Raw genomic sequence first — 52,626 nt, 5'->3', positions numbered from 1 at the left:
CCCCGTTCCCGGTTCCCCGTTCCCGCTCGATCATCAGGCAATCACGAACATCGGTTCGTCGAATTCCACCGGCTGGCCGTTCTCGACCAGGATCGCCTGGACGGTGCCGGCGACTTCGGCTTCGATCTGGTTGAACATCTTCATCGCCTCGATGATGCCCAGCGTCTCGCCGGCCTTGACCTGCTGGCCGATCTTGACGAAGGCGGGCGTGCCCGGGGTGGCCGAGGCGTAGAAGGTGCCGACCATCGGCGCCTTGATCACGGTGCCGGCGGGCAATGCCGGCGAGGACGGCGCCGGCTCTGCCGCGGCGGCCGCCACCGGCGGGGGAGCCGCGACGGCGACCGGGGCGACGGCAACCGCCGGGGCGGTGGCGACCGGCGCGGCGTTCTTCGGCACGCGCGACAGGCGGACGACTTCCTCGCCCTCCTTGATCTCCAGTTCGGCGAGGTTGGATTCCTCGAGCAAGTCGATCAGCTTCTTGATTTTGCGCAAATCCATCGGATCAGCCTTTGTCAGTCATGCCACGCGCAGGTGGCTGGAAAAATACGTTGAGTTGTCGCCGGCGCTCAGGCCGTGGCGGCGGTTTGCAGTCTTTGCAGCGTCGCGTCCAGCGCCAGCCGGTAGCTGTTGCCACCGAACCCGCAGATCACGCCGACCGCGATGTCGGAAAGATGGGAGTGGTGGCGGAACGGCTCGCGGGCAAAGACGTTGGACAGGTGCACCTCGATGAACGGAATGGCCGTGGCGGCGAACGCATCGCGCAGCGCGATGCTGGTGTGCGTGAATGCGCCGGCGTTGCACAGAATCATCGCCGTGCCATCGTCGCGGGCCTGGTGCACCCGCCCGATCAGTTCATGCTCGGCGTTGGACTGGAACCAGACCAGTTCGTGCCCCGCGGCTTGTGCGCGCCCGGCCAGTTGCTGGTTGATGTCGGTCAGCGTCTCGCGACCGTAGATCTCAGGTTCGCGGGCGCCCAGCAGATTGAGGTTGGGTCCGTGCAGGACCAGGATCTTCGCCAACGTCATTGTCCAAGACCGCGTCCGGACGCCCCGGAACGGGCGCAGTGTGCGCGCCGCCAGCAGTCTTGTCCAGTTCGCCGCAGATCGGCGATGTTTGGCGGAGAAGCACAGGGTTCCCGTGCGTAACCGTATGTCAGCCGCCTTCGGGTGACGCGCGGATCAGCGCGCCAGCCACTGCTCCATCTGATCGGGCGTCATCGCCCCTTCATGTGTGGCCAAAATGCGTCCATCGTCGGCGACAAGCACGCTGTAAGGGAGATTATTTCGGGTATTTCCCAGTTTCACCGAAGCGTCCGGTGATTCCGGTGGGCCGATCAAGATCGGGTAATTCACCGGATGTGCGGCCAAAAAGGCTTGAACGTGAGCCGGTTGGTCAAGCGCAATTCCGATCACGATCGCCCCACGATCACCGAACTTCTGCTGGGCTTTGACCAGCGCGGGCATTTCCTGCAGGCAGGGCAGGCACCAGCTGGCCCACAGATTGATCAATACGCGACGTCCGCGATACTCGCCCAGATCATGCAGCCTGCCATCCAGGTCGGGCAGGCTCAGCGTCGGCAACGGCTGGCCGATGAGGGTCGAAGCCGCGGTGGTCACCGGTGCGGCCGGAGCCGTCTGCAGGTGGTGTTGCGTGTAGCCGCCGATCGCGGCGGCCAGCACGGCCAGGCCGAGAATGGTCCAGTTGCTTCGACTGAACATCAGCGTGCCGCTTCCGTCAGTGCCTGCTCGACCATCGAGCGGGTCAGCACGGTGGACAGCTGTTTGCCGGGACCGCCATTCTTCGGGAAGACCACGTACAGCGGCACGCCGGGCGAATGGTATTGCTGCAGGAAGGCGCTGATGGTCGGGTTGACGTCGGTCCAGTCGCCTTTCATGTAGACCGTGCCGGTGCGCCTGAGCAAGTCGTGGAAGGCATCGGTGTCCAGCACGGTGTGCTCGTTCGCCTTGCAGGTGACACACCAGTCGGCGGTCATGTCGACGAATACCGGCGTGCCGGCGGTGCGCAGGCTGGCCAGTTTTTCCGGACTGTAGGCGACCACGCCTTCCTCGGTCGCCGCGCTGGCCGACCGCGGCGGCACCTGGGCGAGCAGGGCCATCGGCACCACGGTGGCGATGGCCAGCACCACCACCGCGAGCTTGCTGATCGCGCCGCGCGAGCGGCTGCGCTCGAACCACCACAGGGTCATCGCCAGCAGCACCATCGCCACCAGCACCAGGCCGACCGCGTCGGCGCCGCGCTGGTTGGCCAGCACCCAGACCAGCCACGCGGCGGTGAGGTACATCGGGAAGGCCAGCACCTGCTTCAGCGTTTCCATCCAGCGTCCCGGCCGCGGCAGCAGCCGGCCCAGCGCCGGAACGAAGCCCACCGCCAGGAACGGCAGCGCCAGTCCGATGCCCAGCATCAGGAACACCAGCAGGGCCGAGGCCATCGGCGCGGCGAAGGCATAAGCCAGCGCACTGCCCATGAACGGCGCGGTGCACGGGCTGGCCACCACCACGGCCAGCACGCCGGTGAAGAAGTCGCCGGCCGGACCGGAGCGCGCGGCGAGGCTGGCGCCGGTATTGCCCAGCGAGGCGCCGAACTGCACCACGCCGGACATCGACAGGCCGACCGCCAGCATCAGGCAGGCGAGTACGCCGACCACCACGGGTTGTTGCAGTTGCGAGCCCCAGCCCAGCGCATGTCCGGCGGTGCGCAGCGCCAGGATGCCCAGGCCGAGTGCCGCGAAACTGCACAGCACGCCAGCGGTATAGAACAGTGCGTGGCGGCGCGCCGCGGCGTGGCTTTCCGCGCTTTCCAGCACGCTGACGGCCTTGATCGACAACACCGGCAGCACGCAGGGCATCAGGTTCAGCACCAGGCCGCCGCCCAGCGCCAGCAACAGGGCGGCGATCAGGCTGACTTGCAGCGGCGCCGGGCCGGCCGGAACCGAGTCAGCCGGAGCCGAGTCGGCCGGAACCGAGTCGGCCGGAACCGAGTCGGCCGGAACCGAGTCGGCATTGCCCGGTGGCAGCTCCGGCGCGGTTGCGCCGGTCTGGCCGGTGACGGTGGCGCCACTGCCGAGATCGAGGTTCACGCGGCGGGTCATCAGCGGATAGCACAGGCCGCCGTCCTGGCAACCCTGGAAACTGGCCAGCAGGGTCAGCGCTCTGGCCTCGCCGAGATCGCCCTCGATCGTCACCGGCAGCTCGACCTGGTCGAAATACACGGTGACGTCGCCGTGGTGCTCGTCGTGGTGGGCGGTACCGGCCGGCCAGGCGGGCTTCAGGGCGAGGCCGCCGGCGTTTTCGAGTTTCAGCGTGGTCTGGTCGCGATACAGGTAGTAACCCCTGGGCATCGTCCAGCGCAGCAGTAGCTGGTGCGGGTTCTGCACCAGTGCCTCGAAACGGAAGGCCTGTTCGGCGGGCAGCGGCGCGCCGACCGTGCCCGCCACGGCCTCGATCCTGTTGCTGCCGAGCTGGCCGAGCGCGGCGCCCAGCGAGCCGGCGACGGGGGCCGCCGCGGCGGCGCCATCGGCGGGCAGCGGCAAGTCGAGCTTCTCGGTATGCGGCGGGTAGCAGATCTTCGGATCGACTTCGTGGCAGCCCTGGTATTGCACGCTGATCCGCAGGCGATCGGTGCCGGCGGCCACGGTGTACGGAATGCTGGCGTCGACGCCGTGGTGATAGGTCTCCACGTCACCGAGGTATTCGTCGTGGTGCTTCTCGCCGTCGGGCAACTGCGCTGCGCCCAGGCTGACACCATCGCCACCCTTGAACTTCATGCGGCCGCGGTAGAGGTAATAGTCCGGCGCGATCGTCCAGTGCAGCTTCAGCACGCCGGGCGTGCCGGCGTCGGCGCTGAGCTTGTAGGCCTCGGTCACCGGCAGCAGTTCGGCCGTGTCCTGGGCGAACGCGGGCAACGTGGCAAGCAGCAGACTCAGCCCGATCAGCAGGCGAACGGCCATCCGGCCGGCAAGCATTGATCGCATCACGACTCCGGGAACAGTGCGGCCCGCGCGCCGCGCGGGTGGATGCCCATTATGGCCCAGTCGCCGCGAATCACCCTGCGACGTTGGTACGCACCCAGTCCAGATAGGCGTCGTGGCCGTGCGTCACGGGCACCGCGACCAGTTCCGGCAGTTCGTAAGGGTGCAACTGCAGCAGTCGCGCCTGCAGCGCCTCGAAACGACCGGCGGTGGTCTTGATCAGCAGCAACACCTCGCTGTCGGTGGTGACGGCACCTTGCCAGCGATAGGTCGATTGCACGCCGGGCAGCTGGTTGACGCAGGCGGCCAGCCGTTCGCCCACCAGCGTTTCGGCGAGTTGGCGGGCGCAGGCCTGGTCGGGGCAGCTGCAGTGGCAGAGCAGGACGGTGGCGGGATCGGTCGTGGTCATGCCGGCAGCGTAGCCGAGCTTGCGCGAGGTGATTCACCGGCGCGCCCTTGAAACGCTGCCGGGTTCGCCCAATCTGCTGTGCATCCCCGCGTACGAACACTCTTGCTGCGGGATGCTATCTGCGTAGAATTGGCACTCATTACCATCGAGTGCTAACAGAGCCGCCGTCCGGGCTCTGCAAGACCTTGTCCATCAACTGTTTGAACCAGCTGGAGTCCTCCATGAGCACACTGCGTCCCCTGCATGACCGCGTCATCGTCAAGCGCCTCGAAGAAGAGCGCGTCTCCGCCGGCGGCATCGTGATCCCCGACAGCGCCACCGAAAAGCCGACCCGCGGCAAGGTCGTCGCCGCCGGTACCGGCCTGATCATGGCCGACGGCAAGGTCCGTCCGATGTCGCTCAAGGCCGGCGACGTGGTGCTGTTCGGCAAGTACGCCGGCCAGGAAATCAAGATCGACGGCGAAGAGCTCGTGTTCCTGAAGGAAGACGACATCGTGGCTGTTATCGAGGGCTGATTGAACTGGAGCCTGGTGGTGTAGCGCGAAAGCCGCGCTCCCGGTCGCCTTTGGCTCCTTCCCGCAGCTCTCTCGTGACGTTTCCCATTACTTATTCAAAATTTTTCAAGGAAAAATTTTATGGCCGCTAAAGAAGTACGTTTCGGCGAAGACGCCCGCTCGCGCATCCTCAAGGGCGTGAACACGCTCGCCAATGCCGTCAAGGTCACGCTGGGCCCGAAGGGCCGCAACGTCGTGCTCGAGAAGAGCTTCGGCGCCCCCACGATCACCAAGGACGGCGTGTCCGTCGCCAAGGAGATCGAGCTGGCCGACAAGTACGAGAACCTCGGCGCGCAGATCGTCAAGGAAGCCGCTTCCAAGACCTCCGACGTGGCCGGTGACGGCACCACCACCGCCACCGTGCTGGCGCAGGCGTTCATCCAGGAAGGCCTCAAGGCCGTCGCCGCGGGCATCAACCCGATGGACCTGAAGCGCGGCATCGACAAGGCCGTCGTGGCCGCCGTGGGCGAGCTGAAGAAGCTCTCCAACCCGACCGCGAACGACAAGGAAATCGCCCAGGTCGGCACCATCTCCGCCAACTCCGACACCAACATCGGCGACATCATCGCCACCGCGATGAAGAAAGTCGGCAAGGAAGGCGTGATCACGGTCGAGGAAGGCTCGGGCCTGGACAACGAACTCGACGTGGTCGAGGGCATGCAGTTCGACCGCGGCTACCTGTCGCCGTACTTCATCAACAACCAGCAGAGCCAGCAGGTCGAAATGGATGACCCGTTCATCCTGATCCACGACAAGAAGGTTTCCAACGTGCGCGAGCTGCTGCCCGTGCTGGAAGCCGTCGCCAAGGCCGGCAAGCCGCTGCTGATCGTGGCCGAGGAAGTCGAGGGCGAGGCGCTGGCCACCCTGGTGGTCAACACCATCCGCGGCATCGTCAAGGTCGCCGCCGTCAAGGCGCCGGGCTTCGGTGACCGTCGCAAGGCGATCCTGGAAGACATCGCGGTGCTGACCAACGGCCAGGTGGTGTCCGAGGAAGTGGGCCTGTCGCTGGAGAAGACCACGATCAACGATCTGGGTCGCGCCAAGCGCATCGTCATCACCAAGGAAAACACCACGATCATCGACGGCGCGGGCGAGGCCGAGAAGATCCAGTCGCGCATCGGCCAAATCAAGGCGCAGATCGAGGAAACCTCCTCCGACTACGACCGCGAGAAGCTGCAGGAACGCGTGGCCAAGCTGGCCGGCGGCGTGGCGGTCATCAAGGTCGGCGCGGCCACCGAAGTCGAGATGAAGGAAAAGAAGGCACGCGTCGAAGACGCCCTGCACGCCACCCGTGCAGCGGTCGAGGAAGGCGTGGTCCCCGGTGGTGGCGTGGCGCTGATCCGCGCGCTGAAGGCCGTCGAAGGCCTGAAGGGCGACAACACCGACCAGGACCTGGGCATTGCGATCACCCGCCGCGCGCTGGAAGCGCCGCTGCGCGCGATCGTCGCCAACGCCGGCGAAGAGCCGTCGGTGGTGTTGAACAAAGTCAAGGAAGGCAGCGGCAACTTCGGCTACAACGCCGCCAGCGGCGAGTACGGCGACATGGTTGCCATGGGCATCCTGGACCCGACCAAGGTCACCCGTTCGGCCCTGCAGCACGCGGCGTCGGTGGCTGGCCTGGCGATCACCACTGAGGCGATCGTTGCCGAACTGCCGAAGAAGGACGAAGGCCACAGCCACGGCGGTGGCATGGGCGGCGGCATGGGTGGCATGGGCGGCATGGACTTCTGAGTTCCCGCTCAAGGCACGACAAAGGAAAACCCCGCTTCGGCGGGGTTTTCTTTTTGTGGCGCCGGATTCGGCGATACCTGCCGTATCGGTGGCAGTGAACTCAGTGCCCGTGGGCGTGGACACTGCCGCTGGCGTTGACGCCCTGCACCGCGTCGCCGACCGAGCCGGCCGCGCGGTCGGTGGAATGGATCGCCGAATGCGCGGTATCGCGCACGTCGCCGCCCACGCCCTGGCCCATCTCACCAGCCCTGCCTGCGGTGGCGGCCGTATCGAGACCGGCACCAGTATCGACGTTGGCGTTGGCACCTGCATGCGAGTCGCCGGCGCCCGCGCCGATCGTGGCATTCGCGTTGGCGTTGGCGTTCGCATCGGCTTGGTCATTGACGGTCGAGCGGGCCCGCTCGACGGCCCTGCGGGTCCGGTGCTCGGCGTGGGAACCGGTGCGATGCAGGGTCTGCTCCGTCTGCGCGGTGGTCTGGCCGACGGCGTGCATGGCGCCCGGTGCGGCTGCGCCGAGGTGGGCGCCGGCACCAATGTGGGCGGCACCGCCGAGGCTGGCCTGGGCGAAGGCGGAAGCGGTGAAGACGCTGGCGCCGATGATGAGGGCGGAAAGCATGGTCTTGCGCATGAGGTTGACCTCCAAGTGGGGAATGCCGCCGCAAGGCGCATGGCACGCGCCCACGGCCACGCCGACGCTAGGCGGCCTCGCCCGACTACCGCGTGAATACCGTGTCGCGCTCTTCAGTGGTGGGACAGCTCGCTGAACGGCGAGCCCGGGGCAAGGGTGCCACCGTTCGCGTCACTGCGCGGCGGATGCCGGCCGTGGTGCAGGTAATGCGGCGTTGTGGACGATCTCGCCGGGCGCGGGCGCGGGCTGCGGCAGCAGGCTGTCCAGCTGGTTGCTCATGCGCAGCTGCTCGACGCTGGCCATGGCCTTGTCGAGTTGTTGCAGGTCGTCGCCCTCGGGCAATGGCGGTGCGCCGGGTGCCTCGGTGAGCGAAGCCAGCTGCGGGCCGACCAGTTCGGTCAGCGCGAAGTACGGATCATCGTGGATGCCGAGGTGGGCGAGCAGCTTGCCCGGCAGCAACCAGGAAGCAGTATCCGCCTGCACGGGTTTGGACGGCCGTTTCGGATCTACCAGCAGCCACACGCCGGCCTGACTCAGCATGTCGCCGCCGTCGACGAAGCCGGCGGTCTGGTAGCTGTTGCTCAGGGCGGGCAGGTGATCGCCGTAGAACACCACCACGCTGGGACGCTCGCGCGCCGCCAGCAGCTTCACCAGGCGTCCCAACTCGGCATCGGCATGCTTGAGGTGATACAGGTAGTTCTGCAGCTCCAGCTTGTCGCGGCCGGTGATGCCGGCGGGCACCGGGATCGCGTCGCGCTCGGCGACATGGGTGGGCTCGACGTCGTACGGGCCGTGCGCCTCGATGCTGATGGCGAAGATGAACTGCGGCGGGCCCTGATCCTTCAGCTGGGTCATGATCTCGTCGGTCATCGCGCTGTCGGCCATGTACTTGCCGTCGTTGGGCGCGCCGGGCGGGAACGACGACTGCGACACGAAGCGATCGAAGCCGATCGCCTTGAACGCGGTGGTGCGGTTCCAGAACGCCGGGTCGTTGCCGTGCAGCGCCAGCGTCGAATAGCCGTGCCGGCTCAGCGTGCGGACCAGTCCCGGCAATGCCTGATGACTCATCTGCAGGTAGGGGAACTGCAGGTTGTCGAAGTAGCGCAGCGACAGGCCGGTGAGGAATTCGAACTCGGTGCGGATGGTGCCGCCACCAAAAGTGGGCACGTGCAGCTTGCCGCTGATGCCGTGCGCAGCCAGCCGGCGCAGGTTGGGCGCGAAATTGCTGTGCTCGTAGCCGCGCATGATGGTCGGGTCGAAGAACGACTCGCTTTGCACCACCACCACGTCCGGCAGGTCGGCGACCGCCGGGGTCGGCGCCTGCATGGACTGCAGCAGCGCCGGCGCGGACTGGTTGATCAGGCGGCTGGCCGTGACCGGGTCCGGCTTGTGCGCACCCTTGCCGTATTGCAGGTGGAACAGCATCAGCGAGCTGACCAGGCCGGAATGGGTGGTGGTGGAAATGGCCGACCACGGCTCCAGCCACAAGGTCTTCGCGTTGTAGACCTTCGTCCACGTCTGCAGGCCGACCAGCATCGTGAGCAGTGCCAGTGCCGCCACGCCGCCACCGAGCGCGCGCAGCCGCCGCGGGCGGCGTTCGAACAACGGCGGTTCCAGCCGCCACGCCACCACGATCGCGATCACCGCGGCGAGCAGGCCGAGGTACGGCCACGCGCTGTGCGGCAGATAGCCCGACAGCAGGTGCATGCCACCCTTGTGCAACTGCCCGACGATGCGGAAGTCGTCCGGCAACAGCGGCGTGCCGAGGTTGGCCACCTTGAGCACGTTCACCGCGTACAGCAAGCCCTGCAACAGGAACGCCAGCGCGAACGAAAGCCATGCGCGCCGGCTGATCGCCAGCAGCAGCGCCGCCAGCAGCAGGCCCGGCAAGGCGTTGGCCAGCGGGTAACGTGCCTGGTCGAAGAGGCGCAGAGGGGTCACGCCGACGCCACCGTCCACCCACCCGGTCAGCAGCACGAAGGCCAGGGCCAGCAGCAACAGCAGCGCGACCCGGGAAGCGATCGCTCGCCGACGGGAAACGGGCGGGGAAGCAAGTGGCGGCATGGCAGTCCTGCGTTTGCTGTCATGGTCTGGACGCGCCAATGTAATGGCGGCCAGATGAACAAGGAGTAGGCGTGGCCGGCGAGTGTCCGGCTTGTCGAGGGCTTGTTCAAGCGGTGCTCAGCTGCCGGCAGCTGCCCGCCATGCGGCACAATGCCCGGATGACCCATCCGGCAAGCCCCGCACTGCGTGCACTGATCGATGACCGCTATGGCGAACTCGCCAGTCGCTGCCGTGCGGCCGGCGTGCCGCTGCACGACGACGCCGGCGTGGCCGAGCGCATCCGGCGCACCCTGCTGGCCAGCGACTTCGCCTTCGACACCTGGTGTCGCCAGCCGCACCTGCTGGCGCCGGCCGGGCTGGAGCGCCTGCGCTCGGGCAGCGATGCCAGCGCGCGCGTCGAGGCGCTGAAACTGCCGGAGGACGAGGCCGGGTGCATGGTCGCGCTGCGCCGCTTCCGCCACGCCGAGGCATTGCGGCTGGTGTTCCGCGATGCCAACGGGCTGGACGAGCTGCCGGAAACCCTGTCGGCGACCAGCGTGCTGTACGAGGTGCTGCTGGAGCTGGCACTGGGCTGGTCCGAGCGGATGCTGGCCGGGCGCTACGGCCACAGCCGCAACCCCGAGGGCGCGTTGCAACGCCTGCTGGTGATCGGCTTCGGCAAGCTGGGCGGGTCGGAGCTGAACTTTTCCTCGGACATCGACCTCGTGTTCGCCTACCCGCACGGCGGCCACACCGACGGCGCGCGGCCGCTCGACAACAGCGAATACTTCGTGCGGCTGGGTCGGCAGCTGGTGCGCCTGCTCAACGAGCCGACCATGGACGGCATCTGCGCCCGGGTCGACCTGCGCCTGCGGCCGTTCGGCAACGCGGGCCGGCTGGCCTTGTCGTTCGCCGCGATGGAACAGTATTACCAGAGCGAAGGCCGCGACTGGGAACGCTACGCGTGGATCAAGGCGCGCCCGGTCGCCGGCGATCGGGTGGCGGGTCGGCAGCTGCAGGAACTGCTGCGACCGTTCGTCTACCGCAAGTACCTCGACTACACCGCGTTCGCCGGCCTGCGCGAGATGAAGTCGCTGATCGATGCGGAAGTGGCGCGCAAGGATCTGGCCGACAATCTGAAGCTGGGCCCCGGTGGCATCCGCGAGATCGAGTTCATCGTGCAGCTGACCCAGCTGATCCGTGGCGGCCGCGAGCCGAGCCTGCGCGTGCGCGGCCTGCTGCCGGCGCTGACCGCGTGCGAGGCGCGCGGCCACATTCCCGCCGCGCGGGCGCGTGCGCTGCGCCAGGCCTACGTGCTGCTGCGGCGCGTCGAGAACCGGGTGCAGATGCTGCGCGATGCGCAGACCCATGACATCCCGCCCGACGCGCTCAGTCGCGAGCGCCTGGCGCTGAGCCTGGACCATCCGGACTGGGACAGCCTGCAGGCGGCGCTGGCGGCGCAGCGGGCCATCGTCAGCGAGGAGTTCGCCGCGGTCCTGATGCCGCAGGGCGGCCGTGCCGCCAGCGTGCCGGCCGCCGACCTGCAACTGTGGCAACACGCCTGCGACGAGTCGCTGGACGCCGGCGTGCTCGAAAGTTCCGGCTTCGCGCCCGGTGGCGAACTGGCCGACGCCTTGCTGAAGCTGCCGCAGGCGGCTTCGGTGCGCGCGATGTCGCCCCGTTCGCGCGAACGGCTCGATCACCTGATGCCGCAGCTGTTCGAGGCCGCCCGCGCCAGCAAGGCGCCGGTGGCCAGTCTGCTGCGGCTGGTCCGCCTGATGCAGGCGGTGGCGCGGCGCTCGTCCTACCTGGCCCTGCTGGAGGAACAGCCAGCCGCGCGGCGCCGGCTGGTGCGGCTGTTCGCCGACAGTGCCTTCCTGGCCGAACGGGTGATTGCGCAACCGCTGCTGCTGGACGACGTGCTCGATCCGCGCATCGATCAACTGCCGTTCAAGCGTGCCGACATCGCCGCCGAGATCGTCCGTGTGCTGGGCACGCTGGAGGAACGCGAAGCCGAGGCGGAACTGGAACGGGTCAACGAGTTCAAGGCGTCGACTGCCTTCCGGCTGGGCCTTGCGTTCAACGACGGCCGCGCCGACGCGGTGGCCACCGCGCGCCGGCTCGCCGCGCTGGCCGAGTCGGTGGTGGGCGCGGTGCTGGCCTTGGCCGAGCGCGAGCTGGTGGCGCAGCACGGCCGGCTGCCTGGCGAAGGTTCGGGCTTCTCGGTGCTGGGCTACGGCAGTCTCGGCGGCGAGGAGCTCGGTTTCGCCTCGGACCTGGACCTGGTGTTCGTCTACGACGGCCGACGCGCCCAGGCGATGAGCGACGGCGCGCGGCCGATCGAAGGTTCGCGCTGGTACCAGCGGCTGGCCCAGCGGGCGATGAACTGGCTCACCGTGCTGACCCGTGGCGGGCGTTTGTACGAAGTCGACACGCGGCTGCGGCCGGACGGTTCCAAGGGGCTGCTGGTGAGCAGCCTGGATGCGTTCGTGGCCTATCAGCAGAGTCGTGCGTGGACCTGGGAGCACCAGGCGCTGCTGCGCGCGCGGCCCATGGCCGGCGACGCGGCGCTCAACGGGCAGCTGGCCGAAGTACGACGCAGCATCCTGGCGGTGCCGCGCGAACGCGCCACCGTGTTGGCCGAGGTTGGCAGCATGCGCCAGCGCTGGCGTGCCGAACGCGACCGCTCCGACGAGCGCCAGTTCGACCTGAAGCAGGGCCACGGCGGCCTGCTCGACATCGAGTTCGCCCTGCAGGGACTGGTGCTGGCGCATGCGGCGCAGCAGCCATCGCTGCTGGGGGTCACCGCCAACGCGGGCCTGATCGAGGCTTGTCGCGGCGCCGGCCTGCTCGACAACAACCAGGCTGCGATCCTCGCCGTGGCCCACGCCGACCTGCTGCAGCGCGCCCTGGCCTGCACCCTCGACCTGCGCTCGCGCATCGCGCCGCGCGATGCCGAACTGGCGCAGCTGTGCGGTAGTGTGCGCGGGGTCACCGATGCGCTGGGGTTCGCCTTCGACTGAACGGGCGCGGGTGATCAGCCCGATTGCCGCTGCGCGATCAGCACGCGCAAGTCGGTGGCGATCGCTGCGGTCTCGCGCAGTGGCGGCGGTGGACGAGCGGTCGAGCGGTCCAGGTCGTGCAGCCGCCCGGCCTCGCGCAGGGCCTGATGGAAACGCTCGATCTTCGCCGGCAACGGCACGACAACGAAGGTCTCGACCGGGCAGCCCACGGCACAGGCTTCGGAAAGCATGTTCACCGAATCGGGGGTGACCACCAGCCGGTCGGCCCAGCCAAGCACGCCCGGATAGGGGTTGCGGCCGTCGTCGGGCCCGGCCCAGACCAGGCCGGGCACGTCGCGCAGGCTGCGGCGGAACACTTCGACCAGCGTTGGCGTGGTGCGCCGTGAACCGATCACCAGCAGGCTGCCGCCTTCGCGGCGCTGGCGTTCGAGCAGTCGCGTCGACAGCTGGCGTGCGTAGTCGGCATTCAGCGCGATGCCCTGGCGTGAGCCGCCGAGCAGGACGCCGACGCGCGGTTGCGGCAGCTCGCCAAAGCCGGGGCAGGCATCGCGGCCATCGGCCAGCCATTCGTCGTCGACCGGATTCAGCGAGCCCAGCGGCTGCAGCACGTTGGGGCCGTCGAGCCGGTCATGACGGGGCGCGATGACGGTGTCCCAGTGGGCGGGATCGATGCGCGGGTCCAGGATCTGCACGGTGTAGCACTGCCGGTCGGTCAGGCGGCGCAGCATGCGGGTGAACAGGGCGGACGCGCGGCCGCAGCCGATCGCCACGGTCGGCCAGGGCGGCGCGAACAGGCGGCGCTGGCGGGCGGGCAGGGCCAGCCGCCCGCCGAGTTCCAGTTTCGGCGCTAGCCATGACCACGGTGCCCGTGGCTGCAGCACCAGGTGCCGCATGGGCATGCCCAGATACTCCGCCAGTGCCAGTGCCTGGCGCTGGTTGCCGGCGGCCGTGTCGGTGACCACCCAGCATTCGCCATGCAGGTTCAGCATGAGGCTGCGGGCTCCGTCACTGTTTCCCGAATGACCACTCTACGTTCTTCCCATGGGTGGACCGTTCGCATGCAGCCGCCTATACACTGGCAGGATAGCGTCACTTCGGGCGCGCCCCGAGCACAGGATAGCGATGCGTGGGTGGCTTTCCGAGGCCAGCCGCAGCCTGTTCGGGCGTCGTCACCGCCTGGCGTTCGATGAAGTCTGCACGTTCGCCCGAACCATCCTTCCCACCATTCACAGGAGCTTACTCATGCGCGCACTGAAATGCCTCGCTTTCGCCGGCCTGCTTGGCGCCGCCGTGTCGGTCCAGGCCGCCCCGGTCACCTACCAGCTCGACCCGAGCCACACCATGGTCCTGTTCAGCTGGAACCACTTCGGCTACTCCAACCCCACCGCCGACCTCGGCCTGGGCGAGGGCACCGTGGTATTCGACGAGCAGCACCCGGCCCATTCCAGCGTGGAAGTGACCCTGCCGCTGGCCCAGCTCGACACCCATGTGGCGGCGCTGGACGAGCATCTGAAGAAGCCGGATTTCCTCGATGCCGACAAGTACCCGGTGGTGACCTTCAAGAGCACGGCGGTGCAGCCGCTGGGTGGCAACAGGTTCAAGGTGACCGGCAATCTCACCGTGCATGGCGTGACCAAGCCGGTGGTGCTGGACGCGACGCTGAACAAGATCGGCCCGCATCCGATGAGCAAGGCGCAGTCGATCGGTTTCGACGCCACCGCCAGCATCAAGCGCTCGGATTTCGGCGTGGGCGCCTATGTGCCGAACGTCAGCGACGAGCTCAGCATCCGCATCACCACCGAAGGCTCGGTGCCGAAGAAGAAGTAAGTCTGCGCGACACGAAAAAGCCGCGCCGGTGACGGCGCGGCTGTGTCGGGACGAGTGGGTCAGTTCGGCTTGACCCCGGCGTCCTTCAGCGATTCCAGGCGGGACAGGTCGACGTTGCCGACTGCCTGCTTCAGCTGGTCGATGCTGTCGACGTTGCCGGTGGCCTTCACGGTGAAGCGCTTGCCGACCACCACGCTGTACTCGCCGTATTTCGACTGTGTATCCCAGGCCTCGTGAACCAGGTTGCCGCTGGCGCTGTAGGTCTTCTCGTAGCCGTGTTCGGTCTGCTTCTCTTCTTCAGGCGCCATTGCGCTGGCCAGCGACATCAGCCCCTTGGCGCCGCCGGTATCGGACACTTCCAGCGTGACGTGCTGGCCGTTGTCGGCGGAGTAGTCGGCGCTGGCCTCGGAGATCTGCATGCCCATCGCCTTGTTGCGCTGGGCCGACAGGCTGCTGCGCTCGAGGTTGCCCAGGTTGTCGGGCAGGAAGGCCTTGATCTGGTCCGGTGCCAGCGCCTCGACGTTGCCGTCGGTGCCGGCCATCGCACCCATCATCTTGCCCATCGCGGCGGATTGCGCGGCGCTGTCGCCGGACTTCTGCGCGGCTTCCATGTCCTTGCTGGCCTGTTCGGCCCGCTTGCCCATCGCGGCCAGCTGCCCCATCGCGCTGTTGCCATCGATGGTGACGCTGTCGCCGTTGCTGCCGGTGACATGCATGCCGCCCATCGCCGCGCCGGTGAACGCGGCGGTGCCGACCACGCCGATCACGATGGCGCCCACGATCCAGCTCAGCACGAAGGCGATGATCACGCTGACCGCGGTGTAGCCGGCCGATTTTTCGGCCGGACATTTCATCGTCTGCGGCAGGCCGAGGTAGAGCAGGTACACGCCATAGACCGCGCCAGCGAGCGCAACCAGCCAGCCCAGCCACGGGACGATCAGCGCGATGCCCGCAATCCAGCTGGCGGTCCACGCGTAGGCCACGGTCTTGAGGGCCTGCACCATGTTCTTCTGGCCGCCGAAGGTGGGGGCCAGCGCATTGATGATCAGCGCCATCAGGTAGACCACGACCAGCGACAGCAGGTAGCCCAGCACCATGCGGGTGATGCCGCCACCGATCGAGTCGCGCACGGTGATGCCGAATGCGCTGGTGCCGATCAGGCTGCCCTTGATGAACGCGGCCACCGCGGGCAGGGCGGCGAGGATGAGGATGTAGCCGGTGAACAGGCCGTTCACCGTCGCCGGTTCGGCAGCGGCCACGGGCCACTCGGTCTTCGGCGTGGTCAGTATGGCCTTGACGCGTGCAATGATTTTTCCTGAATCCATGGTCAGCTCCGAGCTCGTTGCAGTGGCCCGGCGCGAAACGCCGGGTCGTGGATGAGTGCTCACATGATGACGACCGCCACCGCAGCCTCACGGCCGGGAGCCGCGTCCGACTTCCTTGGGTACCCCTGCTGTCCCCCGACAGAAGGCTGCAGCCTGCTACCATTTGCGGCCTGATGTCCAGTCTGGAGTTCACTGATGTCATCCCCCCGCTCTGCGGCGGCGCCGATGGTGCCGGCAAATGCCGAAAATCGTTACGAAGTGACGCGCGCGGACCTGCCGCTGTCCTGTCCCATGCCCGGCATGGAGCTGTGGAACTCGCATCCGAAGGTCTACCTGCCGATCGTCGATGATGGCGGCGAGTCAACCTGTGCCTACTGTGGCGCCCGTTACGTGCTTCAGGACTGAGCTTTCGGGCCAGTCGTACCCCTTGGCGGCATTGTTCTTGCTTGCCCTCATGGAATGAAAGCCGCCAGCCCCGAGCTCATGTCCAGCATTGCCGTGCCCGCCAAGCTGCTGACCGTGGTCCAGTTGATCCCTGCGCTGCACTCCGGTGGCGCCGAGCGGTCGGCGCTGGAGATTGCCCGCGCGCTGGTGCAGGCGGGCCACCGTTCGGTGGTGATCTCGGCGGGCGGCCGGCTGGTCGAGCAATTGAAGGCCGAAGGCAGCGAGCACGTCACGCTGGACATCGGCCGCAAGTCGCTGTCCACGCTGGGTCATCTGAGGACCTTGCGCCGCGTGCTGCGCGAGCTCAAGCCGGACATCGTGCACGCCCGGTCGCGGCTGCCGGCCTGGATGGGCTGGTGGGCACTGAAGGGCATGGCGCCGCGGCCGCATTTCATCACCACCGTGCACGGGCTCAATTCGCCGGGACGTTACAGTGCGATCCTGCTGCGCGGCGAGCGCGTGGTGGCGGTGTCGCAGACCTTGCGCGATTACGTGCTGAGCCACTACCGCTGGCTGGAGCCGGGCCGGGTCAAGGTGATTCCCCGGGGCATCGATCCGCAGGCGTTTCCCTACGGCCACCGGCCCGATGACGCCTGGCAGAAGGCGTTTCTTGCCGAGTTTCCCGCGCTGACCGGCGCGCCCCTGCTGACCTTGCCGGGCCGTGGTACGCGCCTGAAGGGGCACCATGACGCGATCGAGCTGCTGGCTGACCTGAAGCGGCGGGGGATCGAGGCGCGCCTGTTGCTGCTGGGGGTGATCGAACCCGGCCGCGAGGCCTACGTGGCCGAGCTGCAGGAGCTGATCCGCTTGCGCGGGGTGACCTCGCAGGTGGTGCTGAGCCCGCCGCGCGACGACGTGCGCGACATCTACGCGATTTCCGCGCTGGTGCTGCAGCTGTCGAACCGGCCCGAATCGTTCGGCCGCACCGTGGTCGAGGCGCTGTCGCTGTGCCGCCCGGTGCTGGGCTACGCCCATGGCGGCGTCGGCGAATTGCTGGCCGAGTTGTACCCCGCCGGTCGGGTGCCTCCCGGTGACCGCGAGCGGCTGGTGGAGCGCGCCGCCGAATTGCTGCGGGTGGCGCCGCCGATCTCTCCGCTGCAGAGCTATCGCCTGGGCGACATGCAGCAGGCCACGCTGGCCCTGTACGACGAAATCGCGGCGTCCTGATCCGGCCGCCGCGGGCGTGCGGATTGGCTGCGGCGGCTCGCCTACAATGCGGGATCGCAGTCATCCGGTTCACGCATGAATTCGTTCGGCACCTCACTCAAGGGCGCGTTGCGCTCGCCACTGCTGCCGTTCTGGCTGGTGGTCGCGCTGCTGCCGTTCGGGCGCAGTTCCGAGCTGGGCACCGTGTTGTGCCTGCTCGGCGTGATCATGCTGTTCGCCCGCGATCCGCAGGCCCTGCAGCAGCATGCCGGGGCACGCCTGCTGCTCTGGCTGCTGGCCGCCTATGTCGGGGCGGCGCTGTGCTCCGCGCTCGATGCGGTCCGGCCGGGCAAGAGCTGGAGCACGGTGGCCGCCCTGTTGCGCTACGCGCCACTGGGTTTGTACGCGTGTTTTGCGATCCGCCGCGAAAGCAAGCTGCAGGCCCTGTATGTGGCGGTGGCCTGGGTATTGGCGCTGTGGTGTCTGGACGCCTGGGTGCAGGCGCTGACCGGCTGGAGTATCGGCGGCCAGGCGGAGGCCGAGCGTGTCTCCGGCATCTTCGGAGCGGACAACCTCAAATTGGGACCGACCCTGGCCGTGCTGTCGCCATTTGCGCTGTGGACTGCGCGACGACGCTGGGGCCTGCCGGGACTGCTGCTCGCCTTTGCCCTGATCCTGGGCCCGATCCTGCTGGCCGGTGCACGCGCCGCGTGGCTGTGCTACGTGCTGGTGGCGCTGGGTTTTGCCTGGCGCGAGACGAAATCGCCGCTGCGTTTTGCCGGCTTCTGCGTGGTGGCGGCCCTGCTGCTGGCGCTGGCCGGGGGACTGGCCTGGAAGACTTCGACGCGCTTCCATGACCGCATCGATCGCACCCTGCTGGCCCTGCACGGCACCGACCAGTCGCTGGACGCCGCACTCAGCGGCCGCCTCGACATCTGGCACGCCAGCGTCGGGATGTTCGCCGCGCATCCGCTCAACGGCGTGGGTGTGCGTGGCTATCGCTATGCGTATCCGCAGTACGCCCCGGCGAATGATCATTTCGTGGTATCGACCGAAGCCTGCGGCGTCGGCGAGGGTGCCTGTCATGCCCACCAGCTGGTGCTCGAGATACTCACCGAGACCGGTGCGATCGGCCTGCTGCTGTGGCTGGCCGGTGTGGTGCTGGCATGGCGGGCGTGGCGCAGCGTGGGTGCGGCAGCACGGGAGCGTGCGTTCCCGGTGAGCCTGGCACTGGGCGTGATGCTGTTTCCGCTGAATACCCATCTGGCTTTCTATTCGGCCTGGTGGGGGCTGCTGTTCGCCTGGTTGCTCGGTCTGTGGTGTGCCAGTTTGTTCGTTGCCGGCATCCCTGCCGGCACGGCAGAGCCCGGCGTCACTGCCGGACTTCTCGAAGAAGCACGCCCTCAGGGGACGCGCGATGGGGCGTGAACCGTTGTCGGTGGTGGTGACCACGTTCAACAGCGCCGCCACGCTGGAGGCCTGCCTGCGCGGCGTGAGCTGGGCGGACGAGATCGTGGTGCTGGACTCCGGTTCCGCCGACGCCGGCATGGCGATCGCGGCCCGCTACGGTGCGCGCATCCACGCCCAGCCGTTTGCCGGATACAGCGCGCAAAAGCAGGCGGCGATCGATCTGGCCAGCCATCGCTGGGTACTGCTGCTCGATTCGGACGAGTCGCTGGACGAAGCCTCGATCGCGCCGCTGCAGCAGGCGCTGCTGGCGCCGACCTGCGCGGGATACCAGTTGTGGCGGCGCGAGTGGCAGTTCTGGCGCTGGCAATCGCGACGGGCGCGGCTCAACCACTACGTGCGTCTGTTCGATCGACAGCGCGCCCGCATGAGCAGTCATGCGGTGCACGAAGAGGTGCAGGTGGATGGCACGATCGGCGTGCTCGATGTCGTCATCGATCACCACGGCGAGCCCGACATCAGCGGGCGCGTGGGCAAGGCGGATCGCTATTCCAGCCTGCAGCTGCCCGACCTGGCCAGGCGCCGGGTCGGCGGATTGCGACTGCGCATGGTGGCGTATCCAACGGTGGCCTTCCTGCGCTACTACCTGTTGCGCGGCCATTGGCGTTCCGGCTGGGCCGGCTTCATTGCCGCCCGCATCCACGCGTTCTACGCGTTCCTGAAGTACGCGAAGCTGTACGAGCTCGAGCAGCGGCGTTCGAAGCGGGAAACCGGCGACGATCAGTAGATCGCGGGCGCGCCCGGCGGCCGGGTCTTGAAGCGCTTGTGCACCCACAGGTACTGCTCGGGCGCTTCGCGCACCATCTGTTCGATGCAGGCATTGACCCGTGCGGTGTCGGCTTCCGCGGCGGGCCCCGGGAAGTCTTCGAGCGGCGCGCCCAGCCGCAGGACGTAACCCTGGTTGCCGGGCAGGCGGCGATGGAAGAACGGAATCACCTTCGCGCCGGACATCCGTGCCAGGTGATGGGTGGCGGTGATGGTGGCCGCCGGCACGCCGAAGAACGGGGCGAACACGGTGTCCTTGCTGCGCATGTCCTGGTCCGGCGCGTACCAGAGGGTGCCGCCGTTGCGCAGGTATTTCACCGTGCCGCGGATGTCGTCCTTGTCGAACATCGCGTCGGCGTAATCCAGCCGCGCGCGCAGTACCGCCCACTCGAACACGGTCGAGTCCATCCGCCGATACATGCCGGCGATGCGGATGCGCTGCGAGACCAGTCGCGCGCACAGCTCCAGGTGCGAGAAATGGCCGCCCACCAGCAGCACGCCCCGGCCCTGCGCCCGCGCCGCTTCCAGATGCTCCAGTCCCTCGATGCGGGTGGGGATCGCCGCGATGCGCCGATCGCTGCCCATCCAGCCCAGCGCGAACTCCACCAGCATCAGGCCGATGTCGCGCAGGTTGGCGTCGACCAGGCGTGTCCGGGCACCGGCGTCGAGTTCGGGGAAACACAGGGCGAGGTTGGCCGCGGCGATGCGCTTTCGCGCCGAAGGAACGCGCAGTACCAGGGCGCCGAGGCGACGGCCCAGCCACATCAGCACGGATTGCGGCAAACGTGCGATCAGCCAGATCGTGGCCACGCCCAGCCACGCCGGCCAGTGACGAGGTGCGAGCAGCGAACGGTGGAAGGCGGGACGGGACATGCCGGGCATCGTGGGCATTGTAGTGGATCGCGGACGGCCGTTCCGGGTGGCCTCGTTCCCGCTCTCGTATACTGCCGCGTCAACACCACGAGTCGTGCCGTTGCGCTATCTCTACACACTGGCGATGTTCCTGGTCACGCCGTTGCTGGTGCTGCGGCTGCTGGCGCGCGGGGTGCGTTCGCGGCCTTACCACCAGCGCTGGCCGGAGCGCTTCGGGTTCTTCAGGACGCCGGGCTTCAACGGCAGCCTGTGGGTGCACGCGGTGTCGGTGGGCGAGGTGAACGCCGCCGAGCCCCTGATCAAGGCACTGCAGCGCGACTACCCCAAGGCGCAACTGGTGGTCACCACGGTGACCCCGACCGGCACGGCGCGCGTGCAGCAGTTGTTCGGCGACAGCGTGTTCCATGTCTATCTGCCGTATGACCTGCCGTACGCGGTGAGCCGTTTCCTGAAGAAGATCCGGCCACGGCTGGCGCTGATCGTCGAGACGGAAATCTGGCCCAACCTCTATTTCGCCTGTCGCCGCCGCGGCATTCCGCTGATGATCGTCAATGCGCGATTGTCCGAACGTTCGCTGCGCGGCTACCGGCCACTGCGCGGGCTGCTGCGATCCGCCTTGCGTTGCGTGACCCTGATCGCCGCGCAGTCGCGCACCGATGCGGCGCGCTATCGCCTGCTCGGTGCCGATCCGCAGCAGGTGCTGGTCACCGGCAACATGAAGTTCGACATGCCCATACCCGATGGCGCGGTGGAGCTGGCCGCCGGCATGCGCGAGCAGTGGGGGCCGCGTCGCCCGGTGTGGATGGCGGCGAGCACGCACGAGGGTGAAGAACAGGCGGTGCTGGAGGCGCACCTGCAGGTGCTCAAGCGGTTGCCCGATGCGCTGTTGCTGCTGGCGCCGCGCCATCCCGAACGGTTCCGGCTGGTCGAGCACTCGGTGCGCAGCCTGGGTTTCACGGTGGCCACGCGCGGTCTCGAAGGGGTGCCGTCGTCCTCGCACCAGGTCTTCGTGATCGACGCGATGGGCCAGCTGATGCCGTTCTTCGCCGGCTCCGACGTGGCCTTCGTCGGCGGCAGCCTGGTGCCGATCGGTGGCCACAACGTGCTGGAGCCGGCAGCCCTGTCGGTGCCGGTGCTGGTCGGGCCACACACTTTCAATTTCGACGAGATCACCCGCAGCCTGATCGAGCAGGGTGGCGCGATGCGCGTGACCGGCGCCGCGCAACTGGGTCCCGACGTGCTGCGGCTGCTGCTGGATGCGGCCAGCCGCGAACGCATGGGTCGCGATGCCCAGGGCGTGTTCGAACGTGAGCGCGGGGCGGTGCAGCGGGTCATGCAGCTGATCGACGGCATGCTGCAGGAATGACGGATCGTCCGCCCGGAAACGGAACGGCCGGGACATGCCCGGCCGTTCCATGAAACGTGGCGCCGCGGTCTACTGCAGCAACGCGTTGATCTGCTCGATGTCCTTCACGTCGGCGGTGCCGGCGGTCTGCTTGAGCAGCAGCTTGTTGAGGATGAACTGGTGCCGCGCCTGCGAGTAGCTGCTCTCCGACGAAGTCAGGGTCTGGATCGCCAGCAGCACGTTGGTCATCGTCTGGGTGCCGACCTCGAACCCGGCGCGGGTCGCTTCCAGCGCCTTGCGGCCCGATTCCACCGAGGCCTTCGCCGATTCGACCTGGGCGATGCCGGCGATCACCGAGCGATAGTAGTTGAGCGTGTCGCGCACGACCTGGCGACGCTGCGCTTCCAGGGCGTCGGCGGCGCCGTCGCGCTGGTAGATCGACTGGCGCACGAGTGACTGCGTGGCGCCGCCGGAGAAGATCGGCACGTTGAGGGTCAGTCCGATCGTGGTCGAGGCGGGGTCGCGATAGCGGGCCGCGGCATTGCCTTCGGACCAGCCGGCTCCCTTGCCGTAGGACACGCCGGCGGTGATCGTGGGCAGATGCGCCGCCCGCGCCGCGCTGATGTTGTGCTGGGCGGTTTCCACGTTGCTCTTCTGGGCGAGCAGGTCGGGATTGGTCTCCAGCGCCTGCTTGACCCAGGCGTCCTGGTCGGCCGGTGACGGCGGCTGCATGGGCAGGTCGTCGCGCAGCTTCTTCAAGTCACCGGTGGGCTTGCCGGTGATCTGGGCCAGCGCCTCGCGGGAATCGTTGAGGGTGTTCTGCGCGGCGATCGTCTGCGACTTCGCCGCTTCGTAATACGCCTTGGCCTGGTAGACGTCGGTGATCGCCGAAAGGCCGACCTTGAAGCGCTGGTCGGACTGCTCGTACTGCTGGCGGAACGCGTCCTCGTTGGCCTTGGCGTAGGTGAGGCCATCCTCGCTGGTCAGCACGCCGAAGTAGGCGGCGACCACGCGCACGTAGAGTTGCTGCCCGGCGGATGCGTACAGCTCGTCCTGGGCCTCGGACGCCGAGTGGGCGGCCTTGAGGTTGGCGTACTTGCTGAAGTCCAGCACGCTCTGGCTCAAGGTGCCGTTGATCGTGCGCGAGCGGCTGTGGCCGATCTGTCCGCCACCATTGGTCTGGTTCAGGCTCATGCTGGCGCCGATCTGCGGCAGCAGCTGCGCACGGGCCTGGGTCACGCCCTCACCGGTCGCCAGCCTGCTGGCGTCGGCCTGCGACAGCACCGGGTCGTTGTTGCGGGCTTCACGGTAGGCATCCAGCAGATCCTCGCCGTGGCTGGGCAGCGAGATGGCGGCCAGGGCCAGTGCAAGAGTGAGCAGCTTCAAACGCATGAGTTGCCTCGTGGGTATCGATTCGGGGATGAGCTCAGAACACGAACCGCGGCGGCGGCTCGGCGTGACTCAGGTAGGGAAGGTCGGTTTCGAACAGGGCCTCTTCGCGGTAGCGACCGGCGCCCTCATGGATGAGCAGGGTGGCATGCTGCACCGGCGATTCACCGCGGATCACCAGGGCGCGACCACCGGGCTTGAGCCAGGTCAGCCAGCGCGGCGGTATCGCATGCACCGCCCCGGTCACCACCAGCCCGTCGAACAGGCCGTCGGGCTGCCACTCGTTCACGGCTTCGCCGGTGACCAGCTTGGCGTTGGAAACGCCGGCGGCCTGCAGGCGTTGACCGGCGGCCGCCGTGAAGTCCGCATGGATGTCGACGCTGGTGACATGCGCGGACAAGCCGGCCAGGCAGGCGGTGAGGAACCCCGAGCCGGTACCGATTTCCAGGACGTGCTCGGCGCCCTGCAGTTCCAGTGCCTGCAGCACGCGACCTTCCACCACCGGCTTCATCATCACTTCGTTGTGGCCCAGCGGCAGGCACAGGTCGGCGAAGGCAAGCTGGCGATGTTCGGCGGCGACGAAATCCTCGCGACGCACGCGGGCGATCACGTCCAGCACGCGGGCGTCCAGGACTTCCCACGGGCGCACCTGGTTTTCCACCATGTTGAGTCGCGCCTGCTCGATATTCATCGCCATCTGCTCGTGTCCCATGCGGATCGAAAAAGGTCAAAAAGGATAAGCGCTAGCGCGCGCTCCCACAATGACACGCTCCGACGGTCACAGCCTGCCGGTTGCGCGGCAGGCCACGAAGTGCCGGAAGTCATCGGAAGCGGTTGACGCACGTCACCTCGATGCGCGCGTGCGCTCGCACTGGAGTCGGTGCCGGTGCCTGTTCTGGAAAATAAATGAACCGGGGCGTATAATAAAGCGATGAACCCCGTTTGTGAAGGTGGAGGCATGAGCAGCAGCGCGCAAATCAGAGCCCAGGGTCCCGGTCGTCCGAAGGACATGGAGAAGCGTGCGGCCATTCTGGTCGCGGCGAAGGCGCTGTTCATCCGCAATGCCTTCGCCGGCACCAGCATGGATGCGATTGCCGCCGACGCCGGGGTGTCCAAGCTCACGGTGTACAGCCACTTCGGCGACAAGGACAACCTGTTCCGCGAAGTGATCCGTTCGCGCATCGAGGATCTGCTGCCGGAAGAGACCTATGCCTTCGACCCGCACGCGGACATCCGCGAGACCTTGCTTCGCGTGGCGCTGATCCATGCCCACCTCGACTGCAACGCGGAAACCGTGGGCACGTTTCGCGCCATCCTCAGCGATTGCCGTCAGGGCAATCCGCGCTACGGCAAGCTGATCTGGGAAGAGGGTGCCGCGCGCACGCACGGACTGATGGAGCGGTTGTTGCAGCAGGCGGTCGACGCTGGCCAGCTGGACATCGCCGACGTGCCACGTGCCTGCACGCAGTTCCTCAGCCTGATCAAGGGCAACCTGATGATGCGCCAGATGTTCGGTTGCACCGACTGTCCCGAAAGCTATGCCGCGGAGATCGAAGCCACCGCCCGGGCCGGTGTCGACATGTTCCTGCGCGCCTACCTGCCGCGTGGTTCGTCCGCGGCCTGAGTGGCGGGGCGACCCGGCGGGGGCGTTGACGCTGCCGCCACACCGGGTGACTAGACTGGCCTGAATCCGCCCACGCAAGGGATATTCCATGGCCACCCAGTCGAAGTCCACGCCGTTCCTTTCCGACATCCAGACGATCCGGCGGCGAGCGCGGGAACACATGCAGCGCGGCGCGGTCACCGACAGCTACACGCTGGATCGGGAAACGGTGCTGAAGCTGCTCAACGAGGCGCTGGCCACCGAACTCGTTTGCGTGTTGCGTTACAAGGCCCACCACTATCTTGCCTCCGGCATCAACGCCAAGAGCGTGGCTGCCGAATTCCTCGAACACGCGAACGAGGAGCAGGGTCACGCGGACCTGATCGCCGAGCGCATCACCCAGCTCGATGGCAAACCCGATTTCTCGCCGGATGGCCTTTCCACTCGCAGCCATGCCGAGTTCGTGGTGCCGGAGGAATTGGCGGCGATGATCGAGGAAAATCTCGTCGCCGAACGCATCGCCATCGACAGCTATCGGGAAATCATCAACTACGTGGGTGACCGGGACACCACCACCAAGCGCATGCTGGAAGGCATCCTGGCGATGGAAGAGGAGCACGCCGAGGACATGAAGACCCTGATGGAGGATTTCGGCAAGAAAGGCGAGCCGGCCAAGCCCGCTTCATCCAGATAGGCCTTGTCGAAAGGCCGGGAAGTCTGCCGATCGGAATTGCAGGCAGGTCGGGAAGCAGGGTGGCCGCCGCCACCCTGCTTCATTTTTACCAGCCGGCCAGCACCAGTTTGCCGATCGTGCTGCCGGATTCCAGCTGGCGATGCGCCTCGCGCAGGTTGGCGGCATGGATGGGCGTCAGGGTGGCGGTGCGCGTGCCGCGCAGTTCACCGCTGGCGAGCATCGCTGCCACGCGTTCGAGGATGCATCCCTGTTCGGCCTGGTCGTCCGTCTTGTAGCGGGCGCGCGCGAACATCATTTCCCAGTGGATGCCGATGCACTTGGCCTTGTAGGGATCGCCGATCTTCAGCGCGCCGACCGGTTCCACGATCAGCCCCACGTGGCCTTGCGGCGCGAGCAGGTCGCCGATGACGGACCAGTAGCGGTCGGTGTCGGCGAGGTTGAGCACCGCATCGACCTGGGAGAAACCCAGCGCCTGCAGCTGTGCGGCCAGCGGTTCGCGATGGTTGATCACGTGCTGCGCTCCCATCGTGCGGCACCAGTCGATGGTTTCGGCGCGTGAGGCGGTGGCGATCACGGTGAAACCTGCGCGTCGGGCCAGCTGGATCGCGATCGAGCCCACCCCGCCGGCGCCGCCGATGATCAACAGGGACTTTCCTTCGCCACCGCGCTCGCTGTCGAACGGCATGCGCTGGAACAGCAGCTCCCAGGCCGTGAGTGCGGTCAGCGGCAAGGCCGCGGCGTCGGCCAGTTCGACCGAAGGCGGCACGTGGCCGACCAGCCGTGCGTCCACCAGCTGGTACTGCGCATTGCTGCCGGCCCGGGTGACGTCACCGGCGTAGTACACGCGGTCGCCGGGCCGGAACCCGGTCACCGCCGCGCCGATCGCCTCGACCGTGCCGGCGGCGTCATAGCCCAGCACCTTCGGCTGCGCTTCCACCTGGGGCTTCGGCGAGCGCAACTTGGTGTCGACCGGATTCACCGAAACCGCTTCGACGCGCACCAGCAGATCGTGTTCTTCCGCGACGGGGCGGGGCAGTTCGATGTCGATCAGCGATTGCGGATCATCGATCGGCAGATAACGGGTGAGGGCGACGGCTTTCATGGAATCTCCGAACTTCGGACAGGGGACGGGAAAGAGTTTGCGCTGGCGCGAACGCGGTTTCAGCAGGATGCTTCGAGGCCGGCGGAACGGGGTGCGACACGGGATGCCTGGGGGCGATCCAGCCGCATGCTGTACAGCGCCACGATCAGGCCGAGCAGCGGCAGGGTCGCGGCCACCCAGGTCACGGCGCCCAGGCCCGGTCCATGGCTGATCACCGCGCCGCCCAGCCACGCGCCGATCGCATTGCCGAGGTTGAACGCGGCGATGTTGAAGCTCGACGCCAGCACGCCACCGCCGCTGGCCTTCTGCAGCACCCGCAGCTGCAGCGGCGCCACGGTGGCGAACCCGGCGATGCCGAACACCGCGGCAAACGCGATCATCGCCGGCTTGCTGTGCAGGGCCAGGGTCATCGTGCCCAGCACGACCGCCAGCGCGATCAGCGAGCCCAGCAGGGTCGCCATCAGCCGCTTGTCGGCGAGTCGGCCGCCAAGCAGGTTGCCCACCACCATGCCGCCGCCGAACACCAGCAGGATCGGCGATACCGCGCTGTCGGCAAAGCCGGTGATGCGGGTCAGGATCGGCTGGATATAGGTGAATACCGCGAACACGCCGGCGAAGCCGAGCACGGTCATCAGCAGGCCCAGCAACACCTGCGGATGGGCGATGCCTTTCAGCTCCTCGGCGAACTTCATCGGTGCGTGTCCGCCACGATCGGCCGGTACCAGCGTGGCGATGATGATCGTGGCCAGCACGCCGACCGCGGTCACCGCCCAGAACGTGGCGCGCCAGCCATGATGCAGGCCCAGCCAGGCGCCGGCGGGCACGCCGAGCAGGGTCGCCACGGTGAGGCCGGTGAACATGATCGAGATCGCCGAGGCCTTGCGATCCTCCGCCACCAGCCCGGTCGCCACCACCGCGCCGACGCCGAAGAAGGTGCCGTGGGCCAGCGAGGTGAGCACCCGCGCGATCATCAGCACGGTGTAGCTCGGCGCCATTGCGCTGGCCAGGTTGCCCAGGGTGAAGATGATCATCAGGGCGATCAGCGCGGTCTTGTGCGGCAGCCGGCTGGTGGCCGCGGTCAGCAGCGGCGCACCCACGAACACGCCCATCGCATAGCCGGAGATCAGCAGGCCGGCGGCGGCGATGCCGACGTGGAGGTCGGCGGAGACCTGCAGCAGCAGGCCCATGATCACGAATTCGGTGGTGCCGATGCCGAACGCGCCGGCGGTCAGCGCGTACAGCGCCAGCGGGGTGCGTGGCCGGACGGAGGAAGGGGGGCGCATGGCGACAGTCCTGAAGAAACGATGCGCCAGCCTAAGGATTTGCCTTTTCTGCAAAAACCACCAAGATGGCTAATCATTATCAATGAATGGTTGATAGTCATGGACCGCATCGGCGACCTCGGCCTGTTCCTGCGCGTGCTCGACCTGGGTTCGATCAGCGCCGCCGCGCGCAGCCTCGACCTGTCGGTGGCGGTGGCCAGCCAGCGGCTGAAGCGGCTGGAGCGCGAACTGGGCGTGCGCCTGCTGCACCGGACCACGCGCCGGCTGCATGCCACGCCCGAGGGCATGCAGCTGGCCGAGCAGGGACGCGCGCTGGTGGAGGACCTGGAGGTACTGACCGGCGGCCTGCGCCAGGGCGCCAGCGAAGTCAGCGGCACCTTGCGGGTGACCATGTCGGCCGCGTTCGGCAGCCAGTACATTTCCCCGCTGCTGCCGGAATTCCTGGCCCGGCATCCGCGGGTGAAGCTCAGCGTGAATCTCGACGACCAGGTCGTGGACCTGGTCGGTTCCGGTTTCGACCTCGGCATCCGGGTCGGCGCGCTGGACGACTCCGGTCTGGTGGCGCGCCAGCTGGCGACCAACCGGCGCGTGCTGTGCGCGTCGCCGACCTACCTGCAACGCCGCGGCGTACCGCACACGCCGGCCGATCTGGCGAAACACGATTGCCTGCTGCTGGTCGGCAGCCGGGGTCGGCAGGACACCTGGCATTTCAGCGACCGCAAGGGCCGCGCCATCGCGCAGCGCGTGCAGGGCCGCTTCGAGACCAACCAGGGCGAACTGCTGCGCGACGCGGTGGTGGCCGGCCTCGGCATCGCGATGCACTCGGTCTGGCACGTGCACCAGCAACTGCGCGACGGCCGACTGCAGGTCGTGCTGCCAGACCATGCGATCGCCACCACCGGCATCCACGCGGTGATGCCGCAGCGCCGGCTGGTGCCGCCGCGGGTGCGCGCCTTCGTCGACTTCCTGGCCGAGCGGCTGGGGGCGCATCCGCCGTGGGAACGATGAGCCTGTAAGCTTTGCCCATTCCCCGCAGGAGTTGCCCGATGCAGACCCAGGACACCTCGAACCCGCCACGCCACGGCATGCGCCGCGCCATCCTGGCGCTGTGCGCGCTGGTGCTGCTGTTCGTGGGCGCACTGATGTGGTGGTGGGACAGCGAGCCCGCGCTGTTCGATCCGGTGACGGTGACCCGGGCGCAGATGCAGGAACTGAAGCGGCCGGTCAGCGTCGGCGCCACCACCACGGTCACCCTGATCACCTCGGTGCACACGCTGCTGGACAAGCGCGGCGGCTACCTCAGCAACGACAAGCTGCCGCCCGGCGTGCTGATGGACAACGTGCCCAACTGGGAATTCGGCTCGCTGACCGCCTCGCGCGACCTGGTGCGCGCGTTGCGCAACGACTTCAGCCGTTCGCAGACGCAGTCGACCGAGGACAAGGATCTGGCCGAGGCCGATCCGCTGCTCAACAGTCCGAACGACCGCTGGCTGCTGCCCAGTTCGGAGAGCCAGTACCGCAAGGCGATCAGACATCTGGACGGCTATCTGGGCCGGCTCGGCGACGCCGACGACAGCAATGCGCACTTCTACGCGCGCGCGGACAACCTGGCCGACTACCTGCAGCTGGTTTCCTCGCGGCTGGGTTCGCTGTCGCAGCGGCTGTCGGCCAGCGTGGGGCAGATCCGCATCGGCGACGTGGCTTCGGCGGACGAGCCGGCGGCAGCCAGCACGGTGGCGACGCCTGGTGGCGGCCGGCTGGTGAAGACGTCGTGGACGAAGATCGACGACAACTTCTACGAGGCGCGCGGCTACACCTCGACCCTGCTGGAGCAGCTCAAGGCGTTCCAGCAGGACTTCGGCCCGATCCTGCGTTCCAAGCACGCCGACGTGAGCTTGGAGCAGGTGATCCGCGAACTGGAGGAAGCGCAGCGTCCGCTGCACAGCCCGATGGTGCTGAACGGTTCGCCGTTCGGCTTCTTCGCCAACCATTCGCTGGTGATGGCGAACTACGTGTCGCGGGCGAACGCGGCCCTGATCGACCTGCGCGAGCTGCTCAAGCGCGGTTGATTCCTGCGTGCGGCAGACACGAAAACGGCGCGCCACGCGAAGCGGGCGCGCCGTTGGTCCGTCGGATGATCAGGCCTTGCTGGCCTTGTACCGCTCGACGCCCGCGACGATCTCGGCCTTGGCCTCGATGGCACCGGCCCAGCCCTCGATCTTGACCCACTTGCCCTTCTCCAGATCCTTGTAGTGCTCGAAGAAGTGGCCGATGCGCTCCAGCCAGTGCGGCGAGACGCCCTTCATGTCGTTGATGTGCGCGTAGCCCGGGAACACCTTGGGCGACGGGATCACCACCAGCTTCTCGTCGCTGCCCGCCTCGTCCGACATCTGCAGCATGCCGACCGGGTGGCAGCGGATCACCGAACCCACGGTCAGCGGCAGCGGCAGGATCACCAGCGCGTCCAGCGGGTCGCCGTCACCACCCAGGGTGCCCGGCACGTAGCCGTAGTTGCACGGGTAACGCATCGGCGTGGAGAGGATGCGGTCGACGAAGATCGCGCCGCTATCCTTGTCCACTTCGTACTTGACCGGCTCGGCATCCTTGGGGATTTCGATGATGACGTTGATTTCGTCCGGCACGTTGCGGCCGGCGGGTACGAGATGCAGACCCATGGACAGTCCTTGGCGAAGATTGAGGAAAGAAGGTCTGCAAGGATACGCCAATCGCTGCTGCGCCGCAGCAACGCGAGCCGGCCGCCGGACCGGCTGTTCAGGCCTTGTGCGAATGTCCGTAGGGACGTTCGCGCAGCCATTTGGTGGCGATCCACTTTTCCCCCCGCTGCACCGGCAAGCCGGCATGCAGGGATTGCTGGTCGCCGCCCTCGTAGGCGAAGTACACCGCGGCACCACGCCGTGCGGTGACGGTGAGGCCCAATTCCGGGAAGGCGGTGCCGCCGCCCTGTGCCGGCGTGTTCAGGTACATCACCACGCTGGCCACGCGCTGGCCACCGACCGCGGTGATGGTGTCGTAGCCGGGCTGCTGCGGGTCGAACCAGTCGAAGTGCGGCTCGTACTCCTGGCCGGGCAGGTAGTGCAGGATCTGCAGTCCTTCGCCGTGACTGACCGGCATGCCCAGCAGGGTGGCCAGGCGTTGCTCGATCCGGCCCACCAGCGGCAGCTCGTTCAAGGTGAAGAACATCCCCTCGCTGGTACGTCGCTGGTCGACCTGGTTGCTGCCGTCGCTGGCCACCGTCAGCGCGCGCTTGAGCCGGGGTTGCGCCAGCGCGATCAGCTCCTCGCATTCTTCCGCGGCGAGCAGGTTTTCCAGCACGCGCAGCGCGGGGTTCTCCACACTGAGCGAAATGCCGACGAGATGCCCGTCGACATCGACTTCAGGCGCTTCGGGATGTCTCGTGCGCAAGCCGCGAGGCGACGCGCCCGGTGCCGCCGCATTCAGCGCCGCCAAGGGCAGCTTCAACACCTCGGCGACGATGCTGCGGCTCTGGCGCGGGTCGTAACCGTTGTCCTTCATCAGCCGCAACACTTCAGTCACGCTGTGGCCGTCCCGCGTCGTGGTCAGAATCCAGTCGCGCAGTTGCGGGGTGATCGTGGTGCGTGGGTGCATGGATGGGACAGCGTCGGCAGCGGAGCGGAAAGCTTACTGCATGCGCCGCACCGGCTTGATCGCGGGCGCGCGCCTCGTCGCCGGCAGGACGGGGCAGGATCGATCAGCCGCCCTGGCAGCGGCGTCGCGCCGGTCGCCGCGCCATCCGCTCCTCCATCTCGTCCAGGCAATGGCCGAACAGTTGCATCGCGTCATGCAATTCCTGCGCGGACAGGCCGCAGTAGCCCAGCAGCAGCCCCTGGCGGGCCTGGGCGGACGCGTAGTGCGGCGCCATCGGATACAGGCCCAGGCCCTGCGAGTGGGCCAGTTCGATCAGTTCCTGTGCCTGCGCTTCGTCGTAGCCGCGAAGCCACACCACCACGTGCATGCCAGCCGGGGAGTCGACGATGTCCACCCGGTCGCCGGCGTGCCGGTGCAAGCCGCGGATGAGTTCTTCGCGGCGCCCCTTCAGCTCCTTGCGCGCCTGCCGCAGGTGCCGTTCGAAACCACCGCTTTCCATGAAATGCGCCAGCGCCGCCTGCTCGATCCCGGGGCAGGAAAAGTCGCTGAGATATTTTGCGTTGATGAAATCGTCCCGCAAGGCGACGGGCAGCACCATGTAGGCAAGGCGCAGGCTGCCGAACAGCGTCTTGGAAAAGCTGCCGACGTGGATCACCCGGTCGCCCTGGTCCAGCGACCGCAGCGCAGCCAGCGGGCGGCTGTCGTAGCGGAACTCGCCGTCGTAGTCGTCTTCCAGGATCCAGCTGTTGTGCGTGTCGGCGTAGTGCAGCAGTTCCAGTCGTCGCCGCAGCGACATCACGGCGCCACTGGGAAACTGGTGCGAAGGCGTGACGCAGACCAGCGCCGGCGCCGGCACGGGCAACGCCTCGCAGACCAGGCCTTCGTGGTCGACCGGCACGGAACAGATGCGGGCGCCATGCGCTCCGAGTGCCTGGTAGGCGCCGAAATAATGGGGGTCTTCCAGCGCCACCGGATCGCCCTCGTTCAACAACACCCGGGCGGCGAGCGAGAAGGCCTGCTGGGCGCCGCTGACGATCAGCACGTTCTCCGGCAGCGCCCGCACGCCCCGGTGCCGTGCCAGGTAGGCGCACACCTGTTCGCGCAGGGCCGGCGAACCCTGCGCACGGATGTCGCTGGTGGGCGTATAGGCCGCGGCGCGTGCCAGTTCGCGCCCCCAGGTCTCGCTGAGCGCGGGATTCACCAGCGGGTTGCCGTACTGCAGGTTGTAGCGCAGGCCGCTGTGCAACTGCGCAATGGTCCTGTCCTGCACCCGTCGCGCGCGATGCGCATAACGCGATGGCGGAGTGATCGAGCGCTCGAGCGGACGCGCCGTGCGCGTGGTCTGCAGGTGCGCCACGTAGCTGCCCGATCCGACCCTGGCGTCGATGAAACCTTCCGCGCGCAACTGCTCGTAGGCAGCCAGCACGGTGGTCCGCGAGAGCCCGAGTTCCTGGGCCAGCTCGCGGGTGGGAGCGAGGCGCGAGCCGATGCCGATGCGACCGTCGAGGATCGCTGCCTTCATGGCTCGCGAAAGTTGGGCGTACTGGGGCCCGGTGCCGTCTAGGATGAGGAACACGCCAGATCTCCGAGGGGTTTCAGAAATGCATGGACTGGAGCCACGGCGATGTGGGGACAACGCGATGGCCGATGGGGAAGATTAGAGGCCAGCGTGACTGCGCGTCGTGCGGCAGAAGTCACGATGAAGCTTCGATGGAGGACTCGTTCGGCTGCGTTCGCGCGGCGTGGATTCGCCGGGACGCGCACCGGTCCACGGCTGCAGTCGTGAAGGCTCGCGGATGGCAAGCCGGAATCCGCCGCCTGCCGCGGCGTCCGTGTCCGCCGGTGAAACAAAAAGGCACCGCCGAAAAGCTCGGCGGTGCCCCGTTTCACGGTGTTGCTGGCGGATCAGAAGTCGTAGTTCACGCCAAAACGCACATAGCGTGGGGTCTGCGCCGTGAACGGACGCAGATAGTTGACGCCCTGACGCGCGTAGGTCTGCGTCGTCTCCTGACTGTCAAACACGTTGTAGACCATCACGTTGAAGCCCAGCCGGCGCTGTGCCCATTCCGGCCGGTATTCCGCGCTCAGGCTCAGCAGGTAGGTCCACGGGTTGTGCGACTCGCCCGGCGACGACGGCTGGCCATTGCAGAAGTGATAGTACGTGCCGTAACCCAGGCCCGGGTTGGTGTTGTTGGCATACAGACCAAGGCAGCTCTTGGGCGCGCCGGACATGACGGTCAGGTTGCCCGACAGCATCCACGCCGGGTTCAGCTGATACGAACCGTACGCCTTGATCTGGTGACGCCGGCTGTTGGCCAGTTCGCCATTGGCGTAGTCCATGATCTGCGCGTAATCCCAGTCGGAGGTGGCCGACACGTCGGTCTGGCCGACGTCGGTCTTCACCTGGCCTTCGCTGTTGCCGTAGCTGCGCGAGAACAGGTAGTCGACCTTGCCCTGCCACTTGCCGTCGAACGGATGCTCCAGGTACAGGTCCAGGCCGTAGTACTTGCGCTTCATCGTGGTGTTGAAGTGGAAATCGTTCTTCCAGTCCATCTGCACGGTGTAGTAGCCGCCGGCCAGCTTCGGGATGTTGAAGACCGAGGTGGCGCCCGGGTTGATCAGGATGCTGCCCGGCACCTGGGTGGCGTCGTAGCTGTTCGGGTCGATGCCCATCGCGTTCATCTTGGCGATGATCGACACGTTGTCGGCGATGTCGTCGATGGCGTTGCGCAGGTTGCGATAGGTGGCCTTGGCACCGTACACCCACGAGTCACCCAGCTTCTTGTCGAAGCCGAGGATGTACTCGTCCTGGTATTCCGACTTCAGGTTGGTCGACGCTGCCGTGCGCGGGTCACGGCCCTGGCCGTACTCGCCGTTGTTCGACAGCGGCTGCCCGGCGCCGACGCTGGTGTCGATCGGGGTCAGCCCGGTGGGCGCGCCGTTGGCGTCGATGCCGGTGTAGGTGTAGTAGGTGCTGGTGAACAGCGAGGTGCCAGCCGAACGCTGCGCCACGCTGCTGGGCAGTGCGAGGTAGTAACGACCCGCATTGCCGTAGACCTTCATGCTGGAGTCGCCATTGACGTCCCAGCTGAAGCCCACGCGCGGCGCCCACTGCGGCGAGGTCAGGCGCAGGTACGGCTGACCGTCGCCACCGTAGTTGGTGAACTGGTCGTTGCGCAGGCCGAGCTTGACCAGCCAGCGATCGTTGACCTGCCAGCTGTCCTCGATGTACTGCGCCCGCTGCGCGACGCGGAACGAGCCGTTGTCGTGGTAGCGGTACTGGTAGACGTAGTAGCCTTTGCTGCCCGGGCCAGCGGCGGCAACCCACGGCGAGTTGCGCCAGTCGGCACCCGCGGCCGCGGTTCCCGGGCCGCCCAGGATGTACTGGTTCGGCAGCGGGTTGCCGTCGCCGTCGGTGATCCGGTCGTAGTACCAGGCATAGCCGAGGCCGTTGGGCGGGAAATACGTGCCCGCGTCGACGTTCGACGAGTTCTGGTTGTCGATACCCGCGGTCAGCGTGTGATCGCCCAGCTTGTAGCTGACATCGAGGCGCAGGTTGGTGTTGGTCGAGCGATGCCCGGGCAGGTTGATCGTCGACACCGTCTGGTTGTTGGTGATGATGTCGCCGCCGGTGACGTCCGGGTTCTGGTTTTCCGGATGGAAGAGGTACGGGTTGGTCGGATCGAATCCGGGCGTGTCGCTGTAGTACGTGCCCTTCATCTTGCCGTACAACGCGCTCACCGTGAGGTCGTCGGTGATGTAGCTGGTGAACTTGGCCGAGTAGAGGTCGGCGCCGTTCTTGGTCGAGGTCGCGCCACCGACGTAATCGGTCTGCTTGTCGCTGTCGTAGTCGTAGTTGTAGGTCGAGCCCTCGTACGAGTCCTTGCTGGACGCACCGGTCAACTCAAGCACGTTGCTGTCGTTGATGTTCCAGTCGAGCTTGCCGTACCACTTCGGGCGGTCTTCGCGCGTATGCGTGATGAACGGCGCCGTCACCGGGCCCACGCCGCGGTCGACTGCGCTGTTGGAGTCGCCCAGGCCCTGCTCGCGCTCGGCCTCGACGGCGGCGAAGAAGAACAGCTTGTCCTTGATCAGCGGGCCGCCGACGTAGGCGTCGACGGTGGTCGTCCATGACTTGTTGTCGTTGCGGCGGCGATAGATGCTGCCGCGCGAACCGTCGCCGTTGACGTAGTAGAAGTTCTTCGGGTCGCCCTGCAGACTGCTGGGCGTCCACTGCACCTGGCCACCGAAATGCCATTCGTTGGTGCCGCGCTTGCCGACCTGGCTGATCACGCCGCCGTCGGAGCGGCCGTAGGCGGCGCCGTAGCCGCCGCTGAGCACTTCCTGCTGGTCGATCGCGCCGTAGGGCAGGGTCAGACCGCCGAAGCCGCTCAGCGGATCGGTCGTGTTGAAGCCGTTGATGTAGTACGCGTTCTCGACGACCGAGGAGCCGCCCAGCGAGACGACCGAGCCGCCGGTGGTGCTCAGGCCGTTGAACAGGCCGCTGCCTTCGACCACGCCCGGGGCCAGCAGCGCGATCGCCTCGGCGCTGCGTGCCAGCGGCAGGCGGGCCAGTTGCTGGGAGGTGATGACGGTGCGCGAATCGACACCGGTCACGTCGATGCTCGGCAGCGCATTGGCCTGCACGGTGACGGCGCTCAGGACCTGAGCGTCCGCCGCGTTCGGCGCGGCAAAGGAAACCTCGGTGCCGGCGCCCACGCGCATCGTGATGTGCGAGCGCGTGTCGATCACCTGGCCATCGCGCTGCAAGGTCACGGTGTAGTCGCCCAGCGGCAGCGAGTCCACGGTGTAGCGGCCGGACGCGTCCACCGCCACTTCACGGGTGATGCCCGCGTTGTTGCTGACCTTCACGGTCTCTCCGCTGTTGGCGGGAGCCTGGCCGAAAATGCTGCCGGTCGTCGCCTGCGCGTGAGCCGGAACAAGGGCGCCGGCACCATACAGTCCCAGCGTGATGGCGGCCGCCAGGCCCAGCGCGGCATGGGCCAGCGGTCGGCTGCCGGGCTTGCGTTGGATATTTACGTGGTTCTTCATGTAGCTCCCCGTTTCAGTGGTGATTGACATCGGATCCGGTGGAACGAACCCGCGTCCACCTCAAAATGAAAATCCGGTGCAGGTGAAAAGCTCAGGCGATCAGGCCCCGGTTGTTCCGGAGCTTCACGTTGAGCTTGTTGTGGAAGGTCATCAGACGATCGATCTGCTCGGCGCCCTGGCTGTGCCCGAGGACGCCGTAGAGTTCGGCCAGCAGGTCCGCGCGTGCGGACTGATCCAGCGAGCCGCCGAGCAGCCCGATGTAGGACTGCAGCAGGCGCAGCGACCCCGCCAGCAGCTGGGGGTCCAGGCCCGCCGCAGGCGACGGGCTGGGCAGGGATTCCGGCGCGCTAGCCACCCGCTCGACGGTGGCCGTCGGCACCAGCCTGACCGGGCGCGACGGCTCGTCGGCGGCGTGCATCGGGCCCTCGCCGGCGACCAGCCACAGCAGCGAAACACCGAGGGTTCGCGCCATGGTGATGCAGCGTTCGCGCGAGATGTCACTGTGGCCGTCGCGCCAGTTGCGCACGGCGCCGGCGGAAAAGCCGCAACGATCGGCGATCGCCGCGGCGCTGCCTTCGAGCTTGATCAGTCGGCGTATGCGCTCGGGCAAACCCCGTGCCGCGTCGGCGGCGTCGGCATGCGCCGCGCCCGGCTCGCCGGGCGACGCGGCATGCCTGCCCGTCATGCCATCGAGCAGGGCAAGGCGCGCCAGGGGCTTGCTCGACGCCGCCGCAGCGACGTGACTGTTGCTGCCGGTTCGCCCCGGGGGAGGGGGCGCGAACCAGGATGCACTGGTGGACATGATGCTGGCTCCATGGGGGAATGCCGGCTTGGGGAGGCCGGCAACATGGGGTGACAAGGCGGGTTGTGGGAGTCCGCCGGGCGTCAGGTTTTTGTTAGGGAAGCGTTGGGGGATGTAGGGTAGATGCCGGAATCTTTCGTTACATAACCAATTCTTCCGGACCGGCCAAAGCCAATTGGCTTGCCCAGCTGCTGCCCCGGGCTGCAGAAATGCAGCCATTGCGCAAATGGATGCGTACCACGATATGGACGTCTGGACGTCCATAATGATTGAACGAATCCGCCGGTCGGTGAGGCGGAAGCCGGTGGCCGAACGAGCGGGGCGGCTTCCCCGGCTTCGCCCGCGCCCCGAAAGAAGATCGCCCGGAACGGAGGCCGTTCCGGGCGATGGGTTACGCAGTCAGGGCTTGGCGGACTACTTCAGCTGGTCCCACAGAAAGTCGTACGCCATCGCGTGCATGTGGGCGGACTGCTGGTTGTCCGCGCCGGCGCCGTGGCCGCCCTCGAGGTTCTCGTAGAACCATACGTTCGGGTGGCCCTGGGCCTGCATTTCCGCGGCCATCTTGCGCGCCTGCACCGGCCCCACGCGATCGTCGCTGGTGGCGGTGTAGAACAGCACGGGCGGGTAATGGCCGTCCTTCTTCACGTTCTGGTAGGGCGAGAATGCCTTGATGAAGTTCCAGTCGGCGGTATCCGGGTTGCCGTATTCGGCCATCCAGGACGCACCGGCCGACAGGTGGATGTAGCGCTTCATGTCCAGCAGCGGCACTTCGCAGGCGATCGCACCGAACAGCTGCGGATACGTCGTCAGCATGTTGCCCATCAGCAGGCCGCCGTTGCTGCCGCCCTCGGCCCCGAGATGCTTCGGCGAGGTCACCTTGCGCTTGATCAGGTCCTCGGCAACCGCCGCGAAATCCTCGTAGGCGCGCGGGCGGTTGGCCTTCAGTGCGGCCTGGTGCCATTGCGGGCCGTACTCGCCGCCACCGCGGATGTTGGCGATCACGTAGACGCCGCCGCGTTCCAGCCAGGCCCGGCCGACGCTGCCGCTGTAGTAGGGCTGCAGCGAGACTTCGAAACCGCCGTAGCCGTACAGCAGGGTGCGGTTGGCGCCGTCCAGCTTGAGGTCCTTCGGGGCGATTTCGAAATAGGGCACGCTGGTGCCGTCCTTCGACTTCACGAAGTGCTGGCTCACCGTGAACTTCGTGGCGTCGAAGAACGCCGGCGCCTGCTTGACCGTCTCGGCCGGCGTGCTGTCGAGCACGCCGCGCTGCAGCGACGACGGGGTCAGGAAGCCGGTGACGTCGAGCCAGTATTCGTCGCTGTGGTCGGGGTCGGTGTCGATCACGCTGATCGAGCTCATCGCCGGTGCGCCCGGCATCGCCGCGCGCTTCCAGTCCCCATCGGGCGTGGCCATCTGCGGCGGCGTCAGCACGTCGAGGCGGCTCTTCACGTCGTCCATCAGGTTGAGGATCAGGTGGTGCCGGGTCCACGCGTAGGAGTCCAGCGAAGTATGCGCATCGGGCTTGAACAGCACGGTGAACTCGCGCTTGCCGGCCATGAAGCGGTCGAACTGCGTGGCCAGCAGTGCGCCGGCCGGATAGGTTGTGCCGTTCACGGTCCACGGCGAGCGCGTGCGCACCAGCAGCCATGCCTGGTGGGCATCGGCCTCGGCATCGTCGGGCACCTCGACGCGGGCCAGGCTGCCATGGATGCGCTGATACAGCTCGCTGTGGAAGAAGTCCCTGGCGATCGATACGAAGTCGCGCTCGTAGCCTGGTGTGCGATCGTGGTACGCGCTGACGGCGAGGTCGGTCGGTTTGCCTTCGTACACGACGGCGGCGTTTGCCAACGGGGTGCCACGCTGCCACTGCTTGACGATGCGCGGGTAGCTCGACTCGGTCATCGTGCCGGGCCCGAAATCGGTGCCGACGTAGACCGAGTCCTCGTCGATCCAGCCGACCTGGGTCTTCGCCACGGGCAGCTCGAAGCCGTTCTTCACGAAGCGCTTGTGCGGTATGTCGAACTCGCGCACGGCGATGGCGTCGCCGCCATCCGGCGACAGCGACACCAAGCAGCGCTCGAACGCCGGCTTCAGGCATTGCACGCCCTTGAACACCCAGCGCTTGTCCTCGGCCTTGTTCAGCGCGTCGATGTCCAGCAGCACCTCCCAGGCCGGCTCGGCCTTGCGGTATTCGGCCAGCGTGGTCCGCCGCCAGATGCCGCGCGGGTGCGACTTGTCGCGCCAGAAGTTGTACAGATGGTTGCCCATCCGGCTCACATAGGGAATGCGCGCGTCGGAGTCGAGCACTTCGAGGATGCTGTCGCGGGTGCGGGTGAATTCGTCGTTGTCGACGAAGCGCATCGCCGTCGTGGCGTTCTGCTGCTTCACCCAGTCCATGGCGCGGGTGCCGTGGATGTCTTCCAGCCACAGGAACGGGTCGTCGTGGCCGTTTGCGGCAGGGGCTGCCCCGGGGGGCGTGGTGTCGCGGGCGTGGATATCGGTCATGCCTGTCAGTGTGACGCCAAGCGCCAGCATCAACCAGAGTGATTTCATGATGTGTCCCCAGGTGCGCGAAGAACGGGATGGACGTGGCCGGTGCGGCCCGCGGTCAGTCGAAGCGCGACCGTCCGATCATACGGCCGCTGCCGACCAAAGTCAGGAGCGCCAGTCCTGGAACAGGAATCCCGCCACGGGGGCGGGATTCTGTCGTCTCGATCCGGCCCCGCTTCGCCGCTCTCCCGGTGTGCGGGAGAGCGGCGAAGTGCCGTGCGGGAGTCGCTTCGATTACAGCAGGGGGATCATCAGCAGAGCCACGATGTTGATGATCTTGATCAGGGGGTTTACTGCGGGGCCGGCGGTGTCCTTGTACGGATCGCCGACGGTGTCGCCGGTCACGGCGGCCTTGTGCGCCTCCGAGCCCTTGCCGCCGTGATGACCGTCCTCGATGTACTTCTTGGCGTTGTCCCATGCGCCGCCGCCGGTGGTCATCGAGATCGCCACGAACAGGCCGGTGACGATGGTGCCGATCAGCACGCCGCCCAGCGCCTGCGCGCCGGCCTCGGGGCCACCGAGCCACTTGAAGCCGAAGATCACCAGCACCGGCACCAGCACCGGCAGCAGCGACGGCATGATCATCTCGCGGATGGCCGACCGGGTCAGCATGTCCACCGCGCGCGAGTATTCCGGCTTGGCGGTGCCGGCCATGATGCCCGGGATGTCACGGAACTGGCGGCGCACTTCCACCACCACCGCACCGGCGGCCCGACCGACCGCCTCCATCGCCATCGCGCCGAACAGGTACGGGATCAGGCCGCCGATCAGCAGGCCGATGATCACGTAATGGTTCGAGAGGTCGAAGCTGACCAGGGAGCCGCTGAAGTGCTGGCTGAGGTTGTGCGTGTAGTCGGCGAACAGCACCAGCGCCGCCAGTGCCGCCGAACCGATGGCATAGCCCTTGGTCACCGCCTTGGTGGTGTTGCCCACCGCGTCCAGCGGATCGGTGACGCCGCGCACTTCCGGTGGCAGGTCGGCCATCTCGGCGATGCCGCCGGCGTTGTCGGTGATCGGGCCGTAGGCATCCAGCGCCACGATCATGCCGGCCATCGACAGCATCGCCGTGGCGGCGACCGCGATGCCGTAAAGGCCGCCCAGGGCGAACGCACCCCAGATCGCGGCGCATACGGCCAGCACCGGCCAGGCGGTGGACTTCATCGACACGCCCAGGCCCGCGATGATGTTGGTGCCGTGGCCGGTGGTGGAAGCGGCGGCGATATGCTGCACCGGCTTGTATTGGGTGCCGGTGTAATACTCGGTGATCCACACGATGCCGCCGGTCAGGGCCAGCCCGATCAGGGTGCAGCCCCACAGGTTCATCGCGCCGTGGCTGAAGTCCGGCATCAGCTGCATGGTGATCGGATAGAACGCGGCAGCGGCCAGCACGGCCGAGACGACCACGCCCTTGTACAGCGCGCCCATGATCGAGCCGCCCTGTTTCACCTTGACGAACAGCGTGCCGATGATCGAGGCGATGATCGACACGCCGCCCAGCAGCAGCGGATACAGCACCGCGTTGGCGCCCACCTCGCTGATCATCAGGCTGCCCAGCAGCATGGTGGCGATCACCGTCACCGCATAGGTTTCGAACAGGTCGGCGGCCATGCCTGCGCAATCGCCCACGTTGTCGCCCACGTTGTCGGCGATCACCGCCGGGTTGCGCGGGTCGTCCTCGGGGATGCCGGCCTCGACCTTGCCGACCAGGTCAGCGCCCACGTCGGCACCCTTGGTGAAGATGCCGCCGCCCAGGCGCGCGAAGATCGAGATCAGCGAACTGCCGAAGGCGAACCCGACCAGCGCGTGCAAGGCGGGTTCACCGTTGATGCCCATGCGGTTCAGCAGCAGCCAGTAACCGGCCACGCCGAGCAGGGCCAGGCCGACCACCAGCATGCCGGTGATCGCGCCGCCCCGGAAGGCGACATCCATTGCCTTGCCCAGGCCGCCGCGAGCCGCCTCGGCGGTGCGTACGTTGGCGCGTACCGACACGTTCATGCCGATATAGCCGGCCGCGCCCGACAGCAGCGCGCCCAGCAGGAAGCCGATCGCGGTCGGCCAGCTCAGAAAGAAACCGATCAACAGCAGCAGCACCACGCCGACCAGGCCGATGGTGGTGTACTGGCGGTTGAGGTAGGCGCGGGCGCCTTCCTGGATCGCTGCGGCGATCTCCTGCATCCGTTCGTTGCCCGGCGATTGCGCCAGGATCCAGCGCGCGGAGAACGCGCCATACAAAACCGCCACTAACGCACATGCAACAACGATCCACCAGCCATACTGCTGCAGCATCGGAGCCTCCCCATGGGTTGTATGCGGCCGTCCGGAACGGGCGGTCTCGGGGAGTATAGGCAGACGTTGCGGCGCGGGCTGTTGTGCGGCGCAGCGCCACCGAGGAAATGAAAAGGGCCGCGTACGAATACGCGGCCCTCGATGCCTCAGCCTGTCGCGGCTCTAGCGCAGCGCCACATCCAGGATGATGCCGGTGGCGATGGCGACCAGCAGGTAGTCATTGTCGGCGCGCACCCAGTGATAGCCGCGCGGCGGATGGCGCAGCCGGTAGTAGCCGTAGTCGCGCACCACATAAGTCGGACCGTAGTAGCGATGGCCGCGTTCCCAGCGATGCGGGTGACCGTAGTGGCGCGGGCCGTAATAGCCGTGGCTCACATAGCGCCGGTCGTCGTGGTGGCGGTAGTCGCGGCGGACCTCGTAGCGGCGGTGATCCTCGCGGCGGTTGTCGTGGTGACGATCACTGCCGCGGTCGTGGCCATGGCGGCCATGATCCCCGGGGCCGGGTGCGGCCAGCGCGAAGCTGCCGGCGCCGAGCAGGGTGATCGCAACGAGCAGGCGGGCGATGAGTTTCATCTCGGGTCTCCTCCCCCGGCAATGGCCGCGACAATGCGGCGTTCGACCGGGGCAGGTTGGATCGTAGGAAGCTGCGGCTGAACGCCAGCCGATTCCGGCAGGGCGGTTTCAGGTGGCGCTCAGCACCGCGAACACGGTCACAGACTGCGCCGGTTCAGCGCTGGAACGGGGCCAGCTTGCGTGGCACCGCGACGTTCTTCAGGCTCACGTAACGTGGCAGGCCATCCTTGCCGTAGGGCAGGGCCGCCTCGCCCCGGATCAACGGCGCCAGATAGCGGCGCGCGGCGGCGGTGATGCCGAAACCGTCGCGGCTGATGAAGCCCTTCGGCATCTTCTTCTCGCGGTTGGCGATCTTCGCCAACGGCGCCGGTTCGATCTTCCAGCGATACGGTGCATCGGACGTGCGCACGATCACCGGCATCACCGCGTTCATCCCGGCCAGCGCGTATTCCACCGCGGCCCGGCCCACGGCATGCGCCTGCTCGGCGTCGACCTTCGACGCTGCATGGCGCGCCGAGCGTTGCAGGTAGTCGGGCAGCGCCCAGTGGTATTTGTACCCGAGCTTTTCCTTCACCAGCGCCGCCAGCACCGGCGCCACGCCGCCCAGTTGCGCATGGCCGAAGGCGTCGCGCGTGCCTGCTTCGGCGAGGAACTGGCCCGCCGCGTTGCGCACGCCTTCGGAGGCGACCACGGTGCACCAGCCGACGCGCTCGACGGTGGCCTTCACCTTGGCCAGGAAGGCCGCCTCGTCGAAGGCGTTCTCGGGGAACAGGATGATGTGCGGCGGCGCATCGGCGCCCTCGCCGGCCAGGCCCGCGGCGGCGGCGATCCAGCCGGCGTGGCGGCCCATCACTTCGAGGATGAACACCTTGGTCGAGGTCTCGGCCATCGAGGCCACGTCGAGGCTGGCTTCCAGGGTGGAGATCGCCGTGTACTTCGCCACCGAGCCGAAGCCGGGGCAGCAGTCGGTGACGGCCAGGTCGTTGTCCACCGTCTTCGGCACGCCGATGCAGCGGATGTCGTAGTTCATCGCCTTGCCCAACTGCGAGATCTTCAGCGCGGTATCGGCCGAGTCGTTGCCGCCGTTGTAGAGGAACCAGCGGATGTCGTGCGCCCGGAAAACCTCGATCAGCCGCTCGTACTCGGCGCGATTGTCGTCCAGCGATTTCAGCTTGTAGCGGCACGAACCGAACGCGCCGCCGGGCGTGTGGCGCAGCATGGCAATCGCGCTGGCCGACTCCTTCGAGGTGTCGATCAGCTCTTCGCGCAGCGCGCCCAGGATGCCGTTGCGGGCGGCATACACCTTCACGCCCCGGCCGCGGGCCGCTTCGATCACCCCCGCCGCGGTGGCGTTGATGACGGCGGTGACGCCGCCGGACTGGGCATACAGGATGTTTCCGGCAGGGACGGGCGAACGGCGACTCGAGCTCATGGGTTCCTCGATACGGGCGATGAAGTGTTGCGCATGGTCGGCAACAAAGGTTTTGGCGACAGATACTTGCGCGTGCCTGGGGGTTGCCGCCGTTTGACGGCTTGGGGTGCAGCGGCTAATTTGGCGCACAATATCCGGGATATCGGACGGACTGTTGCAGTGTGCGGCAGTACGTCGAACTTGTGGAGCATTATGCGACTCGTCCTACTTGGTGCGCCCGGCTCGGGCAAAGGTACGCAGGCAGCCCGATTGAAGACGGCGCTGGGCGTACCGCATATCTCGACCGGCGACATGCTGCGCGCCGCGGTGGCCGCGGGTACCGCGATGGGACTCAAGGCCAGGGCGGTGATGGATGCCGGCCAGCTGGTTTCCGACGACATCCTGCTCGGCATGCTGGAAGAGCGCCTGGCCCAGCCTGACGCGAAAGCCGGCTTCATCCTCGATGGCTATCCGCGCAACCTGGCCCAGGCCGACGCGCTCGACCACCTGTTGGCCAGGCTCGGCCAGCCACTGGATGCGGTGATCAAGCTGGACGTGCCGAACGACGCGATCATCGGTCGCTGCGAGATCCGCTTCAAGGCCGAAGCCCGCGCCGACGACAATCCCGACACCGTGCGCAAGCGCCTGGGCGTGTATGCCGAACAGACCGCGCCGGTCGCCGATTTCTACGCCAGCCGCGGCAAGCTGCAGGTGGTCGATGGCGTCGGCGAGCTCGACGAGGTCACCGCGCGGGTCGAACAGGCCCTGCGCCGCGAGCCCGCTGCCGCGAACGGCTGAGCACTTCCGCTCCGGCGGACTTCACGGAGTCGTTCGGCATGCGCCTGCACATCCTCGGTATCTGCGGCACCTTCATGGGTGGCGTCGCCGCGCTTGCGCGTGAACTCGGCCACACGGTCGAAGGTTCCGACGCCAACGTGTATCCGCCGATGAGCACCCAGCTGGAAGCGCTGGGCATCGGCCTGATGAGTGGCTACACCGCGCAGCACCTGCAGCCGGCGCCGGATCGGGTGGTGGTCGGCAATGCGATGGTGCGCGGCAACCCCGCCGTCGAGTACATGCTCGATGCGCGGTTGAACTACATTTCCGGGCCGCAGTGGCTGGGCGAGACCGTGCTGGCCGGGCGCGACGTGCTGGCGGTGGCCGGCACCCACGGCAAGACCACCACGACCAGCCTGCTGGCGCATCTGCTCGAGAGCGCGGGGCTGGCACCGGGCTTCCTGATCGGCGGAGTGCCGGGGAATTTCGGGGTGTCGGCACGGCTGGGGGGCAAGCAGGCATACGCGGGCCCCGAACCCTCATCCGGCGCTGCGCGCCACCTTCTCCCGAGGGGAGAAGGGAGTGTTGTGCCGCCTGCGGCGGCGCCTTTCGTGATTGAGGCGGACGAATACGACACCGCGTTCTTCGACAAGCGCTCGAAGTTCGTGCACTACCGTCCGCGCATCGCCATCCTCAACAACCTCGAATACGACCATGCGGACATCTTTCCCGATGTCGCGGCGATCCAGCGCCAGTTCCATCATCTGGTGCGCACGGTGCCCGGCAACGGCCGGCTGATCGTCAACGCGCACGACGAGCGCCTGGCCGAAGTGCTGGCGATGGGTTGCTGGACGCCGGTGGAAACCTTCGGCATCGGCCGCGGCGACTGGCAGGCCAGCCTGATCGAGACGGACGGCTCGGCCTTTGCCGTGTATCACCGTGGCGAACGGCTGGGCGAAATACGCTGGACCCTGCTCGGCCACCACAGCGTGATGAACGCGCTGGCGGCGCTGGCCGCGGCGGCTGCCGCCGGTGCCGATCCGCGAGCGCTGTTGTCCGCCTTCGCCAGCTTCGAGAGCGCCAAGCGCCGGATGGAACTGGTCGGCGAGGTGGACGGCATCCGCGTCTACGACGACTTCGCCCATCATCCCACCGCGATCGCCACCACCCTGGCCGGCCTGCGTGCCAGCGTGGGAACGGCGCGCATCCTGGTCGCGCTGGAGCCGCGCTCCAATTCGATGCGCCAGGGCGCGCATGCCGAGGCGCTGGCGCCGTCGCTTGCCGACGCCGATGCCGTGGTCTTTCTGCAGCGCCCGGAATTGCCCTGGGATGCGCACCGGGTGACCGACGCGCTGGACGGCCGCGGCGCCACGGCCGCGACGGTCGATGCACTGATCGACCACCTGCGCGAGCAGGTGCGACCGGGCGACCAGGTGGTGTTCATGTCCAACGGCGGCTTCGAGGCGGCCCCGCGTCGCTTCGTGGAAAGCCTGCGCCAGGCCTGAGCGGCCGGCGGTGACCGTGCCCATCGCTGTCGTTACACTCAGGACATGGTTGCCCGTTCCCATCCGCCGCTGATCGAGGTGCCGCTGTTCCCGCTGCCTGCCGTGCTGTTTCCGGCCGGCAAGTTGCAATTGCGCATCTTCGAGCCGCGCTATATCGATCTGGTGCGCGAGTGCACGCGTTACGGCACCGGCTTTGGTGTCTGCCTGATCCTGCAGGGACAGGAAACCGGTGCGCCGGCGGTGCCCGCCGCGATCGGCACGATGGCGCACATCCATGACTTCAACACCGATGAAAGTGGCCTCCTCGGCATCATGGCCACCGGCGGACGGCGCTTTCGGGTGGCACGAAGTCGGGCAAGATCGGACGGCCTGCTGCGCGGCGAAGTGGAAATCTGGCCGGACGAACCGACCGTGGAAGTGCCGGTGGAGTTCGCGCTGCTGCAGAGCATCCTGGAGCGCCTGATCGAAACCATGGCGCCCCACTGGCGCGATGCGCCACGCGCCGCCTACGAGGATGCCAGCTGGCTCGGTCTGCGCCTGGCCGAACTGCTGCCGCTGGATGTCGCCGAGCAGCAAGGCATGCTGGAGCTGACCGACCCCCTGCTGCGCCTGGCCGAATTGCGCGACATCCTGCCGCGTTTCCAGAAGGCATAGTCGTCACCCGCTAGACTGCCTGTCTGCACTTTCCCTTTCGAGGATTCGACACATCATGGATACGCTGGCCGGCAAGACCTTGTTCATCAGCGGCGCGTCGCGGGGCATCGGTCTGGCGATCGCGCTGCGCGCTGCGCGCGACGGCGCCAACATCGTGATCGCGGCGAAGAGCAACGTGGCCAACCCGAAGCTGCCGGGCACCATCCACACCGCGGCCGCGGAGATCGAGGCGGCCGGTGGCAAGGCGCTGGCCTTGCAGGTGGACATCCGCGAGGAAGAGCAGGTGGTCGCGGCCGCCGCACGGGCCGCCGAACATTTTGGCGGCATCGACATCGTGGTGAACAACGCCAGCGCGATCTGGCTGGCCGGCACCGCCGAGACGCCGATGAAGCGCTTCGACCTGATGCAGCAGGTGAATACCCGTGGCACCTTCCTGGTGACCCGCAGTTGCCTGCCGTATCTGAAACAGGCGGCCAATCCGCACGTGCTGATGCTGTCGCCGCCGCCGAACCTCGATCCGAAATGGTTCGCGCCGCATACCGCCTACACCATCGCCAAGTACGGCATGAGCCTGTGCGTGCTGGGCATGAGCCCGGAGTTCGCACCGATGGGTATCGCAGTGAACGCGCTGTGGCCGCGCACGGTGATCGCCACCGCGGCGATCGGCATGATTGATGGCGTGAAGGTCGAGCATTGCCGCAAGCCCGAGATCGTGGCCGATGCCGCCCACGCCATGCTGACCCGGCGCTCGACGGAATACACCGGCCATTTCGCGATCGACGAGGACGTCCTGCGCGAGGCCGGGATCAGCGATCTGTCCGGCTACGCCGTGCAGCCCGGGGCGCCCCTGTTGCCGGACCTGTTCCTGGACTGATCTTCGGAACCCCTGCCGGACCGCGGCGCCAAGCGCGACCAGGCGTCAAGGTGGCACGCGTGGCATTCCGTCCGGTTCGCACCGACATCAACTTTTCGAGAACGACATGCACGAACAAGCCTCCGACCTGATCGAACTGGGCAAGCGTTACTGGTTGCCGGTCTACAAACCGCGTGAACTGGTGCTCGATCATGGCAAGGGGGCGCGGGTGTGGGATACGGAGGGCCGCGACTACGTGGACTTCGGCGCCGGCATCGCGGTGAATGCGCTCGGTCATCAGGACCCGGACCTGCTGGCCGCGCTGACCGCGCAGGCGCACAAGTTGTGGCACAGCAGCAACGTGTTCTACACCGAACCGCCGCTGCGCCTGGCCGCGGAACTGGTGGAAGCGTCCGGCTTCGCCGAGCGGGTGTTCCTGTGCAATTCGGGTGCGGAAGCGAACGAAGCGGCGATCAAGCTGGTGCGCAAGTGGGCGGCAGCGAACGGGCGTCCGCCGGAACGGCGGATCATCCTCACGTTCTTCGGCTCGTTCCACGGACGCACGCTGGCTACCGTCACCGCCACCGCGCAACCGAAATACCAGGAGGGCTACGAGCCCCTGCCGGCGGGCTTCGTGCACGCCGCGTTCAACGACGTCGATGCGCTGGAGGCGGCCTTCGCCAACCACGACCTCGCGGCGGTGATGCTGGAGCCGATCCAGGGCGAAGGTGGCGTGCTGCCTGCGGCGCCGGGCTTCCTGCAGCGCGTCCGCGAGCTGTGCGATGCGCACGACGCCTTGCTGGTGCTGGACGAGATCCAGTGCGGCATGGGCCGCACCGGCTCACTCTTCGCCCATGCCCATGACGGCGTCACGCCGGACATCGTGACCCTGGCCAAGGCGCTGGGCAGCGGATTTCCGATCGGCGCGATGCTGGCCGGCCCCAGGGTGGCCGAGGTGATGCAGTACGGTGCGCACGGCACCACCTTCGGCGGCAACCCGATGGCGGCGGCGGTCGCCCGCGTCGCGCTGGCCAAGCTGGGTTCGCCCGCGGTGCTGGCCAACGTGGAGCGGCAGGCGAACGACCTGCGCGCCGGCCTCGCCCGGATCAATCACGAGTTGAACCTGTTCGACGAAGTGCGCGGACGCGGGTTGATGATCGGTGCGATGCTGGCCGAGGGGCATCGGGGCAAGGCGGCGGCGATCCTCGATCATGCCGCGGCGCATGGCCTGCTGCTGTTGCAGGCCGGGCCCGACGTGCTGCGCTTCGTGCCGCCACTGACGATTGCCGACGAGGAACTGGCCGATGGCTTGGCCCGTCTGCACGCGGCCTTGAGCGATTTCGCGGCAAGCTGAAAAACCTGGACATCCGGAGCCGGCAATGAAATATCTGCACAGCATGGTGCGCGTGCGCGACCTCGATGCGTCGCTGCGCTTTTACTGCGAGGGGCTGGGGCTGCGCGAGGTGCGCCGCAAGGAAGTGCCCGAGGGCAAGTTCACCCTGGTGTTCCTGTCCGCGGCGGAGAGCCCGGAGGCCGAGATCGAGCTGACCCACAACTGGGGTTCGCAGGAAGACTACGGTTCGGCGCGCAACTTCGGCCATCTTGCGTTTCGCGTGGATGACATCTACGCCACCTGCCAGCGCCTGCAGGACATGGGTTACACCATCCATCGCCCGCCGCGCGACGGCCACATGGCCTTCGTGCGTTCGCCCGACCTGATCTCGGTCGAGCTGCTGCAGGAAGGCCAGTTGCCGCCGCGTGAGCCGTGGGCGTCGATGCCGAACACCGGCAGCTGGTGAATCAGCCCTTCGCCTCGCGCAGGGCGCCGCGGGCGGCTTCCAGCGTGTCGGCGATGTCCTGGTCGCTGTGCGCGCTGGACATGAAGCCGGCTTCGAACGCGGAAGGGGCCAGGTACACGCCACGCTTCAGCATGCCGTGGAAGAAGCGGTTGAACAGCGCGCTGTCCGCTGCGGTGGCTTGCGCGTAGGTCGTCACTTTCTCTGCGGTGAAGAACAGGCCGAACATGCCGCCGACGCGATTGGTGCTGAAGGCCACGCCTTCGCCATCGGCGACCGACTGGAAGCCGTCGGTCAGCAGCCGCGTGCGTGCGGCCAACCGGTCATGGAAGCCGGGCGCCTGGACCAGCTCCAGCATGGCCAGGCCCGCAGCCATCGCCACGGGATTTCCGCTCAGCGTTCCAGCCTGATAGATCGGCCCGGCCGGTGCGATCTGCTCCATCAGTTCGCGCTTGCCGCCATAGGCGCCCACCGGCATGCCGCCGCCGATGATCTTGCCGAAGGTGGTCAGGTCGGGCGCCACGCCGTAATGCGCCTGTGCACCGCCGAGCGCCACGCGGAAGCCGGTCATCACCTCGTCGAAGATCAGCAGCGCACCGGATTGCGTGCACAACTCGCGCAGACCCTGCAGGTAACCGTCGAGCGGGGCGATGCAATTCATGTTGCCGGCGACGGGCTCGATGATCAGGCCTGCGATCTCGTGCCCCTGCTCGGCGAACAGCGCCCTGGCCGCATCCAGATCGTTGTAGGGGAGAGTCAGCGTGAGGTCGGCATTGGCCTTGGGCACGCCCGGCGAGGTCGGCACGCCGAAGGTCAGTGCACCGGAACCGGCCTTGACCAGGAAGCTGTCGCCGTGGCCGTGGTAGCAGCCTTCAAACTTCACGATCTTGCTGCGACCGGTGGCGCCGCGCGCCAGCCGGATCGCCGACATGGTCGCCTCGGTGCCGGAGTTCACCATGCGCACCATTTCCATCGAGGGCACCAGGCGGGTGATCGTCTCGGCCATCGTGACCTCGGCCGGGCAGGGTGTGCCGAACGACAGTCCGTTGCGGATGGCGCGTTCAACCGACTCGCGCACCGCCGGATGGTTGTGGCCGACGATCATCGGGCCCCAGGAACCCACGTAGTCGATGTAGCGATCGCCTTCGACGTCCCACAGGTACGCGCCGTCCGCACGTTCCGTGAAGAACGGCTCGCCGCCCACGGATTTGAATGCGCGCACGGGCGAGTTCACGCCACCGGGCATCAATTGCCGGGCGCGCTGGAAGAGTTCGTGGTTGGTCGTCATGCGGAATTCCGATCGGAGGAGTACAGGTCGTCGAAGCGTCGTGCGGCGGCGCGAACGTCGGTGGCGGCAAGCACCGACGCAACGGCGGCCAGGTAGTCCGCACCCGCTTCAACCAGTGGCCGCCCATTGTCCGGCGTGATGCCACCGATCGCCACCCGCGCTATGCCCAGCGCGGCGCTTTGCCTCAGCAGGTCGATCGGCGCCAGGGACGCCAACGGCTTGGTCGACGACGGAAAGAACGCACCAAACGAGACGTAGCTTGCACCGGCGCGGGCCGCTGCTTGCGCCCGCGACAGCGAGTCGTAGCAGGAGACGCCGATGATCGCCTGCGGCCCCAGGGCCTCGCGTACCGCTGCCGGATCGTCGTCGTCGCGACCGAGGTGCACGCCGTCTGCACCGACTTCCATGGCCAGGGCGATGTCGTGGTCGATGATCAGCGGAACATGGTGCGCCCGACAAAGCGCCGCAAGCGCGCTGGCCTCGGCATGGCGACGTTGCCCATCGCGGCCGAGATCCCGGTATTGCAGCATCCGGGCGCCACCTTCCAGCGCCAGCGCGGTGGCTTCGAGCAAGTCTGCCCGTGGCCCGTTCGTGATGGCATACAGTCCGCGCCGGTTCGGCATTCCGCGTGTATTCAAGTGGCGACCTCATGTCGGCAAGTCTGGTGGGTGCGTCCGACCCGCGCTTTCGTATTCGCGGTCGAGTTGCGAGAATGGGCAATTATCCTGCGATTCGAAGAAATCCGATCATGAGCCAGAGTTCCAGCGAGACCGCCGTCCGCAAGTGGATGTGCGTTGTGTGTGGTTACATTTACGACGAAGCCATCGGCGTACCCGATGAGGGCATTCCTGCCGGCACCCGTTGGGAAGACGTGCCCGATACCTGGACGTGCCCGGATTGCGGCACCACCAAGGACGACTTCGAGATGATCGAGCTCGACTGAGCGCCGATTCCCGCCAGCAAACGGCCCGATTCCGTCAGCGCACTGACCGGGCCGCCTGCTCTGATGTTCCTGCGCCCGGTCCGCGGCGCGCCATGCGGGAGCATCTCATGCAGCAGTTCATTCCCTTTGAAGACGACTGGGACGCATTGGAGAACCTGCGCCCCGAAGATCTCATTCCCTATCGCGTCGGCATGCTCGACACGCCACGCGCCGCGGTTCAGCGCACCGCACCGAGCTCGCCGTCGATCTTCAGCACGTCGCCCGCCCTGAAACCCATCCGTTGCGCGGTGCCTGCCGGCAGCTCCAGCACGTAGATTGCCGGCGCGGCGCTTGGATAGACCGGGCAGGGATCGGCCTTGCAGGGCGGTACATTCTGCTGCACCGAAACCAGCCGCTTTTGCTCGTCGAAGTACAGGATGTCCAGCGGAATGAGCGTGTTCTTCATCCAGAAGGCCTGCGGGCCGCTCGCGGGAAACGCAAACAGCATGCCGTGATCGGCCGCCAGCGTGGTGCGCATCATCAGGCCACGCTGGCGACCGGCATCGTCCGTGGCCAGTTCGACCGAGAACCGATGGCCGTCCAGTGCGACTGCGGTCGGAGCTTCATGTGTCCTTGTACTGCAGGAGCACGCAGCCAGCAGGAACGGAATCGTGGTCAGCCACCGTCTCATCACTTGCGCATCCGCCATGAAAGGTTGCGGGCCAGTGTAGTGCGGCATGGAACGCTCGCCGTGAGGAAACGATGTTGCAAAAAAATGTCGCGCCCCCTTCCAAGATCGGTTGCATGGCGCTATGATTCACGCCCCTTCGACGAGACGTCCTGCTGCGAAGGTTCCTGCTCCAAACAATCTCGAAAAAAGCTTTCACGAGG

General features: G+C 67.3%; 46 protein-coding genes. 20 read left to right on the top strand and 26 right to left on the bottom strand.

Features of this window, described 5'->3' with window-relative positions; all coding sequences use genetic code 11:
* Positions 1-33 precede the first annotated feature (33 nt).
* The 5 genes from accB to cutA form a co-directional block, all read right to left on the bottom strand.
* Entirely contained in the window at positions 34-498 is a 465-nt protein-coding gene (gene accB / locus UU7_RS06660) for an acetyl-CoA carboxylase biotin carboxyl carrier protein (protein WP_007806611.1), read from the bottom strand.
* Positions 499-566: 68 nt separating this feature from the next.
* Positions 567-1,019 carry a type II 3-dehydroquinate dehydratase gene (gene aroQ / locus UU7_RS06655; RefSeq protein WP_007806610.1) on the bottom strand — a complete coding sequence of 151 codons (453 nt, stop codon included), beginning with the start codon at positions 1,017-1,019 and terminating at the stop codon, positions 567-569.
* Between the two features lie 159 nt (positions 1,020-1,178).
* A complete protein-coding gene (locus UU7_RS06650) occupies positions 1,179-1,718 on the bottom strand; it encodes a TlpA family protein disulfide reductase (RefSeq protein ID WP_007806608.1) in 540 nt (179 codons plus the stop codon).
* Positions 1,718-3,982: a protein-disulfide reductase DsbD family protein gene (locus tag UU7_RS06645; RefSeq protein WP_007806607.1), complete on the bottom strand. Its 2,265-nt coding sequence runs from the start codon at positions 3,980-3,982 to the stop codon at positions 1,718-1,720. Before UU7_RS06645 ends, UU7_RS06650 begins: the two co-directional genes overlap by 1 nt.
* A gap of 79 nt (positions 3,983-4,061) precedes the next feature.
* On the bottom strand, positions 4,062-4,397 hold the full coding sequence (gene cutA / locus UU7_RS06640; protein WP_007806605.1) for a divalent-cation tolerance protein CutA: 336 nt from the start codon (positions 4,395-4,397) through the stop codon (positions 4,062-4,064).
* 221 nt (positions 4,398-4,618) lie between these two features.
* Here cutA and UU7_RS06635 point away from each other — a divergent pair, with 221 nt between their 5' ends.
* Both UU7_RS06635 and groL read left to right on the top strand, forming a co-directional pair.
* Complete coding sequence (locus UU7_RS06635; RefSeq protein WP_007806603.1) at positions 4,619-4,912, top strand: co-chaperone GroES; 294 nt, start codon at positions 4,619-4,621, stop codon at positions 4,910-4,912.
* A 120-nt stretch (positions 4,913-5,032) separates the two neighbouring features.
* A complete protein-coding gene (gene groL, locus UU7_RS06630; protein WP_007806601.1) occupies positions 5,033-6,682 on the top strand; it encodes a chaperonin GroEL in 1,650 nt (549 codons plus the stop codon).
* A 100-nt stretch (positions 6,683-6,782) separates the two neighbouring features.
* Here the strand turns inward: groL and UU7_RS06625 are convergent, their stop codons facing one another.
* Both UU7_RS06625 and UU7_RS06620 read right to left on the bottom strand, forming a co-directional pair.
* Positions 6,783-7,310: a hypothetical protein gene (locus UU7_RS06625; protein WP_007806599.1), complete on the bottom strand. Its 528-nt coding sequence runs from the start codon at positions 7,308-7,310 to the stop codon at positions 6,783-6,785.
* Positions 7,311-7,481: 171 nt separating this feature from the next.
* Complete coding sequence (locus tag UU7_RS06620) at positions 7,482-9,374, bottom strand: LTA synthase family protein (RefSeq protein ID WP_040672987.1); 1,893 nt, start codon at positions 9,372-9,374, stop codon at positions 7,482-7,484.
* A gap of 158 nt (positions 9,375-9,532) precedes the next feature.
* Here UU7_RS06620 and glnE point away from each other — a divergent pair, with 158 nt between their 5' ends.
* Positions 9,533-12,376: a bifunctional [glutamate--ammonia ligase]-adenylyl-L-tyrosine phosphorylase/[glutamate--ammonia-ligase] adenylyltransferase gene (gene glnE / locus UU7_RS06615; protein WP_007806595.1), complete on the top strand. Its 2,844-nt coding sequence runs from the start codon at positions 9,533-9,535 to the stop codon at positions 12,374-12,376.
* 14 nt (positions 12,377-12,390) lie between these two features.
* Here the strand turns inward: glnE and UU7_RS06610 are convergent, their stop codons facing one another.
* Positions 12,391-13,365 carry a mitochondrial fission ELM1 family protein gene (locus UU7_RS06610; protein ID WP_007806593.1) on the bottom strand — a complete coding sequence of 325 codons (975 nt, stop codon included), beginning with the start codon at positions 13,363-13,365 and terminating at the stop codon, positions 12,391-12,393.
* Between the two features lie 253 nt (positions 13,366-13,618).
* Here UU7_RS06610 and UU7_RS06605 point away from each other — a divergent pair, with 253 nt between their 5' ends.
* Positions 13,619-14,203: a YceI family protein gene (locus UU7_RS06605; RefSeq protein WP_007806591.1), complete on the top strand. Its 585-nt coding sequence runs from the start codon at positions 13,619-13,621 to the stop codon at positions 14,201-14,203.
* Between the two features lie 59 nt (positions 14,204-14,262).
* Here the strand turns inward: UU7_RS06605 and UU7_RS06600 are convergent, their stop codons facing one another.
* Positions 14,263-15,528 carry a Yip1 family protein gene (locus UU7_RS06600; RefSeq protein WP_007806589.1) on the bottom strand — a complete coding sequence of 422 codons (1,266 nt, stop codon included), beginning with the start codon at positions 15,526-15,528 and terminating at the stop codon, positions 14,263-14,265.
* Between the two features lie 195 nt (positions 15,529-15,723).
* On the opposite strand from UU7_RS06600, the gene UU7_RS06595 reads away from it, so the two are divergent.
* From UU7_RS06595 to UU7_RS06580, 4 genes are all read left to right on the top strand, one after another.
* Positions 15,724-15,933, top strand: a complete 210-nt coding sequence (locus UU7_RS06595; RefSeq protein WP_040672985.1) for a zinc-finger domain-containing protein — start codon at positions 15,724-15,726, stop codon at positions 15,931-15,933.
* A gap of 78 nt (positions 15,934-16,011) precedes the next feature.
* The gene (locus UU7_RS06590; protein WP_007806585.1) at positions 16,012-17,139 is read left to right on the top strand and encodes a glycosyltransferase; all 1,128 of its coding nucleotides are present in this window, start codon (positions 16,012-16,014) and stop codon (positions 17,137-17,139) included.
* Between the two features lie 75 nt (positions 17,140-17,214).
* Positions 17,215-18,546, top strand: a complete 1,332-nt coding sequence (locus UU7_RS06585) for an O-antigen ligase family protein (protein WP_007806583.1) — start codon at positions 17,215-17,217, stop codon at positions 18,544-18,546.
* Positions 18,536-19,312, top strand: coding sequence for a glycosyltransferase family 2 protein (locus tag UU7_RS06580; RefSeq protein WP_007806582.1), 777 nt, complete (start codon positions 18,536-18,538; stop codon positions 19,310-19,312). The genes UU7_RS06585 and UU7_RS06580 overlap by 11 nt, the downstream gene beginning before the upstream one ends.
* Here the strand turns inward: UU7_RS06580 and lpxL are convergent.
* Positions 19,306-20,223, bottom strand: coding sequence for an LpxL/LpxP family Kdo(2)-lipid IV(A) lauroyl/palmitoleoyl acyltransferase (gene lpxL, locus UU7_RS06575; protein WP_083845947.1), 918 nt, complete (start codon positions 20,221-20,223; stop codon positions 19,306-19,308). The genes UU7_RS06580 and lpxL overlap by 7 nt on opposite strands.
* A gap of 100 nt (positions 20,224-20,323) precedes the next feature.
* On the opposite strand from lpxL, the gene waaA reads away from it, so the two are divergent.
* Positions 20,324-21,589: a lipid IV(A) 3-deoxy-D-manno-octulosonic acid transferase gene (waaA, locus tag UU7_RS06570; RefSeq protein ID WP_007806578.1), complete on the top strand. Its 1,266-nt coding sequence runs from the start codon at positions 20,324-20,326 to the stop codon at positions 21,587-21,589.
* Positions 21,590-21,658: 69 nt separating this feature from the next.
* On the opposite strand, the gene UU7_RS06565 is transcribed toward waaA, so the two are convergent.
* Entirely contained in the window at positions 21,659-22,960 is a 1,302-nt protein-coding gene (locus UU7_RS06565; protein ID WP_007806576.1) for a TolC family outer membrane protein, read from the bottom strand.
* Between the two features lie 34 nt (positions 22,961-22,994).
* Positions 22,995-23,654, bottom strand: a complete 660-nt coding sequence (locus UU7_RS06560; protein ID WP_007806575.1) for a protein-L-isoaspartate O-methyltransferase family protein — start codon at positions 23,652-23,654, stop codon at positions 22,995-22,997.
* Positions 23,655-23,915: 261 nt separating this feature from the next.
* Here UU7_RS06560 and UU7_RS06555 point away from each other — a divergent pair, with 261 nt between their 5' ends.
* Together UU7_RS06555 and UU7_RS06550 are read left to right on the top strand one after the other, a co-directional pair.
* Positions 23,916-24,581, top strand: a complete 666-nt coding sequence (locus tag UU7_RS06555; protein ID WP_007806573.1) for a TetR/AcrR family transcriptional regulator — start codon at positions 23,916-23,918, stop codon at positions 24,579-24,581.
* Positions 24,582-24,669: 88 nt separating this feature from the next.
* Positions 24,670-25,254 (top strand): ferritin-like domain-containing protein, encoded by a 585-nt coding sequence (locus tag UU7_RS06550; RefSeq protein ID WP_007806572.1) that lies wholly within the window; start codon positions 24,670-24,672, stop codon positions 25,252-25,254.
* 85 nt (positions 25,255-25,339) lie between these two features.
* Here the strand turns inward: UU7_RS06550 and UU7_RS06545 are convergent, their stop codons facing one another.
* A complete protein-coding gene (locus UU7_RS06545; protein WP_007806569.1) occupies positions 25,340-26,356 on the bottom strand; it encodes a zinc-binding alcohol dehydrogenase family protein in 1,017 nt (338 codons plus the stop codon).
* 59 nt (positions 26,357-26,415) lie between these two features.
* Positions 26,416-27,639, bottom strand: a complete 1,224-nt coding sequence (locus UU7_RS06540; protein ID WP_007806567.1) for an MFS transporter — start codon at positions 27,637-27,639, stop codon at positions 26,416-26,418.
* A 99-nt stretch (positions 27,640-27,738) separates the two neighbouring features.
* Between UU7_RS06540 and UU7_RS06535 the strand changes: the two genes are divergently transcribed.
* On the top strand, positions 27,739-28,647 hold the full coding sequence (locus tag UU7_RS06535; RefSeq protein ID WP_007806565.1) for a LysR family transcriptional regulator: 909 nt from the start codon (positions 27,739-27,741) through the stop codon (positions 28,645-28,647).
* A 38-nt stretch (positions 28,648-28,685) separates the two neighbouring features.
* The gene (locus UU7_RS06530; protein ID WP_007806563.1) at positions 28,686-29,708 is read left to right on the top strand and encodes a DUF2333 family protein; all 1,023 of its coding nucleotides are present in this window, start codon (positions 28,686-28,688) and stop codon (positions 29,706-29,708) included.
* 69 nt (positions 29,709-29,777) lie between these two features.
* Here the strand turns inward: UU7_RS06530 and ppa are convergent, their stop codons facing one another.
* The 9 genes from ppa to UU7_RS06480 form a co-directional block, all read right to left on the bottom strand.
* Positions 29,778-30,314 (bottom strand): inorganic diphosphatase, encoded by a 537-nt coding sequence (ppa, locus tag UU7_RS06525; RefSeq protein WP_007806561.1) that lies wholly within the window; start codon positions 30,312-30,314, stop codon positions 29,778-29,780.
* Positions 30,315-30,411: 97 nt separating this feature from the next.
* A complete protein-coding gene (locus UU7_RS06520) occupies positions 30,412-31,266 on the bottom strand; it encodes a 2OG-Fe(II) oxygenase (RefSeq protein WP_007806560.1) in 855 nt (284 codons plus the stop codon).
* Between the two features lie 103 nt (positions 31,267-31,369).
* Positions 31,370-32,842, bottom strand: a complete 1,473-nt coding sequence (pdxR, locus tag UU7_RS06515) for a MocR-like pyridoxine biosynthesis transcription factor PdxR (RefSeq protein WP_083845946.1) — start codon at positions 32,840-32,842, stop codon at positions 31,370-31,372.
* Between the two features lie 329 nt (positions 32,843-33,171).
* Positions 33,172-36,318 carry a TonB-dependent receptor gene (locus tag UU7_RS06510; RefSeq protein WP_007806556.1) on the bottom strand — a complete coding sequence of 1,049 codons (3,147 nt, stop codon included), beginning with the start codon at positions 36,316-36,318 and terminating at the stop codon, positions 33,172-33,174.
* A gap of 91 nt (positions 36,319-36,409) precedes the next feature.
* A complete protein-coding gene (locus UU7_RS18275) occupies positions 36,410-37,120 on the bottom strand; it encodes a helix-turn-helix domain-containing protein (protein WP_162098639.1) in 711 nt (236 codons plus the stop codon).
* Positions 37,121-37,534: 414 nt separating this feature from the next.
* Positions 37,535-39,673 (bottom strand): prolyl oligopeptidase family serine peptidase, encoded by a 2,139-nt coding sequence (locus UU7_RS06495; protein WP_040672982.1) that lies wholly within the window; start codon positions 39,671-39,673, stop codon positions 37,535-37,537.
* Between the two features lie 231 nt (positions 39,674-39,904).
* Positions 39,905-41,956, bottom strand: a complete 2,052-nt coding sequence (locus UU7_RS06490; protein ID WP_007806551.1) for a sodium-translocating pyrophosphatase — start codon at positions 41,954-41,956, stop codon at positions 39,905-39,907.
* A gap of 162 nt (positions 41,957-42,118) precedes the next feature.
* Positions 42,119-42,529: an RcnB family protein gene (locus UU7_RS06485; protein ID WP_007806549.1), complete on the bottom strand. Its 411-nt coding sequence runs from the start codon at positions 42,527-42,529 to the stop codon at positions 42,119-42,121.
* Positions 42,530-42,683: 154 nt separating this feature from the next.
* Positions 42,684-43,961, bottom strand: a complete 1,278-nt coding sequence (locus UU7_RS06480; RefSeq protein WP_007806547.1) for a 6-phosphofructokinase — start codon at positions 43,959-43,961, stop codon at positions 42,684-42,686.
* A 192-nt stretch (positions 43,962-44,153) separates the two neighbouring features.
* On the opposite strand from UU7_RS06480, the gene UU7_RS06475 reads away from it, so the two are divergent.
* The 6 genes from UU7_RS06475 to UU7_RS06450 all read left to right on the top strand — a co-directional run bounded on the left by UU7_RS06475 (position 44,154) and on the right by UU7_RS06450 (position 49,528).
* Positions 44,154-44,738, top strand: coding sequence for an adenylate kinase (locus UU7_RS06475; RefSeq protein ID WP_040672980.1), 585 nt, complete (start codon positions 44,154-44,156; stop codon positions 44,736-44,738).
* Positions 44,739-44,776: 38 nt separating this feature from the next.
* Positions 44,777-46,222 carry a UDP-N-acetylmuramate:L-alanyl-gamma-D-glutamyl-meso-diaminopimelate ligase gene (gene mpl, locus UU7_RS06470; RefSeq protein ID WP_007806544.1) on the top strand — a complete coding sequence of 482 codons (1,446 nt, stop codon included), beginning with the start codon at positions 44,777-44,779 and terminating at the stop codon, positions 46,220-46,222.
* Between the two features lie 45 nt (positions 46,223-46,267).
* Positions 46,268-46,876: an LON peptidase substrate-binding domain-containing protein gene (locus tag UU7_RS06465; protein ID WP_007806542.1), complete on the top strand. Its 609-nt coding sequence runs from the start codon at positions 46,268-46,270 to the stop codon at positions 46,874-46,876.
* Positions 46,877-46,931: 55 nt separating this feature from the next.
* Positions 46,932-47,750: an SDR family oxidoreductase gene (locus tag UU7_RS06460; RefSeq protein ID WP_007806540.1), complete on the top strand. Its 819-nt coding sequence runs from the start codon at positions 46,932-46,934 to the stop codon at positions 47,748-47,750.
* A gap of 106 nt (positions 47,751-47,856) precedes the next feature.
* Positions 47,857-49,083: an acetylornithine/succinylornithine family transaminase gene (locus UU7_RS06455; RefSeq protein ID WP_007806538.1), complete on the top strand. Its 1,227-nt coding sequence runs from the start codon at positions 47,857-47,859 to the stop codon at positions 49,081-49,083.
* A 25-nt stretch (positions 49,084-49,108) separates the two neighbouring features.
* Positions 49,109-49,528, top strand: coding sequence for a lactoylglutathione lyase (locus tag UU7_RS06450; protein WP_007806537.1), 420 nt, complete (start codon positions 49,109-49,111; stop codon positions 49,526-49,528).
* A 1-nt stretch (position 49,529) separates the two neighbouring features.
* Here the strand turns inward: UU7_RS06450 and hemL are convergent, their stop codons facing one another.
* Both hemL and thiE read right to left on the bottom strand, forming a co-directional pair.
* Positions 49,530-50,813, bottom strand: a complete 1,284-nt coding sequence (gene hemL / locus UU7_RS06445; protein ID WP_007806535.1) for a glutamate-1-semialdehyde 2,1-aminomutase — start codon at positions 50,811-50,813, stop codon at positions 49,530-49,532.
* Positions 50,810-51,436, bottom strand: coding sequence for a thiamine phosphate synthase (gene thiE / locus UU7_RS06440; protein WP_007806533.1), 627 nt, complete (start codon positions 51,434-51,436; stop codon positions 50,810-50,812). The genes hemL and thiE overlap by 4 nt, the downstream gene beginning before the upstream one ends.
* Before the next feature lie 125 nt (positions 51,437-51,561).
* On the opposite strand from thiE, the gene UU7_RS06435 reads away from it, so the two are divergent.
* Positions 51,562-51,756: a rubredoxin gene (locus UU7_RS06435; protein WP_040672978.1), complete on the top strand. Its 195-nt coding sequence runs from the start codon at positions 51,562-51,564 to the stop codon at positions 51,754-51,756.
* A gap of 217 nt (positions 51,757-51,973) precedes the next feature.
* Here UU7_RS06435 and UU7_RS06430 read toward each other — a convergent pair whose 3' ends face one another.
* A complete protein-coding gene (locus UU7_RS06430) occupies positions 51,974-52,426 on the bottom strand; it encodes a DUF192 domain-containing protein (RefSeq protein ID WP_007806529.1) in 453 nt (150 codons plus the stop codon).
* Between the last annotated feature and the right edge of the window lie 200 nt (positions 52,427-52,626).

Origin of the sequence: Rhodanobacter spathiphylli B39 (genome assembly GCF_000264295.1) — a bacterium.
Taxonomy (GTDB): Bacteria; Pseudomonadota; Gammaproteobacteria; order Xanthomonadales; family Rhodanobacteraceae; genus Rhodanobacter; species Rhodanobacter spathiphylli.
This window is presented reverse-complemented; position numbering and strand designations above follow the sequence as displayed.

What these genes read in the sequence shown, in the direction of transcription:
- UU7_RS06435 (WP_040672978.1), top strand. Translation starts at nt 51,562, where the DNA reads ATGAGCCAGAGTTCCAGCGAGACCGCCGTCCGCAAGTGGATGTGCGTT.
- UU7_RS06510 (WP_007806556.1), bottom strand. Translation starts at nt 36,318, where the DNA reads ATGAAGAACCACGTAAATATCCAACGCAAGCCCGGCAGCCGACCGCTG.
- UU7_RS06430 (WP_007806529.1), bottom strand. Translation starts at nt 52,426, where the DNA reads ATGAGACGGTGGCTGACCACGATTCCGTTCCTGCTGGCTGCGTGCTCC.
- UU7_RS06520 (WP_007806560.1), bottom strand. Translation starts at nt 31,266, where the DNA reads ATGCACCCACGCACCACGATCACCCCGCAACTGCGCGACTGGATTCTG.
- thiE (WP_007806533.1), bottom strand. Translation starts at nt 51,436, where the DNA reads ATGCCGAACCGGCGCGGACTGTATGCCATCACGAACGGGCCACGGGCA.
- mpl (WP_007806544.1), top strand. Translation starts at nt 44,777, where the DNA reads ATGCGCCTGCACATCCTCGGTATCTGCGGCACCTTCATGGGTGGCGTC.
- lpxL (WP_083845947.1), bottom strand. Translation starts at nt 20,223, where the DNA reads ATGTCCCGTCCCGCCTTCCACCGTTCGCTGCTCGCACCTCGTCACTGG.
- UU7_RS06590 (WP_007806585.1), top strand. Translation starts at nt 16,012, where the DNA reads ATGTCCAGCATTGCCGTGCCCGCCAAGCTGCTGACCGTGGTCCAGTTG.
- UU7_RS06535 (WP_007806565.1), top strand. Translation starts at nt 27,739, where the DNA reads ATGGACCGCATCGGCGACCTCGGCCTGTTCCTGCGCGTGCTCGACCTG.
- UU7_RS06625 (WP_007806599.1), bottom strand. Translation starts at nt 7,310, where the DNA reads ATGCGCAAGACCATGCTTTCCGCCCTCATCATCGGCGCCAGCGTCTTC.
- hemL (WP_007806535.1), bottom strand. Translation starts at nt 50,813, where the DNA reads ATGACGACCAACCACGAACTCTTCCAGCGCGCCCGGCAATTGATGCCC.
- cutA (WP_007806605.1), bottom strand. Translation starts at nt 4,397, where the DNA reads ATGACCACGACCGATCCCGCCACCGTCCTGCTCTGCCACTGCAGCTGC.
- UU7_RS06540 (WP_007806567.1), bottom strand. Translation starts at nt 27,639, where the DNA reads ATGCGCCCCCCTTCCTCCGTCCGGCCACGCACCCCGCTGGCGCTGTAC.
- UU7_RS06585 (WP_007806583.1), top strand. Translation starts at nt 17,215, where the DNA reads ATGAATTCGTTCGGCACCTCACTCAAGGGCGCGTTGCGCTCGCCACTG.
- UU7_RS06635 (WP_007806603.1), top strand. Translation starts at nt 4,619, where the DNA reads ATGAGCACACTGCGTCCCCTGCATGACCGCGTCATCGTCAAGCGCCTC.
- UU7_RS06560 (WP_007806575.1), bottom strand. Translation starts at nt 23,654, where the DNA reads ATGGCGATGAATATCGAGCAGGCGCGACTCAACATGGTGGAAAACCAG.
- UU7_RS06530 (WP_007806563.1), top strand. Translation starts at nt 28,686, where the DNA reads ATGCAGACCCAGGACACCTCGAACCCGCCACGCCACGGCATGCGCCGC.
- UU7_RS06605 (WP_007806591.1), top strand. Translation starts at nt 13,619, where the DNA reads ATGCGCGCACTGAAATGCCTCGCTTTCGCCGGCCTGCTTGGCGCCGCC.
- groL (WP_007806601.1), top strand. Translation starts at nt 5,033, where the DNA reads ATGGCCGCTAAAGAAGTACGTTTCGGCGAAGACGCCCGCTCGCGCATC.
- UU7_RS06455 (WP_007806538.1), top strand. Translation starts at nt 47,857, where the DNA reads ATGCACGAACAAGCCTCCGACCTGATCGAACTGGGCAAGCGTTACTGG.
- accB (WP_007806611.1), bottom strand. Translation starts at nt 498, where the DNA reads ATGGATTTGCGCAAAATCAAGAAGCTGATCGACTTGCTCGAGGAATCC.
- UU7_RS06620 (WP_040672987.1), bottom strand. Translation starts at nt 9,374, where the DNA reads ATGCCGCCACTTGCTTCCCCGCCCGTTTCCCGTCGGCGAGCGATCGCT.
- UU7_RS06600 (WP_007806589.1), bottom strand. Translation starts at nt 15,528, where the DNA reads ATGGATTCAGGAAAAATCATTGCACGCGTCAAGGCCATACTGACCACG.
- UU7_RS06485 (WP_007806549.1), bottom strand. Translation starts at nt 42,529, where the DNA reads ATGAAACTCATCGCCCGCCTGCTCGTTGCGATCACCCTGCTCGGCGCC.
- ppa (WP_007806561.1), bottom strand. Translation starts at nt 30,314, where the DNA reads ATGGGTCTGCATCTCGTACCCGCCGGCCGCAACGTGCCGGACGAAATC.
- UU7_RS06550 (WP_007806572.1), top strand. Translation starts at nt 24,670, where the DNA reads ATGGCCACCCAGTCGAAGTCCACGCCGTTCCTTTCCGACATCCAGACG.
- UU7_RS06650 (WP_007806608.1), bottom strand. Translation starts at nt 1,718, where the DNA reads ATGTTCAGTCGAAGCAACTGGACCATTCTCGGCCTGGCCGTGCTGGCC.
- UU7_RS06595 (WP_040672985.1), top strand. Translation starts at nt 15,724, where the DNA reads ATGTCATCCCCCCGCTCTGCGGCGGCGCCGATGGTGCCGGCAAATGCC.
- UU7_RS06475 (WP_040672980.1), top strand. Translation starts at nt 44,154, where the DNA reads ATGCGACTCGTCCTACTTGGTGCGCCCGGCTCGGGCAAAGGTACGCAG.
- UU7_RS06460 (WP_007806540.1), top strand. Translation starts at nt 46,932, where the DNA reads ATGGATACGCTGGCCGGCAAGACCTTGTTCATCAGCGGCGCGTCGCGG.
- UU7_RS06645 (WP_007806607.1), bottom strand. Translation starts at nt 3,982, where the DNA reads ATGCTTGCCGGCCGGATGGCCGTTCGCCTGCTGATCGGGCTGAGTCTG.
- UU7_RS06545 (WP_007806569.1), bottom strand. Translation starts at nt 26,356, where the DNA reads ATGAAAGCCGTCGCCCTCACCCGTTATCTGCCGATCGATGATCCGCAA.
- UU7_RS18275 (WP_162098639.1), bottom strand. Translation starts at nt 37,120, where the DNA reads ATGTCCACCAGTGCATCCTGGTTCGCGCCCCCTCCCCCGGGGCGAACC.
- UU7_RS06490 (WP_007806551.1), bottom strand. Translation starts at nt 41,956, where the DNA reads ATGCTGCAGCAGTATGGCTGGTGGATCGTTGTTGCATGTGCGTTAGTG.
- UU7_RS06450 (WP_007806537.1), top strand. Translation starts at nt 49,109, where the DNA reads ATGAAATATCTGCACAGCATGGTGCGCGTGCGCGACCTCGATGCGTCG.
- UU7_RS06465 (WP_007806542.1), top strand. Translation starts at nt 46,268, where the DNA reads ATGGTTGCCCGTTCCCATCCGCCGCTGATCGAGGTGCCGCTGTTCCCG.
- glnE (WP_007806595.1), top strand. Translation starts at nt 9,533, where the DNA reads ATGACCCATCCGGCAAGCCCCGCACTGCGTGCACTGATCGATGACCGC.
- UU7_RS06555 (WP_007806573.1), top strand. Translation starts at nt 23,916, where the DNA reads ATGAGCAGCAGCGCGCAAATCAGAGCCCAGGGTCCCGGTCGTCCGAAG.
- UU7_RS06610 (WP_007806593.1), bottom strand. Translation starts at nt 13,365, where the DNA reads ATGCTGAACCTGCATGGCGAATGCTGGGTGGTCACCGACACGGCCGCC.
- UU7_RS06580 (WP_007806582.1), top strand. Translation starts at nt 18,536, where the DNA reads ATGGGGCGTGAACCGTTGTCGGTGGTGGTGACCACGTTCAACAGCGCC.
- UU7_RS06495 (WP_040672982.1), bottom strand. Translation starts at nt 39,673, where the DNA reads ATGAAATCACTCTGGTTGATGCTGGCGCTTGGCGTCACACTGACAGGC.
- UU7_RS06565 (WP_007806576.1), bottom strand. Translation starts at nt 22,960, where the DNA reads ATGCGTTTGAAGCTGCTCACTCTTGCACTGGCCCTGGCCGCCATCTCG.
- UU7_RS06480 (WP_007806547.1), bottom strand. Translation starts at nt 43,961, where the DNA reads ATGAGCTCGAGTCGCCGTTCGCCCGTCCCTGCCGGAAACATCCTGTAT.